Here is a 54,850-nt window from a genome sequence, read left to right on the forward strand (position 1 = left end):
GCCGCCTGCGCCTGGCTGCTGGACCACCACCTCGAACGCCAGCCGGGCGTACAGCAGGTCTCGGTGAACCTGAGCAGCCATCGCATGCGGCTGGTCTGGGATGCCTCTTCAACGTCGCTGAGCCAGCTGCTCGCCGCCATTTACCGAATCGGCTACCAGGGACACCCCTATCACCCTGACCGCGAAGAGCAGCTCCTCGAGCAGGAGAAGAAGCGCGCCATCCGCCGACTGGGCGTCGCCGGCGTCGGCATGATGCAGGTGATGATGTATGCGATCGCCCTCTACGCCGGCGCCATGCAGGGTATGGAGGAGCGTTTTGTCACCTTCATCCGCTGGGCCAGCCTGGTGATCGCGACCCCGGTCGCGCTCTATGCCGCACGCCCCTTCTATACCGCCGCTCTGCGTGACCTGCGCAGCCGCAGCCTGAGCATGGATGTGCCGGTATCCATTGCCGTACTCGGTGCCTATTGCGCCAGCGTCTGGGCGACACTGACCCGCAGCGGAGAGGTGTATTTCGACTCGGTCTGCATGTTCACCTTCTTCCTGCTGATCGGACGCTACCTCGAGATGCAGGCGCGACACCGCACCGGCCGGGCCGGCAACGCGCTGCTCAACCTGCTGCCCACCAGCGCGCTCAAGCTCGTCGACGGCGAGGAGCGGCTGGTCCCGGCAACCGAGCTGGAACGGGGCGACCGGGTCCTGGTCAAGCCCGGCCACAGCATCCCGGCCGACGGCATTATCCGCCGCGGCCATTCGTCGATCGACGAGTCGGCGCTGACCGGCGAATATCTGCCCGTTCGTCACCGCGAAGGCGAAGCGGTGGTTGGCGGCACCCTCAACGTCGAAAATCCGATCGAGATCGAGATCAGCCAGACCGGTGGCGACACCCAGCTCTCCGCCATCGTCAGGTTGCTCGATCGCGCCCAGGCCGAAAAACCCTCCAGCGCCCGCATTGCCGATCGGGTCGCCCGCTATTTCGTTGCGGCGGTACTGGCGACGGCGACCGGCGTCAGTCTGATCTGGTGGCAGATCGAACCCGGACACGCCTTCTGGGTGACCCTTTCGGTACTGGTCGTCACCTGCCCCTGCGCCCTGTCGCTGGCCACGCCGACGGCGCTCACGGCCGCCACCGGCACCCTGCGCCAGAACGGCCTGCTGATCACACGGGGGCATGTGCTGGAGAATCTCGCCAGAGCCACCCATATCGTATTCGACAAGACCGGCACCCTGACCGAAGGCAACCTCAGCCTGCAGGAGGTCGTGACACTTGAAGGCCCCCGTGACGAGGCGCTGCGACTGGCCGCCGCCCTCGAAGCCCATTCCGAGCACCCGATCGCCCGTGCCTTCCGGCCATTCGCGACCGCCGCCGCCGCCGACGAACTGGAATCCCACCTCGGCCAGGGGCTCGAAGGGCGCATCGGCGGCCGTCGCTACCGCATCGGCAAACCGGCATTCGCCGCTGCGCTCTGCCCGCACGACAACGCGCCCCCGGAGCCCGACCAGCATGGTCACTGGCTGCTGCTCTGCGGCGAGACGGGTCCGATCGCCTGGTTCGGACTCGACGATCAGTTGCGTCGCGATGCGCGCGACAGCGTCCGGGCCCTGCGCGCCCTGGGCCTGGAGGTGCAGATGCTGACCGGCGACAGCTCGCCGGCGGCACAGCATGTCGCCCGACAGCTCGGCATCGACAGCGTGCATGCCGGCATGACGCCGGAGCAGAAGCTGGCCCATATCCGTCAGTTGCAGTCCGACGGCGCCCAGCTGCTGATGGTCGGCGACGGTATCAACGATATTCCGGTACTGGCCGGTGCCCAGACGTCGGTCGCGATGGGCAGCGCCACGGACCTGGCAAAAACCTGCGCGGACGCGGTCCTGCTGACCGGCAGCCTCGGCCGCCTGGTGGACGCACTGCTGCTGGCGCGCAAATGCCGTGCGATCATCCGCGAGAACCTGGGCTGGGCCCTGTTGTACAACCTGCTGGCACTGCCGCTCGCCGCAGCCGGGTTTATTGCCCCTTACATGGCGGCAATTGGCATGTCCGCCAGCTCCCTGGTGGTGGTCGGCAATGCGTTAAGACTGTCGAAGCTGGTACGCCGCAGCACGAGGCAGCAGGTGCAACAGGTGCAACAGGTGCAACAGGTGCAAAAAGTGCAACAGGGGGCCGATCATGTGTAAATCGCCGGTTTATCGCCCTGCCCTTTACGAAACGGCAGCAATCGGCATGTCCGCCAGCTCCCTGGTCGTCGTCGGCAATGCGTTGAGACTGTCGAAGCTGGTGCGCCGCAGCACGAGGCAACAGGAGCAACAGGAGCAACAGGAGCAACAGGTGCAAAAAGTGCAACAGGGGGCCGATCATGTGTAAATCGCCGGTTTATCGCCCTGCCCTTTACGAAACGGCAGCAATCGGCATGTCCGCCAGCTCCTTGGTCGTCGTCGGCAATGCGTTGAGACTGTCGAAGCTGGTGCGCCGCAGCACGAGGCAGCAGGTGCAACAGGTGCAACAGGTGCAAAAAGTGCAACAGGGGGCCGATCATGTGTAAATCGCCGGTTTATCGCCCTGCCCTTTACGAAACGGCAGCAATCGGCATGTCCGCCAGCTCCCTGGTCGTCGTCGGCAATGCGTTGAGACTGTCGAAGCTGGTGCGCCGCAGCACGAGGCAACAGGAGCAACAGGAGCAACAGGTGCAACAGGTGCAACAGGTGCAACAGGTGCAAAAAGTGCAACAGGGGGCCGATCATGTGTAAATCGCCGGTTTATCGCCCCACCCTTTACGAAACGGCAGCAATCGGCATGTCCGCCAGCTCACTGGTCGTCGTCGGCAATGCCCTGCGGCTGTCAAAGCTCGTGCGCCGGCCGGTATCAAAAACCTCATCAAAAGGCTGATCATGGATATCCTGTACCTGCTGATCCCAATCGCCATCATTTTCGTCGCCTGCGCACTCTGGGCCTTTTTCTGGAGCGTCAACAGCGGCCAGTACGACGATCTCGAGTCACCGGCCCACAGCATTCTCTACGACGATGACGCCTCTTTGATCCCGGACGACGCCCGCGAAAAGGCACGCGACAACGAAACCCGGCCGGTCGACAAGCCGCGGGATCGGGATGACTGAACAGCTGTCGATACTGACCGCCCTGATGCTGGGCCTGCTCGGCGGCGCCCACTGCATCGGCATGTGCGGCGGCATTTCGGCGACCATCGGGCTGGCACGGCAGGACAGCCGGACGCCGACGATCGTTCTGCTGCTCGGCTACAACGGCGGACGCATTCTCAGCTATGCCCTGGCAGGCGCGCTGCTCGGCGGTCTCGGGGTCCTGGTCGCCGGCAGCCTCGCGACCCTGCTGCTGCGCGCTCTGGCCGGCCTGATGCTGATCGCCATGGGGCTCTACATCGGGCAATGGTGGAAGGGCCTGGTCCATCTCGAACGCGCCGGACAGCATCTCTGGCGTCATCTGCGCCCGCTGACCAGCCGCCTGCTGCCCGCACGCACCCCGCTCCAGGCGCTGCTGCTGGGCCTGGTCTGGGGCTGGCTGCCCTGTGGACTGATCTACAGCACCCTGATCTGGGCCTCGGCCGCCGCCAGCTGGAACGACAGTGCCCTGCTGATGTTCTGCTTCGGCATCGGCACCCTGCCCGCCATGCTGACCACCGGCCTCGCCGCCGCCCAGCTGCGCCGGTTGCTGGCGCGGCGCCTGACGCAGCAACTCGCCGGCGGCCTGATCATCGGTTTCGGGCTGTACAGCCTTCCCCTTGGCATGCTGGTCAATCCGGCGTAGGGTGGAATGAGTGCCGTAGGCGCGAATTCCACCGGTGGTGTCCGGTTGCCTCCTAGATGACGCCGCGTGGATTTTCGCCGCGGGGCGCGGCTCCTACGATTTGCTTGATTAAAGTCAATGCGGCCCGCAAAGTGACCGCTAAAATGTATATTTTGCACACTTTGGCCAAAGGAAAGATCCCGTGAGCAACAGCAGCACCGTCCGCTGGGACCCAGAACTGATTCGCCGCTACGACCTGTCGGGGCCGCGTTACACCTCCTACCCCACGGCCGTGCAGTTCGACCCGCTGCTGAGTCCCGAACGCCTGATCGAAGCGGGCCTGGCCACGGCGGACAGCGATTCGCCCCTGTCGCTCTATGTCCATATCCCCTTCTGTGAGCATGTCTGCTACTACTGCGCCTGCAACAAGGTCATTACCCGCAACCGCAACAAAGCCCAGCCGTATCTCGACACCCTATACCGGGAGATGGCCCGCTCCGCCGAACTGTTTAGCAAGGGGCGCCTGCAAGGGCGCCAGGTCGACCAGTTGCATTGGGGCGGCGGCACCCCGACCTTTATCAGCCATGGGCAGATGACGGAACTGATGTCGGCGCTGCGCTCGAATTTCAACCTCAGGGACGACGATAACGGCGACTACTCGATCGAGGTCGACCCGCGCGAAGCCGACGCCGAAACCATCGCGGTGCTGCGCCAGATCGGCTTCAACCGCATCAGCCTCGGCGTACAGGATCTCGATCCACGGGTACAGCAGGCGGTCAATCGCATCCAGCCACTGGAGATGACGCAGCAGATTCTGGAATCCGCACGCAGCGAGGGCTTCCGCTCGATCAACATGGACCTGATCTACGGTCTGCCCCATCAAACCCCCGAAAGCTTTGCCGCCACCCTCGATACCGTGATCGGGCTGTCGCCGGACCGGTTGTCGGTCTTCAACTATGCCCACCTGCCGGACCGTTTCCGCTCGCAAAAACACATTCGCGCAGAGGATTTGCCGGGCCCGGACGCCAAGCTTCAGATTCTCCACGACAGCATCGACCGGCTGCTCGAGGCCGGATACGTCTATATCGGCATGGATCATTTCGCCAAGCCCGACGACAGTCTCGCCATTGCCCAGCGTTCGCGCCAGCTGCACCGGAATTTCCAGGGCTATACCACCCATGCAGACTGCGATCTGGTGGCACTGGGCGTGTCGGCGATCAGCCAGATTGGTGACGTCTACTTTCAGAATGAACACGATATGGGGGCCTATACGCGCGCCGTCGAGAGCCGTGCCTCCGCTGTCAAGCGGGGGTGATCATGAACGCCGACGACAGGATCCGCCGCCGCGTCATTGGCGAGCTGATCTGCCACTTCGAGCTCGACCAAAACAGCATCGAGGAGCGTTTCGGCATCGCGTTCGACGACTATTTCGCCGCCGAACAGGCCGAGATCGAAAGCTTCATCGCCGATGGCCTGGTCGAACGACGGGACCGGGTACTGACCGTGACCGCCGCCGGCCGCCTGCTGATCCGGCGCATCTGCATGGCCTTCGACGCCTATATTCCGAAACAGGCTCCGGTGCAGGGTTTCTCCCGCATCATCTGAGCCGCTTTTTCCGCGCTGCCTGATGGCATAGCGGCCATAGTTCCCGTTGTGACTTCAACCCGGGCGGCAAATGTTGGATAATCGTCTCCAACTGCGCCCCCGGGCCTATCGACACAACAGGAACCGACCATGGCTGACCAAAAACCGGAAGGGAAGCTCCGTAGCCTGCAACAAGCACACTGCAACACCTGCAGCCTGAGTTCACTCTGTCTGCCGGTCTCGCTCAATATGACCGAAATCGACCGCCTCGACGACATCATCGATAAAAGCAGGCCCCTCAAGAAAGGGGAGCACCTGTTCCGTCAGGGCCAGCCTTTTACATCCATCTATGCGTTGCGCGCCGGTACCGTGAAGAGCTATTCGCTGACCAACGAGGGCGAAGAGCAGATCACCGGTTTCTACTTTCCCGGCGAACTGGTCGGCCTCAGCGGCGTCGATTCCGGTGTCTATCCGGTTTCCACCAAGGTGCTCGAGACCACCACCGTCTGCGAAATCCCCTTTACCCGCCTCGACGACCTGTCCGGCGAGTTGCCGGAGCTGCGACGTCAGATCATGCGCACCATGAGCAAGGAGATTCGTGACGACCAGCAGATGATGCTGCTGCTGTCGAAAAAGACCGCCGAAGAGCGCGTTGCCACTTTTCTGATCAAGCTGTCGCAGCGATTTCAGGCCCGGGGTTATTCCCAGACCCGCTTCCGCCTGTCGATGTCGCGCAACGAGATCGGCAACTACCTCGGGCTGGCAGTGGAAACCGTGAGCCGGATATTCACCCGTTTCCAGAAGAGCGGTCTGATCCAGGTCGAAGGCAAGGAGATCGACGTTACCGATCTCGACCAGCTTTACCTGCTGTCCGGCGAATGCCCGGTGCAGGATCCGGCACTGTCCCGACAGACATCCTGATATATAAAAAAACGGCATCCACAGAAGCTGCGGATGCCGTGCAAGCTGCACAGTTGATAAGCCATCTCTGGCTGGTAACCCAACACCTTCATTAGACGCTTTTCTCGCCCTGAAAACATTGAGCCATATCAAGCATCGAACAGGATGCGCGCGCAGGAGTCCTTAATGCCCTTTGACGAGTGCTATGTAAAATCGATTATCCGTACGATTCCGGACTGGCCGGAGCCAGGCGTCCAGTTTCGCGACATCACGCCGCTGTTCAAGGATCCCAAGGCGCTGCGCATGGTCGCCGACGACTTCATCCAGCGCTATATCGATACCGATATCACCCATATCGCCAGCATCGACGCCAGGGCTTCCTGATCAGCTCGATCATGGCCTATCACCTCAATATTCCGCTGGTGCTGGTACGCAAGAAGGGCAAACTGCCGGGTGAAACCATCCACGCCGAATATACCCTGGAATACGGTACCGCCGCGGTCGAGATGCAGACCGACTCGGTGGGCCCCGGTGACCAGGTGCTGATCTTCGACGACCTGATCGCGACCGGTGGCACCATCCTGGCCGCCAGCACCCTGATCAAGGAACTGGGCGCCAGTGTCTACGAGGCCGCCGCCCTGATCGACCTCCCCGACCTCGAAGGCTCGACCCGCATACAGGAAGCCGGCATACCGGTGCATACGCTGCTGGCCTACGAGGGCCTCTGAGATCTGGTGACGCGTAACGCGTAACGCGTTACGCGTCACCAGCACCGGCAACGGCATTTCGGAACGCCACCGGTGCCGACTACTCGCCCGACCATCGATAAACGAAGCGCCCTGCGCATGGCATTTCCCGCCCGAGCCGTTAGAATAGCGCCCTCCACCAGCCGGCAAAGAAGACTATGTGGTTCAAAAATCTGATTTTTTATCGCCTGACCTCCGCTTTCGACAGGGACGCGCAAAGCCTGGAAACCGCCCTTGCAGAGCATCCATTCCAGCCCTGCGGCAGTCAGGAGATGAGCCGTTACGGCTGGATCGCGCCCTGCAAGGGGCTGCCGGACCAGCTCGTCTACAGCTGTGCGGGCTACTATCTGATCTGCGCCCAGAAGGAGGAGAAGATTCTGCCCTCCGGCGTGATCCGCGAGACGCTCGAGGAAAAGGTCGAGGAAATCGAACATCAGCAGGCACGCAAGGTCTATCGACGTGAGCGCAATCAGCTCAAGGACGAGATCGTACTGGATCTGCTGCCGCGGGCCTTTACCCGGCGCCAGCAGACCTGGGCCCTGATCGCGCCCCAGGCCGGCTGGGTATTGGTCGATGCCTCTGCCCACAAGAAGGCCGAGGAGTTGCTGACGCAGCTGCGCAGCAGCCTGGGCACGCTGCCGGTGGTGCTGCCGGACGTCAAGCAGTCGCCCTCGGCGGTGATGAGCCACTGGCTCGAACAGCAGCAGCCCCTCCCAACCTCGTTGCAGCTGCTCGACGAGTGCGAAATGAAGGACAACCTGGTGGAAGGTGGCGTCATCCGCATCAAGGGCCAGGACCTGACCAGCGCGGAAATTGTCGCCCACCTCGAGGCTGGCAAGCGCGTCACGAAGCTGGCTCTGGAGTGGGATGAGAATCTGCGCTTTCTGCTGCACGAGGACCTCAGCATCCATCGCATCAAGCAGACGGACCAGTTCCGCGAGCAGCAGAAGGATGTTGCCGACGACGAGCTGGCGCGTTTCGATGCCGATGTCGCCCAGATCGGTCTCGAACTGAGCCGGCTGATTCCGGACCTGCTGCAGGCCTTCGGCGGCGAAAACAGCGCAACCTAGGACCCGGTCCCGATGTACAGCGTCAAAGAGATGTTTTACACCCTGCAGGGGAAGGCGCCCAGAGCGGCCGGCCGGCGGTGTTCTGCCGCTTCAGCGGTTGCAACCTCTGGTCCGGCCGCGAGCAGGACCGCCACCAGGCGGTCTGCGACTTCTGCGATACCGACTTCGTCGGCACCGATGGCCAGAATGGCGGCAAGTTCGCCAGCGCCGCGGCGCTTGCCAAGGCCGTCAGGGCGCTCTGGCCGGACGCCTCGGGTGGCCAGCCCTATGTCGTCTGCACCGGCGGAGAACCCGCCCTGCAGCTCGATGAGCCGCTGGTCGAGGCATTCAAGACTGCCGGTTTCGAAGTCGCGATCGAGACCAATGGCACGCGCCCCCTGCCCCCGGTATCGACTGGATCTGCGTCAGCCCCAAGGCATCGGCGCAGCTGGTGATCACCCGCGGGCAGGAGCTCAAGCTCGTCTATCCGCAACTGCAGGCACCGCCGGAGCGGTTTGCCGGGCTCGATTTCGAACACTTCTATCTGCAACCCCTGGACGGTCCCGCCGCGCAGGAAAATCTCGCAGCCACGGTACGCTACTGCCTGGCACATCCGCAGTGGAAGCTGAGCCTGCAGACGCACAAGATCATCGGTATCGACTGAATGGCGTTCATCAACAGACCCCGGAGCTCGATTGTGACGGTGCTGCGACGTTATACCCACATCTGCTGTGGATAACGTTGTGGGCCAGGATAAGATACCTGCCCGGCCGCCCCGGAACCGCTCGGCCCGCAACAGATTGATCACTTTGTAACCAGCAGTAATTTGTTATTAATATTCAAATAGATAGGACCAGCAACTCGAAATCTGTCGAGCTTGCCGGCCTTAGGCAGCGATTTTACGCTGTAAACCAGTCGTTACAGTTTTCTGTCGGCCTGCCTGGCGACAGAATGAACACAGACTCAGCCCCCAGGCTGGCCCGGCACAGGCCCCGGCCGGTAAAATCGGTACAGTGTCCGAAACGGAATTGCCATGTACACCGCTGAAGAACGTCAACGAGAAGCCCGCCGGGTCACCCTGGTCGGCAGCCTACTGGATTTCACTCTCGGTATCGCCAAGATCATCACGGGGGTGTTCTCCTACTCCCACGCATTGATCGCCGACGGTATCCATTCGCTTTCGGACCTCGCCACCGACTTCATGGTGATTCTGATCCTGCGCATGGCCCATCAGGAACCGGACCAGGATCACCCCTATGGCCACGCCCGGTTCGAAACCCTCGGCACCGTCATGCTCGGCGGCCTGCTGATTGCCGTCGCCGGCGCCATGGCCTATGACAGTGTCGGCCTGATGCTCAGCGGCGAAGCGCTGAAGACGCCAACCTGGCCCGCCCTCGTAGTCGCGGCGGTGTCGATCGTCAGCAAGGAGTGGATCTATCGCTACACCCTGGCGGCCGGCAAGCGACTGAAGTCGGACCTCATCATTGCCAATGCCTGGCACAGCCGCACCGATGCCTTTTCATCGGTCGTTGTGCTGTTCGGCGTCGGTGGCGCCATGCTCGGCGCGCCCTGGCTTGACGCCCTGACCGCGGTACTGGTGGCATTGCTGGTCGCCAAGATCGGCTGGGACCTGACCTGGAAAAGCGTCAAGGAGCTGGTTGATACCGCACTGCCCGAGGAGGAGGTCCGGGAACTGGAGCAGGCGGTCATGGAGGTGGACGGCGTTATCAGCGTTCACAGCCTGAAAAGCCGCCTGATGGGCGGACAGAGCCTGCTTGAGATGCATATCCAGGTCGACAGTCATCTCAGCGCATCCGAGGGCCACTACATCGGCGACACCGTGGTGCGCAGGCTGAAGAGCCGTTTCGACAACATCGAACAGATCATCTTTCATATCGATACCTACAACGACGACAGCCAGCTGTTCTGCAACACGCTGCCGCTGCGTGACGAAGTCGAACAGGCACTTCAGAGCGCCGTCGACCAGATCAATCCGAGCCTGCGCTGGGAGGAACTGATGCTGCACTACGTTAATGCCCGGATCGAACTCGAGCTCAAGGTCGACAGCTTCAGCCTCAAGGAATGTGAACTGTCCGGCGTCGAACTGCAGAGCCGGCTTCGCGAGGCGCTGAAGCAGCACTACTGGTTCTCCCAGCTCAGACTCTGGCTGGCGCCGGCCCATGGCTGAACCCTTCGATCGCCCGGCATCGGCGAGAAGCGTCGAGATCGAGATCAAAAACAGTCGCTTCATCTGCCATGTCGCGCCGACGGCCGGCATCGAGGCCGCCCAGGCGTTCGTCGGTCGGATCCGCCGGGAGCACCCGGACGCCAACCATAATTGCTGGTGCTATGTCGCCGGCGACCCGCAGGATTACAACCAGTGGAACTGCAGTGACGACGGAGAGCCCCGCGGCACGGCCGGCAAGCCGATGCTCAATGTCCTGACCCACTCGGGGCTCGGGGAGATCTGCGTTGTCGTCACCCGCTATTTCGGCGGCATCAAACTCGGCGCCGGGGGCCTCGTGCGCGCCTACAGCCAGGCGGTCCAGACGGGGCTGGACCACCTCCCGACGGAAGCTGTCATCGAGACGTTCGCGGTAAGCCTCTCGGCCCCCACGCCCTGACTGGCCCGCTCGAGCAGATACTGCGTCAGCTCGGACTCGAAGTCCTGGAACGTCACTGGGGCGAACGGCTCGAGATACGCCTTCAGCCCGACCAGGATCAGTTAGAAGCGCTTCGGGCGCGCCTGGCGCCACTCGACGACGTGGCGATCGAGGACGACTCGGGGCCGGTCTGAGCCGGCAGGGGGTACTGCGCCAGTTCGAGGCGCTTCGGGCACGCCTGGCGTCATTTTTGACGACGTGGCGATCGGGGACGACTCGGGGCCGGTCTGAGCCGGCAGGGTACTGCGCCAGTTCGAGGCGCTTCGGGCACGCCTGGCGTCATTTTTGACGACGTGGCGATCGGGGACGACTCGGGGCCGGTCTGAGCCGGCAGGGGGTACTGCGCCAGTTCGAGGCGCTTCGGGCACGCCTGGCGTCATTTTTGACGACGTGGCGATCGAGGACGACTCGGGGCCGGTCTGAGCCGGCAGGGGGTACTGCGCCAGTTCGAGGCGCTTCGGGCACGCCTGGCGTCATTTTTGACGACGTGGCGATCGGGGACGACTCGGGGCCGGTCTGAGCCGGCAGGGGGTACTGCGTCAGTTCGAGGCGCTTCGGGCACGCCTGGCGTCATTTTTGACGACGTGGCGATCGGGGACGACTCGGGGCCGGTCTGAGCCGGCAGGGGGTACTGCGCCAGATCGAGGCGTTTCGGGCACGTATGGCGCCACACTTGACGACGTGGCGATCGAGGACGCCTCAGGGCCGGTCCGAGTCCGGCACGGCGGCCAGGTCCTGACGATCAAGGCCATAGATGTCCTCGCGAAACTGCAATGTTCGCTCGTCGTCCAGCCAGGCGGTCCAGTAGGTGGTATAGACGGCCACCGGCTGTGGCAACGACAACACCCGGTTCTCGCCGCTGGCGATAATATCCTCGAACCGCCAGGTCCCCGTTTCGCTGATACCGGCCGGTCCAAGCAGGCGCCGTGCCAGTTCCTCCGGATACTCGATGCGAATGCAGCCCGAGCTGAAGTTGCGTACCGGCTTGTCGAACAGGTAGGCGTTCGGTGTCCCGTGCATGTAGACGAGATAATCGTTGGGAAAGTTGAACTTCATCAGCCCCAGGGGATTTTGGGGTCCGGGGGCCTGCCAGAATCGCTGCTGAGGCCGCTCACCGCGATACAGGCGCTCGAAATCCAGCTCGCTGAACGGCAGCCGCCGCATGCCCGGGCCATACCCCTGCACCAGCTCGAGCGAATGCTCCTGCAGGTAATCGGGATTCTGCTCCAGTGCCGGCAATATATCCCGGTAGGTAATGCCGCTCGGGACATTCCAGTCGGGATTCAGCTCCAGCGTGCGGATCCGGCTGGCGACCAGGGGCGTCTTGGCCTTGAGCTTGCCGACGATGGCCCGCATGCGCAGCACCTCCTGCCCCGCTTCGAAATAACGCATTTCATAGGCCGGAATATTGACCTGGACGTAGTATCCATCCGCCGCCAGTTGCCGGCGGAACTGCAGCTGCCGGTCCCGGTTGAGCCACAATTGCCGGTATCGGGTGCGCGGCGGCACATTCAGCGCGGCGCGGGAACGGGGCCCCCAGATGCCGTCCGGCTTGAGACCGTGACGCTGCTGAAAATGCTCCAGCGCCAGGCGGAGCTCGTCGTCGAAATAAACCGGGTCCCGACTCGGCGTCAGATAGGGCAGATCGCCCAGCAGTACCAGCCGCTGGCGAATCTCGGCGAGCACCGGATGCCGGTCACCTGCCCGCAGCATCGGAGTGGCCGCAACCGGCTGCCAGTCATGGGTGTCGGCCAACTGACGATAGAAATCCATTGCGCTTTCGAATGAACTGAACCGGGTCGACGTCCAGATTCCGCTATTGCCGCCGTCGGCTGAGACCAGTGGAAGTGCCCGGGCCGACAGTGAGACGCATAGCAGGAGCAGCATAATATTGAGCCCAATCGGTTTAAGCACGCGCCCTCCCATCAACTTGCCCTAAAGAATAGACGCCGCGGCCGATAAATCCCGATGGGGGTCACCGGGAAGGGGCATCTCTGTCTTAGATCCCTTATACTCCGGCCAGCCCGGTGAGTCAGCCCCCTGGCCGTGTTCATTGCTGGCGCCCCGGCCTGAATATCCGATATATTTAGATCTGCGCCGGAATCAAACAGATGTTTGAACCAGCCGGCCACCGTACCATTCAAATGTTGTCCGGATTACCGGTATAGGGAATGCTATGAAGTTCGCGGAGAGTTCCAATCAGGCGGCAGAGCTGCTGCGCCAGGCGGTGCCCATCATGGTCCGGCACAACATACCGCCCAACCCACTGAACTACGCTCTCTGGTACACCTACGTTTCCAAACGCCTGCCGGAACTCAACAGTGAACTGGACAAGACACTGAACGCCTACGGCACCTGCCCGATGATGGTCAGCGAACAGCTGTTCCGCGATCACATGCTGCGCGACGAACTGGAGTCGGCACAGGACATGCAGGCTAACCTGATCGCACTGATGAACGACCTCAATCACCAGGCCGGCGAAACCGCCCGTCGCACCAGCGATTACAGCGAAGTCCTGCAGGACAGCCTCGAGGCCCTCAGCGACACCGACGCCGACCGCCTGCCGCTCGAATCGATCATTCAGAATCTCGCCGCCAACACCGAGGCGATCAGCACCGAAACACGCCTCTTCCAGCAGCGTATCGACGAAGCCCGGGCCGAAATAAACGCCCTTAAGGCCGAACTGACCCGAACCCGGCAGGATGCCCGGGTCGATCCGCTGACCGGGCTGTTCAACCGCCGGGTCTTCGACGCCGAGCTGGAACAGCTGCTGGGTACCGCGGAACCGCCGCGGCTGACCAGCCTGATGATCGACATCGACCACTTCAAGGCCTTCAATGACCGCTATGGCCACCTGATGGGCGACAAGGTCCTGCAATATGTTGGCAAGCTGCTCAAGGAGCATGCCAAGGAGCCGGTACTGCCGGTGCGCTTCGGCGGCGAGGAGTTCGCGATCCTGATGCCCGGAGCCACGCTCGACGAGGGCGCCGAACTGGCCGAAACGCTGCGGGAAAAGATCCAGGCGATCCGCATCAAGCTGAAAAAATCCGGCGAAGTGATCAGTTCGATCACCGCCTCCTTCGGCGTGACCGATTACAGTCCCGGCGAAGGGGTCGATGATTTCATCGGCCGTGCCGACGCCGCCCTCTACCAGGCCAAGAGTCGTGGCCGCAACTGCGTCCACCTGAGCGACTAGGGCCGATCCTGCGAGCCCGCCGCCCGCTGGGCGCCGTGGATTCAGGGACGAATCTGCGCCGTCCACTATCACAGAGTCTTAACAATCCCCCCTTATGCTTCGCGCCCGTAATCGATAGCGGGCTTGACGGCGCCTGCGCGCAGCGGATCTCTCCGACAGGCAAAGCCCGCGCTTCTATCTTAGACTTCTGATAAAAGGGAATGGCAAAAGCTATGCACAAGATACTGATCAGCGCCTGCCTGCTGGGCGAAAAGGTACGCTACGACGGCCAGCACCGGCTTCTCGACCACCCGGCCATCGAACGCTGGCAGCGCGAGGGGCGTCTGGTGCCCTTCTGTCCCGAAGTGGCCGGAGGCCTTCCGACCCCGCGCCCGGCGGCCGAAATCCGCCAGCGCTTCCCGATTCTGGTCAACAGTCGTGACGGCCAGGACTTCACACCGGCGTTTCTGCGCGGCGCCGAACTGGCACTCGAAGTGGCCCGTCGCGACGGCTGCTGCTGCGCCCTGATGAAAGCCGACAGCCCTTCGTGCAGCAACAGCCGCGTCTATGACGGCCATTTCAGCGGCACCCTGGTCGAGGGCAGCGGGCTTGCCGCGGCAGAGCTGATGCGCCATGGCATCGCGGTGTTCGACGAAACCCAGCTGGCGCACCTGATCGACTTTATCGCCGCCCAGACCTCCTGCGCCGCCTGAAGCCCGAGGTAACTGCCATGTTCGACGAAGAGCTGCAAGCCGCCGGCAAGATCTACAGCCTCGTCATCGACTTCTTCGTCAACTACAGCTTTCAGGTGATCGGCGCCATCATCATCCTGATCGCGGGCCTGCTGGTCGCCCGCTGGGCCGGCAACCTGACCCTGCGCCTGTGCGAACGCCACGGCGTCGACATCACTCTGCGCCTGTTCATCGCCAGCACCGTGAGACTGCTGGTCATCGCCATGTTCATCGTCATCAGCCTCGGCAAATTCGGCATCAGTGTCGCCCCCTTCGTGGCCGCAATCGGCGCTGTCTCCCTCAGCATTGGCCTGGCGCTGCAGGGGTGTTCTCGAACTACGGCGCCGGCTTCACCATCATCCTGACCCGGCCGTTCGTGGTCGGCAATACCATCTCCATCAACGGTCTGAGCGGCGTGGTCGAGGAGATCCATCTCGCCTGCACCGTGCTGACCAACGAGGATGGCGAAAAGATCACCATTCCCAACAAGCATATCGTCGGCGAGGTCATCACCAATTCCTATGCCAACCGGGTGGTCGAGGCCAACGTCGGCATCAGCTACGACAGCGACCCCGGGCAGGCGATCGCGCTGATTCTCGCGGTGCTCGGCGATACCGAGGACATCACGCAAGAACCCGCGCCCCAGGTCGGCATTCAGGGCTTCGGCGATTTCGCGATCGATATCGGCTACCGCTACTGGGTACCGACAACGCGCTATTTCGAGCTGCAGTTTCAGGTCAACCAGGCGGTCTTCGCGGCGCTGAAGCGCCAGGGTATCCAGATCCCCTATCCGATCGTCGATCTGCATACGCGCAAGGGGTAAGGGGCAGGGCAATCGCACTATCACGAGGCGATGACAAGATCGTCAGGGTCGATGTGGTCGGGCCTGCCTGACACGCCGAGCGGTCAGGGCGACCGTCTGCCGCCAGGGAGGGCGGCAGCCGAGCGGTCAGGGACGACGTAAAGCGTGTCGCCCGGAAACGGTACCGCCGGCCCGGACTGGCACTCACAGTCGTCAGGTAGTGCGATTGCCCTGGGGTAAGGGGCGTGCGCTTTTTACGCCTCGCGCCCTAGCCATCGGACTTGTTTGCATGTCGCCGCCTCCCTACAATGGTTCGATTTTCTGCAATCTCATCCGTTTCATGGGTTTAGGATCTATGCGAGCCAGTCAATACCTGATAGCAACACTGAAGGAAACACCGTCCGACGCCGAAGTCATCAGCCATCAGTTGATGCTGCGTGCCGGACTGATCCGCAAGGTCGCCGCCGGCCTGTACAACTGGCTTCCGCTGGGTCTGCGCTCCCTGCGCAAGGTCGAGCGCATCGTGCGCGAGGAGATGGATCGATCCGGTGCCCAGGAAGTCCTGATGCCAGCGATCCAGCCGGCCGAACTGTGGCAGGAGTCGGGACGCTGGGAGCAGTACGGCCCCGAACTGCTGCGCCTGCGCGACCGTCACGACCGCGAATTCTGCGTCGGCCCGACCCACGAAGAGGTGATCACCGACCTGATCCGCCGCGAGGTCAAGAGCTACAAGCAGCTGCCGGCCAATTTCTACCAGATCCAGACCAAGTTCCGCGACGAGATCCGCCCGCGCTTCGGGGTGATGCGCTCGCGCGAGTTCATCATGAAGGACGCCTACTCCTTCCATCTGGGCCGGGAGTCGCTGCAGGAAACCTACGACCAGATGTACCAGGCCTATGTCAATGTATTCACCCGCATCGGCCTCGATTTCCGCCCGGTGCTCGCCGACAGCGGCTCGATCGGCGGCAGCTGGTCCCATGAGTTCCATGTGCTCGCGGACTCCGGAGAAGACGATATCGCCTTCTCCGACAGCAGCGACTATGCCGCCAATATCGAGCTGGCCGAGGCGCTCGCGCCGGCCGGAGAGCGCGCAGCCCCGACCGTCGAAATGCACCTGGTCGACACGCCGAACGCCAAGACCATCGCCGACCTGGTGAGCCAGCACGGCGTGCCGATCGAAAAGACCATCAAGACCCTGATCGTCCATGCCAGTGAAGAGTGCGAGGCCGATTTCGTCGCGCTGCTGGTTCGCGGCGATCACGAACTCAACGAGATCAAGGCCGAGAAGCTGCCGCTGGTGGCGTCCCCGCTGCAGTTCGCCACGGAGGACGAGTTCCGTCCGGTGATCGGCGCCGGCGCCGGCTCCTGGGCCCGGTCAACCTGTCGATCCCCTGCATCGTCGACCGCGCGGTCGCCGTCGCGTCCGATTTCGGCGCCGGCGCCAATATCGACGGCAAGCACTATTTCGGCATCAACTGGGGCCGGGATGTCGAACTGCCGGAAGTGGCGGATCTTCGCAATGTGGTCGAGGGTGACCCCAGCCCGGACGGCCAGGGCCGGCTGGTGATCCGTCGCGGCATCGAGGTGGGCCATGTGTTCCAGCTGGGCCAGAAGTACTCGGCGGCGCTGAACGCCACCGTGCTGGACGAAAACGGCAAGGCGCAGGTCATGGACATGGGCTGCTACGGCATTGGCGTCACCCGGGTCGTCGCCGCCGCCATCGAGCAGAACCACGACGAGCGCGGCATCATCTGGCCGGACGCCATTGCGCCGTTCCACATCGCCCTGGTACCGCTGAACTACGACAAGTCCGACGAGGTTCGCGCCCTGGCCGACCACCTCTACCAGGAGCTGCAGCAGGCCGGATACGACGTGCTGCTGGACGATCGCAAGGAGCGCCCGGGCGTCAAGTTCGCCGATATGGAACTGATGGGCATCCCGCACCGCGTGGTGGTTTCCGACCGCGGCATTGCTGCCGGCACCCTCGAATACAAAGGGCGCCGCGACAGCGACAGCCAGAACATCGCCATCGACGAACTGCTGGCGACCCTCGCCGACAAGCTCGACATCTGAACCGCCGGAGGGACCCGCGAGGGTCCTCACCTCCGCTCCTGGGCCATGACGCTGGCATCGGAGCGGGAGCTACCCGTCGAGGCACTGGCAATGCGCGCTAGTCTGTGATCATCACGGAACTGCTGCTGTCGATGCCCCTGACCAGGCTGCTGGCCCAGGCGTGCAGCCTGCTCGAGAAGGTCGTCACGGTTCGCGGCGACCATCCCCTTCATGCTCTCTTGCGGGCACGGGGTTGGATTCCAGCCATCTCGCCTGCCGGAAATACGCCGAACGCTATCTGGACCCGGAGCAGATCGATGAGGTCGACCTCCGTGACTTTCTCGGCGAAACGATGATCTGAGAACGGCCGAAGCCACGAAATAATAACCGGCTTGGGGTATAGTGAAAGGGTTGACAACCGCACAGAATTCGACCCGATGGCCAGTCGCCGCCGCTTTCCCCTGCACCTGCAGATCACCGCCCTGTTTCTGCTGCTGATTGCCGTACTGGGCGGCACCCTCAGCGCGTACAACTACCGCAAATCCAGCGAAATCGTACTGGCGGCATCGGATCAGCTGTTCACCCAGTACGGCAACCAGCTGACCCTCGACTTCCTGCGGACCTATCAGCCGATCGTCCAGACCGTCAACATGCTGACCCTGGACTCGATCGCAAGCGCCTGGACACTGGAGGAGCGGCTGTCGAAAATTCCACTGCTGGCCAAGGCGCTGGACCAGCGGCCACAGGTGGTGGGGCTGAAATTCGGGTACGAAAGCGGAGACTACTTCATCGTCCGACCGATCGGCAGCGATACGCTGCGGGCCGCCTTCGGCGCTCCGGACGATGCCGTACTGATGGCCGACAACATCCAGCAGAACGACCTGGGCCGGCGCACCGTGGAACGTTTTTTCTTCGATGCCAGGCTGCAGCCGGTCGGGCGCGTCGATGCCGGCCTCTCGGAATACGACCCCCGCACCCGGGCCTGGTACCAGGGCGCGATCGCCAGCGACGTGCATGTCGCCACCGACCCCTATTTTTTCGACCAGCTGCGCAAGGTCGGCATTACGCTCTCCAGCCGCACGCCGGACCGCACCGCGGTCGTCGCGGCCGACATCGCGCTGGACAGCCTTTCGCAAACCATCTCCGGCCTCCTGATCACGCCCCGCAGCGAGATCGTGCTGCTCGACCTGAACCTCAACGCCCTCGCCTACCGGGACCCCGGCAAGCTGGTGCTGCTGCGCGACGACGAGGTCGCCGAGGTGGCGCGTCTCGACAGCCTGGGTTCGCAGGCGCTGGATGCGGCGGGTCCGCTGGTACAGTCGGGCCTGAGGGCCTTCGAGCTCAGGATCGAGGACGAAAAATGGCGCGGCCGGCTCTACCGTCTCGAACCGGCTCACGGCATCCGCTTCGAACTGTTGATGCTGGTACCGGAAAAGGAACTGTTCACCGAGGCCCTGGTGATGCGTCAGCAGTCCAGCCTCATTACCGGCATCATCCTGCTGCTGGCCCTGCCGCTGACCTGGTACCTGGCGCGGCAGATCGCAAGGCCGCTGCGTCAGCTGGCGCGTGAAGCGAACGCCATTCGGCGGCTCCAGTTCGACCGGCCCCTGGGGTTCTCGTCGATGATCCGCGAAATCGACGACCTCAGCCACAGCATGAGCGTCATGAAGGATACGCTCAACCGCTTCCTCGGCCTGGTTCGCTCGATATCGGAGGAGACCGAATTCAAGCCGTTGATCGAGCTGATCACCGACGAAACCATGAATGTCAGCCAGGCGGCCGGTGCCGCCATCTACCTGGTCAACGAGGATGAGACCCGCCTGGAACCGGTCAGCCTGAAAATCGCCGGCACCGCGGCCAGCCCGGGCATGCTCAGCGGCTGTGCACTGGCCTCGACCGGGTCTCTGGCGCGCTGCCTGCGGGAGGAGTCGAGCCTGCAGGAACAGGTCGATCACGCGAGCCATGATCACCCGATGCACCGCCTGCTCGAAGTGATGGACCGCAGCCGCTTCAGCGTCGTCGTCATCCCGCTGAAGAACCGCAAGCGCGAGCCGGTCGGTGTGCTCTGCCTGCTGTTTCCCGATATCGACAGCCGCCGCGAATCGGACCGGCTCGCCTTTATCGAAACCCTCTCGGGTTTTGCCTCGATCACCCTCGAGAGCCGCCAGCTGATTCGCATGGAAAAGGATCTGCTCGAGGCCTTTATCGAGCTGATCGCCGGCGCCATCGATGCCAAGTCGCCCCACACCGCCGGACACTGCCAGCGCGTGCCGGACCTGACCGAAATGCTCGCCCGCGCGGCCTGCGACAGCCAGGACCCGGCGTTCCGCGACTTCCGGCTCAGCGCCGAGCAGTGGGAGGAGCTGCATATCGCCAGCTGGCTGCACGACTGCGGCAAGGTCACGACGCCGGAATATATCGTCGACAAGGCCACCAAGCTGGAAACCCTCTACGACCGCATCCACGAAATCCGCACCCGCTTCGAAGTGCTCAAGCGCGATGCCGAAATCCGCTACTGGCAGGCGCTCCACGCCGGCGGCGACGAGACCGAACTGCGCCGGCGCCTGGAGCGGGAACAGGCCGAGCTGGACGAGGAATTCCGCTTCGTCGCCGACTGCAACCTCGGCGGCGAATATATGAAACCCGAGGATCAGGCCCGGTTGCGCGCCATCGCCGGGCGGACCTGGCTGCGCACCCTCGACGACAGCCTGGGTCTCTCCTGGGAGGAGCGCCAGCGCCGCCCCGACCCGCCACCCGGGTTGCCGGTCGAAGAGCCGCTGCTGGCCGACAAGCCCGCCCATATCGTGCCCCGGACCGAGAACGACCGTATCGCGCAGGACAACCCCTGGGGTTCCGGCTCGAGACGCCGGAGCATCTCTACAACCGGGGCGAACTCTACAACCTGCAGATCAGGGCCGGTACCCTGACCCCCGAGGAGCGTTACAAGATCAACGACCATATCGTCCAGACCATCATCATGCTGGACAAACTGCCCTATCCGCGGCATCTGCGCCGCGTGCCCGAGATCGCCGGCGGCCACCACGAACGCATGGACGGTACCGGTTATCCGAAACGGCTGCGGGCCGAGGAAATGTCAATGCGGGCCCGCATGATGGCGATCGCCGATGTCTTCGAGGCCCTGACCGCCGCCGACCGCCCATACAAGGAGGCCAAGACACTGAGCGAGTCGCTGCGAATCATGGCGAAGATGCGCGACGGCGGACACCTGGACCCCGACCTGCTGCGCCTGTTCCTCGAAAGCGGTGTCTACCTGCAATATGCCCGGCGCTACCTGGCCCCGGAGCAGATCGACGATATCGATATCCGAGATTACCTCGGCGAGACGATAAGCTGATAGTTAAGCGCGCCGATACCTCGAAAGACAACGGTGCGGTGCGCTGCGTTTACCAGCCCCCTACAACTCAACCGACCCAAAGCCCTACGGAATACGATCGATCAACGGCGGATCTCGAAACCGCTCAGGTCCGGGTCCGGCGGCCGGGGTTCGGCACGCAGATCGCTGACCTTGGCCGCCGGCGGCCCTCTTCCAGCCAGCGCTGCATGCGCGCGACAGCCTCGGCTTCGCCCTGAATCCAGGCCGCGACCGTACCGTCCGAGCAATTGCACACCCAGCCCTGCAAGCCTTCCAGCAACGCCTGCTGGCGGGTGTAGTGTCGAAACGAAACCCCCTGCACCCGGCCCGACAACCGTACTTCGACTGCAATCGTCGTCATCCGTCTCCTCCTTTTCCGGCCGCCGACAGCGGCTGCTGAGTGCCCGCGTCCTCTTCGAACAGCTGCTGCAGCGGAACATCGAGCTGTCGGCTACGCTGGTGCGAGAGTGCCTGCAGGCGCAGATCCAGCCGTCGCTGCCACGGGCAGATGGCCTCCTGGGCCGAAGGCTCCGGCAGCGGCCAGGGCAGAGTTGCGGCCAGCTCCAGCAGGCTGTAGCGCGACAGGTCGCGACAGAGCAGAAAATCCCCCTGCTCGTTGCGCTGGATGATGCCCCCGTCGCTCAACAGCTGCTGATAAAGGTCCCAGCGGCCCTGGTCGAGTCCGATCACCTCCTGCAGCAAAACCCCGTCGGACAGGGAGCGGCCCTCCCGCTGCGCCTGCCAGAGCCGGTGCAGCACCGCCACCACCGTCAGCAGATGGGAGGCCTCGCGTTGCCGGCGCACCGGCTGGTAGACGCTGAGCGCCCGCGTCAGCTCGGCGCCAAGCAGAATGATCACCCAGGAAATATAGATCCAGAGCAGGAACAGGGGCACCGCGGCGAAGGCGCCGTAGATCAGCTGATAGGACGGCGACTGTGTGACAAAGAGGGCGAAGCCGCGCTTGGCCGTCTCGAACAGCAGGGCCACCACCAGGCCGCCGATCAGGGCGTTGCGCAACGGCACCCGGCAGTTGGGTACCGCCGCATAGAGCAGCGTGAATGCCGCGGTCGACAGCAGCAGTGGCAACAGCGACAACACCGTCGTTCGACCGACAATGTCGGTGGCACTGCTGATCAGCGGCAACGTGGCGATATAGGAGCTGAGCACCAGACCGAGGCCGATCAGTACCGGCCCCAGGCTGAGCACGGCCCAGTACAGCAGAAAGCTCGACATGCCCTTGCGCGGCTTCGAGACGCGCCAGATCCGATTGAAGGCCGCCTCGATGTTTTTCATCATCATGATCGAGGTCACGGCCAGAAAGGCGATACCGACGCCGGTCAGCTTGCGGGCCTGGGAGGTGAAATTCGCGAGATAGTCCTGCACCGCGGCACCGGTGGCGGGTACGAAATTCTCGAACACCCAGCCCTGCACCTGGTCGCCGAGCCCCTGAAAGGACGGCACCGCCGCCAGCATCGAATAGGACACCGTCATCAGCGGCACCACCGCGAACAGGGTGGTATAGGTGAGAGCCGACGCGTTCAAAATGCCCTGGTTGGCAATGAACTGCTCGACCAGGTAGCGAAGAAAACGCAGCGGCCGGCTCTGCAACAGCGGGTTCATGGTGAAGTCCTTTTGCATCAATTGTTTGCCATATACAATAGGCGCCGCCAACACAGCAACGGGAAGCGCCATGAGTCAAGTTACCCTCTATCATAACCCACGCTGCTCGAAGTCCCGAGAAACCCTGCAGCTTCTGAAGGACAAGGGCATCGAACCGCAGGTACGCGAATATCTCAAGGATGTCCCGGACGCCGCCGAGCTCAAGGCCGTACTGACGGCGCTGGGGATCGACGCCCGCGCACTGCTGCGCACCAAGGAAGCGGAATACAGGGAGCTGGGACTCGACGACGACAGCCTGACGGACGACCAGATCATCGCCGGCATGATCCGGTGCCCGAAACTGATCGAGCGACCGATCGTCATCCGTGACGGCCAGGCCCGCATCGGACGCCCGCCCGAGTCGGTCATGGAGATTCTCTGAGGTGACGCAAGCCAACACCGGCCGGCCCTATGTGCTGGTGCTCTACTACAGCCGCAACGGCGCGACCCGCACCATGGCGCAACACATCGCCCGTGGCGCCGAGCAGGCCGGCATCGAGGCGCGACTGCGCACCGTGGCGGCGGTCTCGACGGTCTGCGAGGCCAGCGCCGACAGCATTCCCGCCGACGGCGACCTCTACTGCAGCGAAGCGGACCGGCCAACTGCGCCGGTCTGGCCCTGGGCAGTCCGACCCGCTTCGGCAACATGGCCGCGCCGCTGAAGTACTTTCTCGACGGTACCAGTTCGCTGTGGCTGTCCGGTGCCCTGATCGGCAAGCCCGCCGCGGTATTCAGCGCCTCGTCCAGCCTTCACGGCGGCCAGGAAAGCACGCTGCTGACCATGATGCTGCCGCTGCTGCACCACGGCATGCTGATCACCGGCCTGCCCTACAGCGAGCAGGATCTGCTGACGACGGACAGCGGCGGCACCCCTACGGCCCGACCCACGTAGCCGGCCACCAGCCGGGACGGCAGGTCGACAGTACCGAAATCAAGCTCTGTCAGGCCCAGGGACGCCGACTGGGCGAACTGGCCCTGAAGCTGCTGCCCCGGAGTACCCGATGACCGCCACCGACCACCTGCAACAACTCAAAACCCGGGTGCGGCTTGCGCGCCTTCTCACGCTGACCAGCTACGCCGCCCTGATGGCGCTGCTGAGCGCCTGGTTCCTGGTGCTGGCGCCGGCCCCGGGCGACCGTCCCTGGGTGGTCTGGCTCTGGCATCTCGCACCGCTGCTGGCCTTCGCACCCTCAATTCTGAAGGGACGCCCCCGCGCCCATGCCTGGCTCTGCTTCGTGCTACTGCTGCTCTTTATCGAGGCCGTGCTGGCCGCAACGCATCCGGCCACCTTCGGCCTTGGCCTGGCCTACTGCCTGCTGGTCGGACTGCTGTTCGTTGCCGCCATGTACTATGCCCGCTGGAAAGGCCAGCTGTTGCGTCTGGGGAACGGCAGCTGATGTTCGACCCGCGTTCGGTACGGGGCGATTTCCCGATACTGGCGAGTCGGGTCAATGGCGCGCCGCTGATTTACTTCGACAACGCCGCCACGACCCAGAAGCCCGAAGCCGTGATCAATGCGGTCGCGGACTACTATCGGCGGGACAATGCCAACGTACACCGTGCCGCCCATACCCTGAGCGGCCGCGCGACCGCCGCCTTCGAACAGGCACGCGAACAGGTGGCGGCCTTTATCAACGCCGCCAGTCCGAGGGAGATTGTCTGGACCCGCGGCGCCACCGAGGCGATCAACCTGGTCGCCCAGAGCTATGGCCTGTCAGCGCTCGCCCGCGGCGACCTTATCCTCGTCAGCACCCTCGAGCACCATGCCAACATCGTCCCCTGGCAGATGCTGGCGGAACGGACCGGGGTCCGCATCGAGCCGATTCCGCTGCTCGACGATGGCACCCTGGACCAGGACGCCTATCGCCGTCTGCTCGAGCGCCAGCCCGCGCTCGTCGCGCTGACACAGGCCTCCAACGCCCTCGGCACCCTGAACCCGGTCTCCGAGATGGCCCGCCGGCGCGCGCCGCCGGCGCGAAAATCCTCGTCGACGGTGCCCAGTCGACCCCCCATCTGGCGATCGACGTCCAGGCGCTGGAGTGCGACTTCTTCGTCTTTTCCGGCCACAAGCTGTTCGGCCCGACCGGCATCGGCGTGCTCTGGGCGCGCGAAAGGCTGCTCGAGACGATGCCGCCCTGGCAGGGCGGCGGCGAAATGATCGAAAAGGTCAGCTTCAGCGGCACCCGCTACGGCGCCCTGCCGTTCAAGTTCGAGGCCGGCACCCCCAATATCGCCGGCGTCATCGGCCTGGCCGCCGCGATCCGCTACCTGCAGCAGTTCGACCGCGCCACGCTCGAGGCCCATGAGCTGCACCTGCTGCGGCATACGATCGAACGGTGCCGCGAGATACCCGGCTTTCGGCTGATCGGCGAGGCCGAGCGGCGCGTCAGCCTGATGTCCTTTCAGATCGAGGGGCTGCACCAGCAGGATCTCGGTCTGCTGCTGGACCAGCACGGCATAGCGGTACGTGCCGGTCATCACTGCGCCATGCCACTGATGGAGCGCCTCGGCCTGCCCGGCACGCTGCGTGCTTCCTTCGCCTTCTACAACAGCCTCGAGGAGGTCGAATCCTTCGCCCGCTGTCTGGACAGGATCGTCGCCGAACAGCGCCATGAAGGCGTGCATATCAGGGGCACCGAAGTGACGGCATACGACAGCTGCGAAGCGCTGGAGCAACTCGAGGCCTGCCACGGCTGGCAGGAGCGCTACCGGCAGATAATGCTGCTGGGCAAGCAACTGACACCGATGCCGCCACAGCTGAAGGTCGAACCAAACCGCCTGCACGGCTGCGAAAGCCGGGTCTGGCTGCATGTGGAGGCGCAGCCGAACGGCCGCCTCAGGCTGCAGATGGATGCCGATGCCCGGGTGATTCGCGGTTTGATAGCCCTGGTGCTCGCCGCCTATGACGGCAAGCCCCCGAACAGATCCTGACATTCGATCTCGACGCCTGGTTCGAGCGCCTCGACCTGATGCGCCACCTGGGTCCTTCCCGCGGCAACGGCCTGCGCGCCATCGTCGACGCGGTAAGGGCCGAGGCCGAAACCCGCCTATGAACCTCGATAATCTGCGTTATTTTGTTCGCATCGTCGAAGCCAACAGTTTCACGGCCGCCGCCGAACGGCTCGGCACTCAGAAATCCACCCTGAGCCGGCGCATCTCGCAGCTCGAGGACGAACTCGGCATCCGCCTGCTGCAACGCACGACCCGCAAACTGCACCTGACACCGGACGGTGAAGAGCTGTTCGAGCGCTGTCGCGGCCTGATCGACGACCTCGAGGACGCCCGCCACAGCCTCAGCGCCGCACAACCCGAGCCCCAGGGTCGCCTGCGCCTGACCATGCCGACGGAACTGGCACTGGCGATGCTCGACGATATCATGGCGTCCTATCTCGAGCAGTATCCCGAGGATCCAGCTCGAGGTCGAGCTGACCTCCCGGGTCATCGACCTTGTCGAGGAGGGCATCGATCTCGCCATCCGCGTCGGCGTGCTGGAAGACTCGAGCCTGGTCGCCCGGCCGATTGCCCATGTAGCCCGCGGACTCTATGCCGCACCCGAGTATCTCGTGCAGGCGCCGGCGCTGGAAACGCCCGCCGACCTCCAGGCCCACCGCTATCTCGGTCTGCTGCACCGGCATGACCCGCTGAGCTTCGAGAACTGGAGCGCGCCGACGCCGCAGCCCGCCGAGACGCCGTTGAGAACCAACAGTCTGAACTTCATGCGCCACATGGCCGGTCGCGGTTTCGGTATTGTCCGCCTGCCGCGCTTCTACGCCGAGCCGCTGATCGAGACAGGACGCCTGCGACCGGTACTGTCCGACTACCCGGTGCCCAGCGTCGCCCTCAGCGCGCTCTACCCCAGCCGCCGCCACCTCAACCAGCGCACGCGCCTCTTTGTCGACCACCTGATCCGCGAACTCCAGGACCACCCCTGGGCCAGCCGCGGCCTGATTCGTCTGCCGGGCTGAACCGATTGCGGCATCTGCGCCTCTAATCTTCACTTTGCGACTACACTGAAATGATGTCTATGCTGCAAAGCAGCAAAAAGGGCCACGCCGGGTGCAGGTAACTTCCTGTCCCCGGTCTCCCCGAAGCCGGCGCGGAGACCGCTAGATGGAAAGGTCGATCATTCGCTTCATACTGCGCTACAGCCTGCCTCAGCAGATAAAGCTGTTGATACTGACCTTCTGCTCCTTTCCGATACTCTACGTCTCCCTCGAACTGCCCAAGATCATCATCAACGACGCCATCGGTGACGCCAGCAGCCCCAAGAACGTGCTCGGCACGGTGCTGGAGCCGGTGCCCTACCTGCTGGCGCTGTGCGGTTTCCTGCTGACGATGATCGTCGTCAACGGCGTCTTCAAGATGCGCATCAACACCTTCAAGGGGATCGTCGGCGAGCGCCTGGTACGCCGACTGCGCTACCAGTTGATCGACCGCATTCTGCGTTTTCAACCGCGGCGTTTTCAGATGATCAGCCAGGGCGAGCTGATTTCGACGGTCACCGCCGAGACCGAGCCGCTGGCCGGCTTTATCGGCGACAGCATCGCCCTGCCCGCCTTTCAGGGCGGCACCATGCTGACGATCCTGCTGTTCATGTTCATGCAGGACCCGATACTGGGACTGGCATCGGTCATTCTGATACCGGTCCAGATCGCCGTGATTCCGCGCCTGCAGCGCAAGATCAACCTGCTCAAGAAGGAGCGCGTCCGCACCGTACGTCACCTGTCGGAACGCATCGGCGAGAATGTCGACGGCGCCCTGGAGATCCGCCTGCATGGCACCCGCGCGTACCATCTGGCGGAATTCTCCAAGATCCTCGGCGAGCTGTTCCGCATCCGTCTGGATATCTACAAGAAAAAGTTCTTCATGAAGTTTCTCAACAACTTCATCAACCAGTTGACGCCACTGATGTTCTATTCCATCGGCGGTGTTCTGGCGATTCAGGGCGACCTCACGGTCGGCGCCCTGGTCGCGGCGGTGGCGGCCCACAAAGACCTCACCGCCCCCTGGAAGGAGCTGCTCGATTATTACCAGCAGTACCAGGACTCGCTGATCAAGTACGAGCAGATACTGGAGCAGTTCCATGACGACGACCTGATGCCCTACGTGCCGGCCGGGCCCGACAGCCCGGAGCACCTCGACAACCGTCTGCGCTTCGATCAGGTTTCGGTCGGCGATGACCTGGGCAATCGCATGATTCGCAGTATCTCGCTGGAGATCCCGCCAGGGGCGGCCGTGGCGATCCGCTGCGACGATGCCTCCCATCTGCGGGCCCTGGCCCGCACCCTGATCCGGTTGCAACCGGTCGAAAGCGGCCAGTTGCTGATCGGCGACCGGCCGCTGGAGGAGCTGCCCACCGACCTGCTGGCACGGGAGCTGACCTATGTCGGCCCCGATGCCTTCCTGTTTTCCGGCAATATGCTGCAGAACATCAACTACAGCATGCGTCTGAAGCCGCCCCGCGAGGACCCGCACAGATCGACGCGCAGCGCCGCTGGGAGATCCGTGAGGCGAAAGCCTCGGGCAACAGCACCGATCGCTTCGATGGCATCTGGACCGATTTTTCCCTGGCCCATGCCGAGAACTGGCAGGACATGCGGCACTGGCTCTATGAAGGGCTGCAGGTGGTGGGCGCCGACGACCTGATCTACCGCGTCGGCCTCGACGTCAAATACGATCCCGCGGCCCGGCCTGCGGAGCTGTCCAACGGACTGCTCAGGGTACGCCAGCAGCTCAGAGAACGGTTGCCGGAAGCCGGACTGGACGGGCTGATCGAACATTTCGACCCTGAGCGCTTCAACCGCGGCCTGTCGGTGGCCCAGAACCTGGGGTTCGGCTTCCCCTGCCCGCCGGTCGCCACCGCTGCCGCCATGGCCGCCCATCCGCTGATGAACGACCTGCTGCAGCAGTTCGAACTCGAGGAGGCCTCGAGGCGCTGCGGCCAGCGCCTGGCCCGGCGACTGCGCGGCCTGCTGATCGAAGCGGGGCCGCTCGCCCCGCTGCCGGACGATTTCAGCGAATTCGACAACCGCGAGTTCAGACGCAAGCTGAGCGACCTGCTGCGCCAGGATCTCAGCCGCAGCGAAGAGGGGCTTCTGCTGTTGCGCGAACTCTTCCTTCGCATCGTGCCGCTGCGTCATGGCGGCGACCTGCTCGACGATGACGTTGTCGAACGGCTGATGGCTGCACGGGCGGTGGTGCTAACCCGCACCGACTGCCCGCTGTGCTCCAGTTTCGAGCATTTCGACGAACAGCGCATCAGCTCCGGACTGTCGGTCCGGGAGAACGTGGTCTTCGGCAAGATCGTCGGCACCGATCACCAGGCTCTGGAACGCCTGCAGAACCTGATTGACGACGTGATGCAGCAGGAGGACGCCGACTCCATGGTCATGGTACTGGCCTGTTTCACCCAGGTCGGCATTCGCGGTGCCGGGCTGCCGCTGATCGCCAAGCAGCGCATCCAGCTGCTGCGGGCCATCGTCAAGCATCCCCGAATCCTGATCATGCATGAAGCCCTGACCGCCATGAGCCTCGACGAGCGTACCCGGGTGGTTCAGCGCATCAGGAACCATCTGCCCGATCTGCTGCTGCTCTATCTCGACAAGGATCTGCCGTCTGGCGAAACCTTCGATGACCACTACGAGATTCACCACGAGCAGCTGCATCCTCTGGACAGTAGCAACGGGCTGCATCAGAGTCTGGCCAGCAGTAACCTCTAAGCCCCGGAGGCCGCTATACTTATCGCCGTAAGCAAGGAGCATGACGCATCGATGAATCCGCCAGTGCCATTCCAACAACCCTGCATCCGCCGCCCCGCAGGCCGGCGCCCGCGACAGCATGATTTTTTCACCGATCTGCTGACCGGGCTTGCCCTGTTGTTGCTGGCGATGCCGTTACACGCAGAGAGCCTCGAGATCGATGCTTTCTACGGTCACTATGCCGGTGTCGCCGACCAGATCGTCAAGCAGGAATCGGAACGGCGCCGCCTTACGGTGACGATAGAGCCCCAGGGCGACAACTTTCTCGTCGACTGGAGTACCCGTGTACGACGTGCCGACCAGTCGCTCAAAGACAACCACTACCGCGTGCTCTTTCGCAAGACCCGACGCGGAGCCGTCTACGCATCGGCGATGAGAATCAATGTGTTCGGCAAGCAGATCCCGATGGACCCGCTGGCCGGGGATCCCTTCGTCTGGGCCCGCATCCAGGATCGCACGCTGACGGTCTATGCGCTGATGATCACCGACGAGGGATCCTATGACATGCAGGTCTATGACCGTACCCTGCTGGAAAACGGCGATCTGGACCTGAGTTTCAGCCGCATACTCGATGGCGGCCTCCGCAAGGAGATCACGGCCCGGTTGCACCGCATTAGCGACTGAAGCCGAGCCGCGCGCCAGCCCTTGCGGTTCAATGACAGTGACAGGAGCCTCCATGGTCGACACGGCCGCCGCCTCCATCCTGATCGTCGACGACGATGCCGCGTTGCGCGAAATGGTGCGGGACTACCTGGGTCCACAGGGGTTCGAGATCCGCGAAGCGGCAAGTGCCGCCGATGGCCGCCTGCTGCTGCAGCAGCACCCGCCGCAGGTCGTGCTGCTCGATATCGGCATGCCGGGCGAAGACGGGCTCTCCCTGGCCCGCCATATCCGCGAACGTCTCGATATCGGCATCATCATCGTATCGGCCGCCAGCGACCCGGTCGACCGTATCATCGGCCTGGAGATCGGCGCCGACGACTATCTGGCCAAACCTTTCGACCCGCGCGAACTGCTGGCCCGGATTCGCAGCGTGCTACGCCGTTATGACCGTGCGACGCCACCGCCGGCCACGAAGGATCAGCCGGCGACCATAACGATAGGGCACTGCCGGCTGCAGCTGTCGTCGCAGCAACTGTTCGATCCCCAGGGCCAGGAACTGCCGCTGACCCAGATGGAGTTCGATCTGCTGCGGGTTCTGATCGAAAGGCCCAACCGTGTTCTGAGCCGCGAGAAGATCCTCAACCTGACCCAGAACCGGGACTGGGACCCGAACGACCGCAGCGTCGACATCCGCATCGCCCGCCTGCGACGCAAGATCGAACCAGACCCGGAGCATCCCCGCTGCATCCGCACCATCCGTGGCGGCGGCTACATGTTCGTGCCGAACCCCGATTGATCCCCGGAAAAATGGGCGGTATAGGCCGTAGGGTGTCCTGAGCGCAGCGAACGGCGCCGTTATCCGTTCGGTGCGGTGCGCTTCACTTCCCTGGCAATCGCGCCTGCATTGCCAGGATTCACGCGGGGCGGCCTTCCGCCATCCATGGCGATACCGCACCCTACATCGATTGATTTGTATCAGTACGGTATCAATTGTTTCGTTCGGTTTCAGCGCGCCGCTCCCCTTCGACCGGCTGATACACTGTATTGAGATCGCTCACGGGGGTGACATCAATGAACACCAGCCAAGAACAGCAGCTGCGCCTGGCCCTTCGCCATGCTGCCGACGCCGCGACCTGTCAGGGCGGCGAAGGCATCTTCCGTGAACTGGTGCGGGAACTCACGCTGGCGCTCGGCGTCGACCACGCCCTGATCGGCGTGCTGCTGCCCGGTAACAGCGACCGTGTCGAGGTCGTCGCCGGCTACAGCCAGGGCCACTTCGCCGACGGCTATCAGTACGACCTGGTCGGTACACCCTGCGAACAGGTGATCGGACAGCATTACCGTTTTTTCCCGCGCAACATGCGCCAGCTGTTCGAGGACCCGAGCCTGGTCGAGTTCGGCGTCGAGAGCTATGCCGCCATCCCGCTGTTCGACTCCCGCGGCGAGATTCTGGGCCTGATGGCCGCGATGCACGGAGAACCCCTCGAGGACGACGGCATGATCCAGGCGGTGTTGCGGATATTTTCGACCCGGGCGGCGCTGGAACTGGAACGCCAGCGTTACGAAAATGCCCAGCGCAGCTCCGAAGCGCGCTACCGCACGGTATTCGAAGCCGCACTCGACGCCATTGTCAGCATGGATGCCGAGGGCCGCATCCTGGACCTGAACCCGGCCGCCGAAACCTGTTTCGGCCACGACAAGGCCAGGGTGATCGGCCTGCCGCTGGCCGAGGTGCTGATACCACCGCGCTACCGTGCAGGGCACCGTGCCGGCCTCGCGCGCTTTCTCGACGGCGGCCAGGGCAACTACCTCGGTCGCCGGGTAGAGGTCATGGCGCTGGCCGCGGGAGGAGAGGAAATCCCGGTCGAACTCACCATCGAAGTCGCCCAGGATGCCGCAGGCGGCGACATCTTCATCGGCTACATGCGCGACATCCGCGACCGCATCCAGGCCGCCGAGACGGAACGGCGCCTGCAGTCCCAGTTGCGACAGGCCCAGAAGATGCAGGCCATCGGTCAGCTGACCGGTGGCATCGCCCACGACTTCAACAATATTCTCACGACGGTGCTGGGCTACATCCTGATGGCACAGGAGCAGGCGGCTCGCTACCAGGACCCGTTGCTGGACAAATACCTCGACCGGATCCAGGCTGCCAGCCAGCGCGCCGGCCACCAGATCCAACAGATGCTGACCTTCAGCCGCGGCCAGCAGGGCGAGCGGCGTCCGATTCAGCTCGCCGAACCGGTCTACGAGGCGCTGCGCATGCTCGATGCCGTCCTGCCGGCCGATATCCAGCTCAGCGAGACATTGGGCGCCCGCCTGCCCGCCGTACTGGCCGACCCGCTGCAGATCGAGCAGGTCCTGATGAACCTCTGCATCAATGCCCGCGACGCCCTCGACGGCAACGGCGAGATCCGGGTATCCCTCAGGACTCTGCACCTGCAGGACCAGGTCTGCGCCTCCTGCCACCGCTCCCTGGGCGGCGACTACGTCGAGCTGGAGGTCGCCGACAACGGCCCCGGCATCGAGCCCGAGGTGCAGGAGCGCATCTTCGAGCCCTTCTTCTCGACCAAGTCGACCGGTCAGGGCAGCGGCATGGGACTGGCGATGATCCACGGCATCGTTCACGAACACCATGGCCATGTGCTGCTCGACAGCCACCCCGGCGGCGGCGCTCGCTTTCGCATTCTGCTACCCCCTGCCGGCACCGCCTGCCCGACCGCACCGCCAGCGGAACGACGTCGAGCGGCAACCCGGTACCGCTGCAGGGACGTGTGCTGCTTGTCGACGATGAAGCCACCGTGGCAGAGTTCATGGCCGACCTGCTCAGCAGCTGGGGCCTCGAGGTCCATATCGCCTACGATGCCCGCCAGGCCCTCGAAAGCGTCGGGCAGGCCGGCGACGCATTCGACATCGTGATTACCGACCAGACCATGCCCGACCTGTCGGGCCTGGATCTGGCCGGGCAACTGATGATCCTTCAGCCATCGCTGCCGGTGATCCTCTATACGGGGTTCACCGAGGACGTCGACGAGGCCAGCTGGCGCAGCAACGGCATCAGTGCCTTTTTCCGCAAGCCGGTCGACACCGAGCGCCTGCGCCAGACGCTGACCGAGCTGCTGTGCTGCCGGGCCTGAAACGTCGGAAACGCCCGGCAACAAAAGCGCAACAAAAACCAACCACCGCGACATCCTCCCGATACGAAGCGCCTTTAGCCTTGTACTCGTCAACCCAACACAATAAGACGAGGAACGACACCATGAACGCCAACACCGACCGCTATGCCCGCTGCATCGATGCGTCCCGCCGCGTACGCTGGGAAATCGAAAAGGACCTGATACGCGGACGCCGGCTCGACGCGGGAATGAAGTATCTGCCGGATGGCCTCTCCTGCATCGAGGACCTGCCCTTTATGGACGAGTCCGACAGGCGCTTTTTCAGCCAGGTTCAGGGACGCACCTACGCCAATGTGTTCGGACTTGCAGAGCGCTTTATCTGTGCCAAGATCGTCGAACTGAGTCGCGACTATCTGCTCGATGACCAGGTCGCGCTGGAGGGGCTGATCCGCTTCAGCGACGAGGAGCTGAAGCACCAGGAGCTGTTCCGCCGTGTCGAGCAGATGGCGGCCGGACAGATGCCGGACGGGTATCGCTTCGTGCCGGATCCCAACGAGGTTGCCCGGGCGGTCCTCAGCAAAAGCAACTGGGCGGTGCTGGCCCTGACCTGCCATATCGAGCTGTTCACCCAGATGCACTACCGCCAGAGCATTGCCCCGGACGCCGGGTTGTCGCCGCTGTTCAAGGACCTGTTCCTCTATCACTGGAAGGAGGAGTCGCAGCACGCCGTCATGGACGAGATCGAATGGCGTCGCGAAGATGCCCGGCTCGGCGACGACGAACGTGACCGGGGCGTAGACGACCTGATAGCGCTGGTCGGCGCCCTGGACGCCATCGTCTGCGGCCAGGCGTCAGCCGATACGGGCTACTTCGTCGCCCAGGCTGCGCAACGCTACGACGCCGGACAGCAGGCAGCGATCGAACGGACGTTCATGAAAGCGTATCGCTGGCAGTTTATCGTCTCGGGCGTGGAGCATCCCCACTTCGCCCGCGTGCTGAACGAACTCTGCAGCCCGACCCAGATGGCACGCATCGGACAGGCACTGGCCCCTGTCATGAGCGCCGCCAGGAACGCCCAGGCGGCCTGATACAAGGCGCGGCCGGTGGCGAGCGCCGGCCGCGCAGGACTCCGGAGACCTGTCATGAATTGCCTGACAAGACTGATCAAGCGCCTGCGCCTCCCGTTGCACGAGCCTGTCGCGAACAGGCCCGACCTGCACACGCTCGAGGATATCGGTATCGACCCGATGGGCACGGAACTGATGCGGGACCTGCATCTCTGGCGCGATCTTGCCGCCTGATGCCCTCCGGGCGCCGGGCTCCCGCTCAAGGCCCGGCGCCTCTACGCATACGCAACATGAAAAGCCCGGCATGAATTTCAAAAAGGTGAATCATATTGCGCTTCTGGAACAGACATACTGCCCTTAAAAGCCCCAGAAAGCCGCGTCATTTGATTTTATTATCAGCCTTTTCAATAGCCTATAGCTTGATAGGGGCAACAACTGCCGGCTGCGGCACTCGCCACAGATAGTTAAATATTATTCACCTTTAAGACAAGAAAGGATCATTTGCTGCAGGCGCGTAATAGACGTAATCTGGCAACGTCGAGAAACGAAAGAGAACGGACCCGATGCCGGCCCGACCGCCGGACGGATCCCAAGAAGGAGCAACCAGGATGAACAACCTTTACGACTATTACAGCGCCCACCTGCATTCACCGGTCAACGTGCCGAACAGTCGCCGCGAAACCGAAATCGAATACATCTTCCGTGTCGCACGGGAAAAAGCCGAAGCAGAGAAAGCCGAGCGTCGCCGCGAGCAGCTTGCCCGCTTCAAGCGTTATGCCGTATCGCTGCTGAAAAGCTTCGGCGTCAAGCGTACCCCCAGCCTGCACTCCCTGTTCGGGCACTGATCGTGGCCGGCTGCAACCGGGGCCGGACGGGCCTGATGAAGACCGTCCGGTAACCGGCAGCCTCCTTCCCCACGAACCCGCCCGTCAAACGGCATCCAACACCTCAGCCGAACTGCTTCCAGAGATAGCTCAGCGCCATCAGCAGGCACATGCCCACCACCATCGGCCGGATGATCCGCGCCCCGTGGCGAATCATCGTATGACTGCCGATCAACGCACCGATCACCTGCCCCAGCACCATCACCGCCCCGACACTCCAGATCACCTTGCCCCCGGCAATGAAGACCACCAGCGATGCGACATTGGACGCGAAATTCAGCACCTTGGCGACAGCCGTCGCGCCGATAAGGTTGCGGCCGCGGAACCACAGCTTGCTGAAAGCGAAGAAAGATCCGGTTCCGGGTCCGAGAAAGCCATCGTAGAAGCCGATCAGCGGCACCACGGTAATGCCATAACGGCGCCGGCTGATGCGCGCCCGGGTTTCTTCCATGCCGGCCGCCGGGGCCAGTAAAAAATAGAGCGCTATCAGCACCAGCACCAGCGGGATCAGCACCTCGAGGATACCCGGATCGGTGAACTGTACCAGCAAGGTGCCGGCCGCCGACCCCAGCAGACTGGCGACGAACAGCCAGCGGACATCGCGAAAGCGCACGACTCTGCGGCGCAACATCGTCAGCGCCGCCGTCAGGGTACCGAACGAGCTTTGCATCTTGTTGGTCGCCAGCGCCGAGACCGGGGGCAACTGGGCCAGTAGCAGCGTCGGCAGGGTCAGCAGGCCGCCCCCGCCGGCAATGGTATCGATAAAGCCTGCGAGCAGCGCGACGCAGAACAGCAGCGCCAGCAGCTCGGCCGAAAGTCCTATGTCCATATATCGAGGGTTCAGGGTCTAAAGGGGATTGTCGCCGCGCGACTCTACTCCAGGGCGCGGCATAAAAACAGATCCACGGGATTACTGGTCACTGGTCACATTCAACTCGATCAGTCCGCCAATGCGACGGTTTTCTTGCGGGAGCGGCGACGGGTGCCGCCTGTTTTACCGCGCCCCGTCGCTGCGCCCGTGGACGACTTGCGGCCGCCGGACGCACGCCGTCTCTTGCCCGGCGCGGCGGTGACGCCCTGCAGTCCCTGCGGCAGTGACCGGCAGGCCCGTTCCACCAGCCCCTGCAACGCCGCGACGAGCTCGCCCATGAACTGGCCATAGCTCGCCTCCCGCTGGCAGATCCCATCGAGGCTGGCTTCCCAGCGGGCGGTCATGTCGGGCAACGTCGCCTGTTCCGGCAGACTGTCGATCAACCCGCGACCGGCGGCGGTGGCGCGAATCGCCTTGCCCTGACGCTCGAGGAAACCGCGCCGGAACAGCAGTTCGATGATCCCGGCCCGGGTCGCCTCGGTACCCAGGCCGTCGGTATCCTTGAGAATGCGCCGGACCTCGGCATCCTCTACAAAGCGGGCGATACCGGTCATCGCCGCCAGCAGGGTCGCATCGGTGAAGGGCTTGGGCGGCTGCGTCATTTTCTCGAGCAACTCGCCGCGCTCGCACTGCAGCACCTGACCGGCCTCGAGCGCCGGCAGCAGTTGCTGCGCTTCCCTGTCGTCGTCCTGGCCCTGGCGCCCGAACAGGGTTTTCCAGCCCGGCTCGATCACCTGGCGCGCCTGGGTGCGGAAGCGTCCACCGGCGATCTCGATCTCGACCCGGGTTTCGTAGTACTCGTGGTCCGGCAGGAACTGCACCAGATACTGGCGCGCGATCAATTCGTAGAGCTGGCGCTCGGTCTGCGACAGCCGGCCTGTGTCGGTCTTCTTCTCGGTCGGTATGATCGCGTGGTGGGCATCGACCTTGGCGTCGTTCCAGGCCTTGCTGCGCCGACTGCTGTCACAGAGCGCCAGCGCCTGGGCAAAAGCGTCGGTATTCTCGCCGATGGCCCGCAGCACCCGCGGTGCCTGACCATGGTGCTCCGCCGGCAGATGCCGGCTGTCGGAGCGCGGATAGGTGATCAGCTTGTGCCGCTCGTAAAGGCTCTGGGCGCTGTCGAGTACCGCCTGGGCGCTAAGCCCGTAACGTTTGGCCGCATCGATCTGCAGGTTCGACAGGTTATAGGGCAGCGGCGGCGCCTGGCGTTTGCGCTTCCTCTCGACCGACAGCACCGTCGCCGGCTGGCCGGTGATGCGATCGACCACGTTCTGTGCCAGCTTGCGCGACAGCACCCGCCCCTCCTCGTCCTGGTAGGGCCGGCAGGCCTCGCTGGGCTGCCACTTGGCATGAAAGGCCTCGTTGCGCTCGGTCAGCAGATGGGCCAGTACCTCGTAAAAGGGCTTGGGCACGAACGCCTCGATGGCGCGGTCGCGCCGCACCACCAGCCCCAGCACCGGGGTCTGCACACGGCCCACCGAAAGCACCCCGTCATAACCGACCTTGCGCCCCTGAATGGTATAGGCGCGGGTCAGATTGATACCGTAAAGCCAGTCGGCGCGGGAGCGGGCCAGGGCGGAGGTGGCCAGGGGTACGAATTCGCGGTTGGGCCGCAGCCGCTCCAGCGCCCGGCGCACCGCCGGCGCATTGAGGTCGCTGATCAGGCAACGCTGCACGCCGTCCCGTTTCACCCCTTGACGCCGAGGTAATCGATCACCTCGTCGACCAGCAACTGCCCCTCCCGGTCGGGATCGCCCGCATGCACCAGCTGGTCCGCCTCCTTCACCAGCCTGCGCAATACGCTGAGCTGTTTGCGTGTCTTCGGCTTGGGCACCAGTTGCCACTGCCCGGGCAGTATCGGCAGATGTTCGAGTCGCCACTGCTTGAAGGCGGGATCGTAGGCATCGGGCTCGGCCTGTTCCAGCAGATGACCGATACACCAGCTGACGGTGTCGCCATTGGCCGCCCTGATAAAGCCCTCCCCTTCTGATGGGGTTTGGGCAGCACATCGGCAATGGCGCGCCCGAGGCTGGGCTTTTCGGCGATAAATAAGCGCATGGTCGTGAGTCGTGAGTCGTGAGTCGTGAGTCGTGAGTCGTGAGTCGTGAGTCGTGAGTCGTGAGTCGTGATCAGCGAATCGAATACTGTATATCCATACATACAATGTAATGGGATCACGCCAGGGATACCACCCCATTTCTATAACTACAAACCCTAAATATTGTTCTTTCTATAACTATTTTCATCAACTCCATAGTCAAAGAATATTTAGTGATCGGCAACAGGGTCCGTATAATGCCGGCCTTCCCGCCCCATGCAGGCCTCATCACCGCCTACGGGCCACCGGGGACCAGATGGCGCTTCACAAGAGCGCCTTTCGTTTAGCCGTCGCCTATCCGGCGACCCGTTTTCATGGAGACAAGCGATGCAACCCAGAGCAATCGCCCTGTTGCCGATGCTGCTGTTTCTTGCCCTCTTTATCGGCAGCGGCCTCTATTACCAGTCCCGGGACGTCGAGTTCGCCTTCTACCAGATCTCGGCGCCGGTCGCGATCCTGCCGGCCATCGTGCTGGCGCTGGCGCTCGGCAGCGGCGCGCTGAGCAAACGCATCGAGACCTTCATCGCAGGCGTCGGCGACAACACCATCATCACCATGTGCCTGATCTACCTGCTGGCCGGCGCCTTCGCCAGCGTCGCCAAGGCGGTCGGCGGCGTCGATGCGACGGTCAGCTTCGGCCTCAGCGTGATTCCGGAATCCCTGGTATTGCCGGGGCTGTTCGTCATCACCGCTTTCGTCGCCACCTCGATGGGCACCTCGATGGGTACCATCGCGGCCATCGCGCCGGTCGCCGTGGGCCTGTCCGAGGCCACCGATCTGTCGCTGGCACTCAGCGTCGGCACCGTCATCGGCGGCGCCATGTTCGGCGACAACCTCTCGATCATCTCCGACACCACCATCGCCGCGACCCGCTCCCAGGGCTGCGCGATGCGCGACAAGTTCCGCCTCAACCTGGTTATCGCGCTGCCGGCGGCCGCCATTACGCTGGTGCTGCTGTTCATACTCGGCGACAGCGGCCCTATCGCCGAGCCGGGCGATTACGAGCTGATCAGGGTGCTGCCCTATGTCGCTGTCCTGGTACTGGCGGTTGCCGGGCTCAATGTGATGCTGGTGCTTTTTACCGGCATTGTGCTGGCGGGACTGGTGGGCCTGCTGAGCGTGGCGGACTACAGCATCGCCCAGCTGTCGAAGGATATCTATGCCGGTTATACCGGGATGCAGGAGATCCTGATCCTGTCGCTGCTGATCGGCGGACTCGGCGCCCTGATGAAACGGCAGGGCGGGCTTGAGTTCCTGTCCCGCGCCATCGACCGCCTGACCCGCGGCAGCAGCGAGCGCCGCAGCGGCGAAGCCAGCATTGCCGCCTCGGTGGCGCTGACCAACCTCTGCACCGCCAACAACACGGTCGCGATCATCATCAGCGGCAGTCTGGCCAGGGATATCGCCAGTCGCCATGGCGTCGACCCGCGCCGCAGCGCCAGCCTCATGGATATCTTCTCCTGCGTGATCCAGGGCATACTGCCCTATGGCGCCCAGATGCTGCTGGCCGGCTCGATCGCCGCGCTGTCGCCGCTGGAGCTGATCGGCTCGACCTACTACTGCTGGCTGCTGGGTGTGGTTGGGATCTTTGCGATTATCACCGGCATTCCGAAACTTGGAGAAAGACCGGCTGCCCGGCTTGCAGGTAGCGAGATCTGAGCATTCGGGTGGGTCTTGGGTGACGGGTTACGCGCCACCTGGACGTATTCAGACTCGGCAAGGTTAAACGCTGTTCGTCGGCTGCCGAATAGATGTAGGGTGGCGTTAGCGGCGCACCGGCAGCGGAATAAACGTTGTCCTACTTCGCTTGGGCGCCGCGACACCCACCATGCTGGGCGCAGCCCAGCTTGGCTTCGCGCATGGAAACTCTCAGCCCTGCTCCTCCACCCAGCGCAGCAACTGCGGATAGAAACGCAGAAAGCAGGTCTCCAGTGCATCGTAGCGCGCCACCACTTCCTCGCCGGCGCCGTACAGCGCCGTACGGCGGCTCAGGCGCGATGCGATGGCATCGAGCGCCCGCGCCACGACCTCGAGTTCGCCGTAGCTGACCAGCCAATCGTATTCGCGCATCCGCTCGAAACGCAACCGGGCCGTTTCCGGCATCAGCGCGGCCTCGTCCCCGAGACGACGATAGACCCCGGCGACAAAGTTCGGCAACGCCCGCGCCTCGTAGCGGGACCAGTGACGCACGAGGAAATGATCGAAGGCGACATCGACGATGATGCCGGCGAAGCGGCGCCGCACCGGGCTCATCAGCCCGAGCGCCGCCAGCACGTCGGGATGACGGTCGGTATAGGCATCGATGCGCCGGTGCAGCCGGATCCCCGCCTCGACCGGCTGCGGCCAGGCATCGAGATCCCTCCCCGGACGAAATCGCCGAGATAGTTGCCGGTCAGTGAACTGCCTGCCCGGTCGGCAAGATGGAAATGGGCCAGGTAGTTCATCTGCAACGATCCGGCCGTGAATGATTAACAACCATGTTCGCACTTTAGCAGAGGCCGGCGACCGAAGCGACGAAGTTCCGCTGGTGCGGCGGCGAAGCCCGACCTTGCGGCCGGGCCTCCGGATCATTCGACCCTGACGTACCAGAGGCGCAGCTTGTCGTCCGGCGACTGCGGGATACTGACTTTTTCGCTCACCCCCAGGATAACGGCTGCTGATGCAGCGGAATCACGGCCACCTCGTCGCTGACGATGCCCAGAGCCTCGTTCATCAACGCCAACCGTTTGCCTTGGTCCAGCTCGCCCGCCACCTGCTCGGTAATCTCGTCGACCCGTGCATTGGAATACTGGCCAACATTCCAGATACCGAGTTTTTCGGTCTTCGTCGTCAGAAAAGCCGACAGCGCGCTGTAGCTGTCGAGCATCGGCAGGGTCGCCCAGCCCAGCATGTAGATGTCGGCATCGCCCTGCAGCACTTTCTCGAAATAGGTGGACTTGCCCTGGGCGTTGAGGCTGGCCTCGACACCAACCTTCGCCCACATGGAGACGATTGCCTGGCAGATCTCATCGTCATTCACGTAGTGATTGTTGGGGCAGTCCATCCCTACCCGGAAACCATCGGGATAACCCGCCTCTGCCAACAGCGCCCGGGCCGCCGCCGGGTCATAGGAATGACGCTGCCGCGCCGGATCGAATCCCGGTACTTCCGGCGCCACGACCAGCGTGGCATTGCGCGATTGACCACGCATGATTTTTTGCCTGATCAGATCGATGTTGATCGCCTGATAGAGCGCCTTGCGCACCCGCAGGTCGCTCATCGGGTTTCTGCCCTTGACGTCGGAATACAGCAATTCGTCCTGCCCCTGCCGCAGTCCAAGCAAAATGGTTCGCAGCGACGGCGACTGCATCGCTCTGACGCCGGCCATCGCCTCGATTCGGCTGATATCCTGCAGCGGCGCCGGGCGCATCAGGTCGATCTCGCCGGACAGCAGCGCCGCCACCCGGGTGGCGTCGGAGGCGATCGGGGTAAACACGATCTCGGTCAGGTTGTGCTTAGGGTTATCCCACCAGCCCGGATTGACCTCGAGGACCGTTTTCGCGTCGGGCTGGCGGCTTTTCAGCTTGAAGGGGCCGGTACCGTTGGCATGGGTCGTGGCATAGTTCTCCTCGCCCTGGTAGACATTGGCCGTTTTCAGCGCGTCGTGCTCGATCATCCACTCGTTGTCGAACAGGTAGACGTTGGTCAGGTAGTTGAGCAGCAACGGGTCGGGCTTCGACAGCACGATGTCCACCGTCAGGTCGTCGACCCTGCGGGCATCGACCACCGTCGGCACATTCACCTTGATTGGCGCGTCCAGAACACGTTTGATCGAGGCCACCACGTCGTCGGCATCGAATGGATTGCCGTTGTGGAAGGTCACACCGTCGCGCAGATGAAAGCGCCAGACGGTCGGCTCGACGGTCTCCCAGGCGGTCGCCAAAGCAGGCTCCAGTTCCAGCCGGTCGTTGTAGCGCACCAGCGGCTCATAGACGTGGTGCAGAAAGGCGATGGTACTGCTTTCGGTCACCGAATAGGCATCCAACGATGCAATATCGGACGACTCCGCTATGCGCAGGGTATTGGCCTTCGCCTGTGACGCCGCGGTCAAGCCGACGGCCAGGGACATTGCAACAGAAAGTATTGTCTTTCGCATTGTAATTTTTCTCGCTACTTCCGCTCTGTATTTCACTGAGACGACCGGAAACTCACCGTACGCCCAGTACCATCGCTAACAATCTCGCATTCAATTGTTAACATATGTATATACATTACGGTTAAAGAGACCGCCACTGTCAAGAAAAATATGTATCGGCACTCAACTTCTGCAGGCCCGCCCATGCATGCCAGCGGGGGCGGTGCTTTTGCATCGCCCTAAACAGATTGAATATCTTGTTTTATATCAATTATATAAGTGTTTTTTATTAAGTGGCGTCTTTATCAAAAGGCACAGAACAATGACGCTTTGACCAGCAACTGGCAGAACCTGAAATATATATTTATATATATACATTCAGACCAAGCAGACAGAATATCGCCACGCCTCCGCCAGATTTAAGGGACCTGATACCTACCCCGGTTCCCGGGCACCGGCATGAAGCGGTGCACGCAATGGATGCCTCAGGCGGTCCTGATCCTCGCCTCCCGGCAAGCCAGCCAATCCTCGTAACTCAGTTGAGGCAGTTCGAACTGGTGGCGGGTCGAGATGTAGACATCGGCATGCAGCCGCGAGATCGGGCAGTATTCCGGTGAACGCACACGCAACCGTTCGGCATCGATAAAACGATCCTGCACATGCATGGCCACCACCTCGCCGAACAGAATCGAACGGTTCGGATAGTCGACGCTGCGTTCGAGGCGACACTCGAAGGCAGCCGGTGCTTCCAGTATCCGCCCCGGTGCAACCTGAGTGCTGGCGGCACAGGTCAGGCCCGCAGCGTCGATCTCGTCGACGTCGGATGGAAATCCGATCGACGAGACGATCATCGCCTGCGCGATCGATTCGTCGACCATGTTGACGACGAACTCGCCGGTCTCGAGGATATTGCGGGTCGTATCCTTGGGTATCCCCCGGGCTTGTGCTGAATGCCAAGAATCAGCAGCGGTGGCTCGTCGCTGAATACATTGAAGAAGCTGATCGGCGCGGCGTTGTTGATGCCGTCAGCGCAGCGACTGGTGACCAGTGCGATCGGTCGCGGCACCACGAAGCTCACCAGCAATTTGTACTTCTCCTGCTTGCTCAGACCTGTGAAGTCGAACTCCATCATCTTTCTCCCGGCAGGTCGGATCCTGCTCGAACGACCGGTATGCCACCGGTTCTGAAACTGGGTATAACGCGCTCGCGAGGCAACAAGGACCCGCCGGCCAGCGACCGACGGGCCAATCCGCACCGGAGGCACAACGGAAACCTGGGGACCCTTCCCATTCACGCAGCGCAAGGGCCATTCGCCCGCGGAGCGGGCTCCCACACTCAAACCGACATCAGGGGACAGCGTCAGATACGCCCTTCCTCGACGCCATGGCAGGCCACCTGGCCGCCACCGTCCGTGGCGATCGTCGCCGGCCGCTCGGCCCTGCAGCGCTCATTGGCGTGGGGGCAGCGGGGGTGGAAGGTGCAACCGCTCGGCGGCGAGATCGGGCTCGGCACCTCGCCGCTCACCGGCGTGCGGGCACGCCCGCTCATCTCGAGATCCGGTATCGCATCGAGCAGCATGCGGGTATAGGGGTGACGGGGATTGCGCAACAACTCGGACGCGGGCGCCTGCTCGACCATCGCGCCGAGATACATCACCCCGACCCGGTCCGAGATATGGAACACCACCGCCAGATCATGGCTGATAAAGAGGTAGGTCAGCCGGTACTGGCGCTGCAGATCGCGCATCAGGTTGAGGATCTGCGCCTGCACCGAGACATCGAGTGCCGAGGTCGGCTCGTCGCAGACGATGAAATCCGGATTGCTGGCCAGGGCCCGGGCGATGGAGATGCGCTGGCGCTGACCGCCGCTGAATTCGTGCGGATACTTGTCGCCATCGGCCGGCATCAGGCCCACCTGGGTCAGCAGCTCCGCGACCCGCGCCTCGATCTCGGCGTCGTTCTTCAGCAGCTTGAACACCCGGATCGGTTCGGCGATGATCTTGCGCACCCGCCAGCGCGGGTTGAAGCTGGCATAGGGGTCCTGGAAAATCATCTGCATGCGGCTGCGCAGCGGCGCCATCTGCCTGCGATTGAGTGGCCCTATGTCGGTACCGGCAAACTCGATCGCGCCGGCACTGGGGGCATAAAGGCCGACCGCCAGACGCGCCGCGGTCGACTTGCCGCAACCGGACTCGCCCACGAGGCCAAAGGTCTCGCCCTTGTGAATCTCGAAATCGATGCCGTCGACCGCCTTGAGGTACTGTTTCGGTGCCCGCTCGAGAATGCGGTTGAGCAGCGGCGGCGAGACATCGAAATGCCGTTTAAGCCCACTGACCCGAAGAATCGGCGCCGCCTCGTCTCCATCCTCGACGGTCCTGATGTCCGCCTCGTTCAGAATCGCATTCATGATGCCACCCCCTGCTCGCATGCCGCGACATGCTTTTTTACGTTGTCTTCACCGCTGTTTTCCCGCGCCGGTTCCCGACGCCGCAAGGCCGCCTCGGCAAACAATTCGCCGGCGTCGGTATCCTGGGAGCGGCCCTCCCAGAGCCAGCAGGCCACCTGTCCGGCGCCGATGCCGTCCAGCGGCGGTTTTTCCTCGCGACACCTGGCCGTCGCATGAGGACAGCGGGGATTGAAGGCGCACCCCTGCGGGATGTGGCTCAGCCGCGGCATGGCGCCGTCGATCTGGGTCAGGTACTCGACCTCCTCACCGAGCTTCGGGATCGACCCCATCAGGCCGCGGGTATAGGGGTGGCGCGCGCGCTTGACGACATCCTGCACCGGGCCGATCTCCACCAGGCGGCCGGCGTACATCACCGCGACCCGGTCGCAGGTCTCGGCAATGACGCCCATATCGTGGGTCACCAGCATCACTGCCGAGCCGTGATCCCGGCACAGGCGCTGCAGCAGGCTGATGATCTGGGCCTGCACCGAGACATCCAGCGCCGTGGTCGGTTCGTCGGCAATCACCAGCTTCGGATTGACACAGAGTGCGAGCGCGATCACCACCCGCTGGCGCATGCCTCCGGAGAACTGGTGCGGATACTGGTCGATGCGCTGCTCCGGCGCCGGAATGCCGACCTCCTTGAGCATCTCGATCGCCCGGGCCCGCGCCTGTCGCGGCGTCAGGTCGGTATGGGTGCGGATGGTTTCGATCAGCTGCCGGCCCACCGTATAGAGCGGGTTGAGGCTGGTCAGCGGATCCTGGAAGATCGAACCGATCTGCTTGCCGCGCAAGCGGCGCATCGGCTCGGCCGCCAGGTTGTCGATGCGCTGGCCGTTGAAGCGGATCTCGCCGCCGGCGATCCGGCCCGGGCGCTCCAGCAGGCCGGTGATGGCGGTGCCGGTGAGCGACTTGCCGGCCCCCGACTCCCCCACCACGCCGAGGATCTCGCCGGCCCGGATATTCATCGAGACGCCATCAATGGCGGTCAGCACACCCCGGCGGGTCGGAAATTCGATCCGCAGATTGTCGACCTCGAGCAGCGATGCAGTCTTGTTATCGTTGTTATACATGCGAAATTCTCCTCAGCGCAGTTTCGGGTTCAGCGCATCGCGCAGCCAGTCACCCAGCAGGTTCACCGCCAGTACCAGCAGCGCCAGGGTGATGGACGGGAAGATAACGACCCACCAGATGCCGGAGAACAGGAACTCGTTGCCGATCCGGATCAGAGTGCCGAGCGAGGGTTCGGTCGGTGGCATGCCGACACCGAGGAACGACAGCATCGCTTCGGTCAGGATCGCGAGCCCGAGGTTGATGGTGGCGATGACCAGTACCGGACCCAGCACGTTGGGTAGCACATGGCGCACCATGATCAGCAGTGGATGCAGGCCGATCACCTGGGCGGCCTGGACGTACTCCTGGATTTCTCGACCATCGTCGAGCTGCGCACGGTACGGGCATACTGCACCCAGCTGGTCAGGGCAATCGCCAGGATCAGTACATAGATCGCCGCTTCGTTCATCACCTCCTGGGGCAGGAAGCTCAGCGCGATGCCGTTGATCAGCAGCGCCACCAGGATCGCCGGGAAGCTCAGGATCATGTCGGCGATGCGCATGATGAAGGCGTCGACCACCCCGCCCATGAAGCCGCTGAGCAGCCCCAGACCGACACCGAGAATCATCGCCACGACGACACCGGCAAACCCCACCACCAGCGACACGCGCAGGCCATAGAGCATCGACGACAGCACGTCGCGCCCCTGGCTGTCGGTGCCGAGCAGGAAGCGCCAGTCGCCCCCTCCATCCAGACCGGCGGCAGTTCGCTGTCCATCAGGCTCAGGGTCGCCACATCGAACGGATTGTGCGGTGCGATCCAGGGCGCGAACAGCGCCGCCAGCACCAGGACCAGCGTGACCAGGGCCGCCACGACCGTCAGACGGGAATGACGGAAACTGTAGAAGATGTCGCTGTCGAGAAAACGCCGCCAGTCGTCGGCTACACTCATCAGTCTTTGCATTTGCCTCGCCTCCTTAGTGAAGATTCACGGCGCCGCGATCGGCGCGCAGCCTGGGATCGAGGAGGAAATAGAGCATATCCACGACCATGTTGATCAGCACGAATATCAGCGACACCAGCAGCAGGTAGGCGGACATCACCGGGATATCGACGAAGCTGACCGCCTGGATGAACAGGAAGCCCATGCCCGGCCACTGGAATACCGTTTCGGTGATGATGGCGAAGGCGATCATGGCGCCCAGCTGCAGGCCGATAATGGTGATCACCGGCATCAGCGTATTCTTCAGCGCATGGCCGAAGTTGATGGCGCGGTTGCTGAGGCCCCGGGCCCGGGCAAAGCGGATGTAGTCGGTACGCAGCACCTCGAGCATCTCGGCCCGCACCAGCCGCATGATCAAAGTGACCTGGAAGAGACCGAGCATGATGCCGGGCAGGATCAGCGACTTCAGACCGCTTGCGGTCAGGAGCCCGGTGCTCCACCAGCCCAGCTGAACCACCTCGCCGCGGCCGAAGGACGGCAGCCAGTTCAGTGTCACCGAGAACACCAGTATCAGCAGAATGCCGGTGACGAACGTCGGCAGCGAAATGCCGATCAGCGACAGCGTCTGGAAGACATGACTGAGGAAACTGTGGGGTTTGAGTGCGCAATAGACACCCATGGGCACCCCGACCAGCAGCGATATCAGAAAGGCCACCGCCACCAGTTCGAGGGTCGCCGGCATCCGTTCGGCGATCAGATCCGAGACCGGACGCTGATTGCGATAGGAGATGCCGAAATCGCCCTGGGCGGTATTGGCGACGAATTTGGAAAACTGCACATAAAGGGGCGCGTTGAGCCCGAGGCTTTCGCGCAGCTGCGCCCGCTCTTCGTGCGACGCATCCTGCGGCAGCATGCCGGTGACGGGGTCGCCGACGAAACGGAACATGCTGAAGGCCAGCAGCGCAACGGCGAGCATCACCAGCACCGACTGGCCCAGACGACGGATCAGAAAACTGAGCATAATGGGGACTCCTTGCAGTGAGTATCAGCAGGATAAGGACCGGGCCAAGACCCGGTCCCTCGGCTCAGTTGACCCTGGCGTACCAGAGACGCGGCTTGTCATCCGGCGTCTGCGGCAGAGTCACCCCCTCGCGTACGCCCCAGGAAAGCGGCTGCTGGTGCAGCGGAATCAGCGCCACCTCATCACGGGCGATCTGCAGCGTTTCGGCCAGCATCGCGCGGCGCTTGTCCTCGTCCAGTTCGCCGGCGATCCGGTCGATCAGCTCGTCGATCCGGGCATTGGAATAGCCGCCCGGGTTCCAGGTACCGAGGTTGTTGGCCGGCGTGGCAAGAAAACCGGTGAGCGCACTGAAGGTATCGAGCATCGGCAGCGTCGCCCAGCCGAACATGTAGATATCGGATCCGCCATTGAGCATCTTCTGGAAATGATTGCCCTTGCTCTGGGCGGTCAGGTTGGCCTTGACGCCGACCCGGGCCCACATCGACACCACCGCCTGACAGATCTCCTCGTCGTTGACATAGCGATCGTTGGTGCAGTCCAGTCCGACACGAAAGCCATTCGGATAACCGGCCTCGGCCAGCAGCGCCCTGGCCGCTTCCGGGTCATGGGGAAAACGCTGATCGAGGTCGGACGAGAAGCCGGGCACCTCCGGCGCCACCACCAGGGCGGCGTTGCGGGACTTGCCGCGCATGATCTTCTTCTGAATCAGCTCCATGTTGATGGCCTGATAAAGCGCCTTGCGGACACGCACATCCTTGAGCGGATTTTTGCCCTTGATATCGGAATCGTGCAGCTGGTCGTCACGCTGGTTGAAACCGAACAGGATGGTACGCAGCGACGGCGCTTCCATCACCTTGACGCCCCGGGCCGACTCGATGCGGCGAATATCCTGCAGCGGCGCCGGACTCATCAGGTCGATCTCGCCGGACAGCAGCGCTGCGACCCGCGTGGCATCGGACGAGATCGGCGTGAACTGGATCTCGGTGAGATTGTGCAGGGGCGTATCCCACCACTGGCCGTTGACCTCCAGCACCGTCAGCGCATCGGGCTGGCGGCTCTTGAGTTTGAAGGGGCCGGTACCGTTGGCGTGGGTGGAGGCATAGTTCTCCTCCCCTTGCGCAGATCGACGGCCTTGAGCGAATCATGCTCGGTCAGCCACTCCCGATCGAACATATAGACGTTGGTCAGGTAGTTCAGCAGCAGCGGATCGGACTTGCTCAGCACGATATCGACGCTCAGTGCATCGACTTTGACCGCGTCGACCACCGTCGGCACATTGACCTTGATCGGCGCATTGGGATCGATGGCGCGCCGGATCGACGCCACGACATCGTCGGCATCGAACGGGTTGCCATTGTGGAAACTGACACCCTCACGCAGATGGAAACGCCAGCGGTTCGGTTCGATCAGTTCCCAGGACCGGGCCAGCGCAGGCTCCAGTTTCAGGTCGGCGTTATAGCGCACCAGAGGCTCGTAGATATGATGCAGGAAACCGAGCGTATTGCTCTCGGTAATGGAGTAGGGGTCGAGCGAGGCAATGTCCGTTGCATCCGCCACCCTGAGGGTATTGGCCAGCCCCGGCGTCGCTGCCGAGAGCCCGATCGAAACCGTCATTGCAACAGTCAGTAGTGTTTTTCGCATTGTTATTCTCTCGTTACTTCTGCACTTGCCGTCAATGTTCAGCCCGGGCGGTCGACAGGGACCGACCGGGCCCGATACGTTAACGATGATTTATTTTTTCGTTAACGATCTTGTATTCAATACAGACGATAAGGGCCGAGATGTCAAGCTGGAAGCTAAACTTTAACCTGACCGACTGGTCACTTTTCAGCCACCCTCAGCCTCACCCCAGGCAGTCGGAGGAGCAATTTTTCGATGCAATTTCAACAAATTAATAAAAATAAACCGAGACTTCGACGTACCCGCCAGACTCACGAACTATTTTTGTTAACAATTTTTTATTGCATCGTTATCGAATCGAAACTAGCCTAGAAACATGACCGACCGGCGATACCGGAGAACGTCGACCGCCGGTAGCCGCGACATCCGGGCGCTCGTTCCCGGCCAAGGTGCGATAGAGTATGTTCCCCGACAACAGCGACCTTGTGATTGAACAGAACGGTAGAACCGCTATGGACAGAGCCCAGGCAACTGCAAGAACAGACCTCGACGCGGTATACCAGCGCGTCTGGGGCGCCATCGTATCCCACAAGCTGGTGCCGGGAATGCGCCTGAAGGAGGACGACCTGTGCGAGGCATTCGGCATCAGCCGCGGCTTCGTGCGCAAGCTGCTGCAGCAACTCGCGCACCACCATCTGGTGACGCTGATTCCAAACAGCGGGGCTTTCGTGGCCGAACCGACCCGGGAGGAGGCGCAGGAAGTGTTCAAGACGCGCCGTCTGATCGAGCTTGAAATGGTGCGGGAGCTGGCCGCCAAATGTACCCCCAGGACCGCCTGACGCTGCAACGTCACGTCGATGATGAGCACGAAGCCCACCACAGGGGCGACAACGGCACCCGCATCCGGCTGTCCGGGGAGTTTCACCTGCTGATCGGCGCGCTGGCCGGGCGGCCGGTGCTCTATCAGTTTCTGCACGAGATCATCTCCCGCTCGTCGCTGATCGTTGCGCTTTACCAGCGCTCGCACTCGGCCAACGGCCGCAGTGCCGGTGACCGTGCCTGCTGCGAGCACCATGGACTGATCGAGGCCATATCGGCCCGCGAAGTGGACCGGGCCGTGCAACTGATGGAAGAGCACCTGGAAGAGCTCGAGAGCCAGCTCGATCTGGCGCCTCCCCAGGAAGAAACCGTCGATCTGAAACAGGTTTTTGCCTGAGGCCCGACCGGCCTGCTTTCGATTGCCGATCTTCGCCTGCTGTTAGACAGGCAGGGCCCCTTTTGTCTCAAATCAAGGAAATCGCCGCATGAACAACAAAAACACTCTGCTGCTGCGCAACGTCCGCCCGCTGGGCAACGTACCGACGGATCTGCTGGTGCTCGACGGGCGCTTCGCCGACCCGGCAAGCAGTCCCGTTCCGGAGCACTGCCCCGACATCGATGGCCAGGGCCAGCTGTTGCTGCCGGGCCTGGTCGACGCCCACACCCATATCGACAAGACCTTCTGGGGCCAGCCCTGGCAGCGCCATGAGGCCGGGCCGCGCATCATCGACAAGATCGAGAACGAACGCCGCGTCCGACGACGGCTGAACCTCTCCCCCGCACCCAGTCCGCCAACCAGGTGCGTCAGGCGATCAGCCGGGGCACCACCCATATCCGTACCCATGTCGATATCGACTCCGATATCGGCCTGGCCAATCTGGAAGGGGTTTTCGCTACCCGTGACGAGTTCCGCGACAGCCTGAGCCTGCAGATCGTGGCCTTTCCCCAGAGCGGCCTGATGATCCGCCCCGGCACCCGCGAGCTGATGGAAGCCGCCGTCGATGCCGGCGCCGAAGTGGTCGGCGGCATCGACCCGTCGTCGATCGACCGCGACCCCGCCGGGCATCTCGATACGATCTTCGCCATCGCCGACCGCAAGGGGTGGAGATCGACATCCATCTGCACGAACCCGATCACCTCGGCGCCACCTCGATCGAGATGATCATCGAGCGCACGCGTGCACTGGGCCTGCAGGGCAAGGTCACCATCAGCCATGCCTTTTGTCTCGGCATGCTGGAGGACAGTTACCTGCAGACGCTGATCGAGGCACTGCGCGAACAGCGTATCGCGATCATGACCCATGGCCCGGGCCATATCGCCTTCCCGCCGATCAAGCGGCTCCACGAGGCCGGTATCCTGGTCTGCGCCGGCTCCGACGGCATCCGCGACGCCTGGGCCCCTACGGCAATGCCGACATGCTCGAGCGGGCGATGCTGATGGGCTTTCGCAGTAACTATCGCCGCGACGAGGAGCTGGAGATGATTCTCGAGATCTGCACCCGCGGTGGCGCCCGGGTCATGGGCGTCGAGGATTACGGCCTCGCCCCCGGCTGCAGCGCCGACTTCGTGCTGCTCGATGCCGAGACCCCGGCCCACGCGATCGTCAGCCGCCCGCCGCGCACCCTGGTCTGCAAGTCGGGGCGCATCATCGCCCGCGACGGCCGGTGCCTGGTCTGAGGAGGAGCTTCGCCATGGGTTGCACACGCATCAAAGGCCGCTACGTCGTCGGTTTTGACGGCCAGCGGCACCGGCTGCTGGAAAACGGCGAAGTCGTCTATCGCGACGACACCATCATCTTCTGCGGCTTCGGTTACGACGGGCCGGTCGATCGCGAGATCGATGCGGGATACGCCATAGTAGGACCGGGCTTCATCGATCTCGATGCCCTCGCCGATCTCGATTCCACGGTGCTGGGATTCGACAACGGACCGGCCTGGCGCTGTGGCCGGGTCTGGGCCAGCAGCTATGTCGAGCGCGGCAGCCGGGAAGTCTATGACCGCACGGCCGAAGACTTCATGAAGCGCTACGCCTATGCCCAGCTGCTGCACAACGGCATCACCACCGCCCTGCCGATCACATCCCTGCTGTACCGGGAATGGGCCGAGACCTACGACGAATTCGCCCGCGCCGTCGATATCGCCGCCGAATTGGGCCTGCGCACCTACCTGGGGCCGGCCTATCGCACCGGGCTGTCGACGGTCCGCCCCAACGGCCGCTTCGACATGCACTGGGACGAGCCGCGGGGCCTGACCGGCCTCGACGACGCTATACGCTTTCTTGAGACCTTCGACGGCCGCCACGACGGCCTGATCCGCGGCATGCTGGCACCCGACCGGATCGAAGGCTGTTCCCTCACGTTGCTCGAGCGCACCCGCGATGCCAGCCGGGCGCTCGAGTGTCCGGTGCGTCTGCACTGCTGCCAGTCGCAGCTCGAAGTCGATACGATGCAGCAGCGCTTCGGCACCTCGTCGCTGCAACTGCTGCACGATACAGGCTTTCTCGGCCCCCGGGCCCTGCTGCCCCACGGACTTTTCCTCGGCGGCGGCGAGGCCCGGCCGGAACAGATCGAGCGCGAACTCGGTTACCTCGCCGACGCCGGCAGCACCCTGGTGCACTGCCCGATCGTCTTCGGCCGCCATGGCAAGGCACTGAACAGCTTCAGCCGGCTCCGGGCGCGCGGCATCAACATCGGCCTGGGCACCGATACCTTCCCGCCGGACCTGATCCGCAACATGCACGCCGGCATCATGCTGAACCGGGTCATGGAGGACGACAGCCAGGCGGTCAGCGCAGCCGACTTCTACAACGCCGCCACCCTCGACGGCGCCCGGGCGCTCGGCCGCGAGGACCTGGGCCGGCTGGCACCCGGCGCCCGGGCCGATATCACCGTGTTCGACCTGTCCGGTTTCCACCTCGGCCAGCGGGTCGACCCGATCCAGACGATGATCATGAATGGTACCGGCCGGGACTTCAAAACGGTGATCGTCAACGGCCGTATCCGCGTCGACGGCGGGGCCATTGCCGGCGTCGACTACGAAGACTGGCACCGGCACGCCCAGACCCTGTACGACGGCCTGAAGGCCAGCTATCCGGAACGGACCCATCTGCACCCGCCGGTGGAACAGATATTCAGTCCCAGCTTCGAGTTGCTGCCACCCGGCGATGCACAATGAATGGACGATGCGCTCGCAGGTTGGTCTGAGGGCGCAGCCCGAAGCCCGACGCCGGCGCTGTCAGCCGCGCGCGGGACAGAAGGTCAGTACATCGGCGCGCAGCACCTGCTGCTTGTTGATCAACTCGTTGATCTGCGCCCGGTCGCGCAGGTAGTGTTCGGTTTCCTTGTGCGCCTGCAGTGCGTCCGGGCTGTCGTAGACCTCGTACAGGTAGACCCTGTTTTCATCTTCGCGGTCGGCGAGCACGTCGAAGGTATGGCAGCCCGGTTCGTTCTCGACCGAGGCGCGGGCGTTTTCGGCGATCAGCTCGAGGTAGCGCGCGCGGGCACCGGGCTTGAGGTCGACGCTGATGAAAATGCAGTACATGGCAATCCCCTGTTGAATCCGTAAGCCAGAAAACGTATTTTTGTATACAAACAAAAGAGACTTTAGATACAAACAGTAAACAACTCAACCCCGGAGAGCCAACGCATGAATCAACGCCCGAACCGGCTGAACGGCATGCGCCATATCGCCTTCAGCGTGCCCAATCTCGAGGAGGTCGAACGCTTCTACGTCGAACTGCTGGGCATGGAAGTGCTGCACCGCCCCCACGAGAACCTGGTCTACCTGACCCTGGGCAACGACAACCTGTCACTGAGCCGTGCCGATGCGGACGAAACCGCTGCCGGCCCCCAGCGCATGGACCACTTCGGCTTTATCTGCGACCGCCCCACAGACGTCGATGCCTGGGCCGAATACCTGGCCGCCAATGGCGTCGAGATCCTGAGCCGGCCGCACGACCACAAGAACGACCCGGGTGTGAGGAGCTTCTACTGTCTGGACCCGGCCGGCAACGCCGTACAGCCGCTATACCACCCGGCCGTCTCCGGGCAGCGCTTCGAGAAAGCCGACCGTAGCCTGGAATGAGCCTCGGGCGAATTCCGGGTATTATCCCGTATCCGTAAACAAGCGTCGGAGTTCGCCCCTTCGGGACTCATTCCAACCTACATGAGCTTCAGGCGAATTCCGGGCATTATCTGTCCCACGCTGCCGCTTTTGGACCATCGCCTGTCGTACGGGTACCGGTCTCGTCGACCGTTCACAACCACATTTAAAACCATCTCCCACCCGAGCGAAGGTATAACGAGATGGCTACTCAATTCGAACAGGCACTGCAGGATTTCCCGCAACAGCGCGCAGGCTCCGCCCGCCAGCCCGCGAGCATCGACCAGTCCGACCGCCGCGTGCCGGTCAACCTGCGACAATCCGGCCCCACGCCGGTGGAGATGCTCATTTCCACCCGCGTGCGCAAATCACCCTATTGGCATCTGGCCTACGAGGCCGGTTGCTGGCGCGCCACCGTGTACAACCGCATGTACCACCCGCGGGGTTATGTGCGCCCCGAAGACGGCGGCGCCATGGTGGAATACCAGTCGCTGGTCAATGACGTCACCCTCTGGAACGTGGCCGTGGAACGGCAGATCCGGGTCAAGGGGCCGGACGCCGAAGCCTTCGTGAACTATGTGATCACCCGTGACGCCAGCAAAATCGAACCGATGCACGGCAAGTACGTCATTCTCTGCAATGAGGAGGGCGGCATTCTCAACGATCCGGTACTGCTTCGCCTGGCGCAGGACGAGTTCTGGTTCTCGGTGTCCGACAGCGACCTGGAACTCTGGCTGCGCGGCGTCAACCTGGGGCTCGGCTACGATGTCAGCATCGCCGAAATCGATGTGGCACCGGTGCAGATTCAGGGCCCCAAATCCGAGGCACTGATGGTGGACCTGTTCGGCGACG

58 protein-coding genes and 9 pseudogenes (2 of these 67 running past the window's edge) are annotated in these 54,850 nt (G+C 63.2%); 47 read left to right on the top strand and 20 right to left on the bottom strand.

The window, feature by feature from the left end:
* From ACFQDL_RS28510 to ACFQDL_RS28575, 14 genes and pseudogenes are all read left to right on the top strand, one after another.
* Positions 1-2,175: the 3' portion of a heavy metal translocating P-type ATPase gene (locus ACFQDL_RS28510; protein ID WP_379912092.1), read on the top strand. The gene continues 348 nt to the left of window position 1, outside the view; only the last 2,175 of its 2,523 coding nucleotides appear in the window; its start codon lies off the left edge, out of view; the stop codon is at positions 2,173-2,175.
* A 46-nt stretch (positions 2,176-2,221) separates the two neighbouring features.
* Positions 2,222-2,362: a hypothetical protein gene (locus ACFQDL_RS28515; protein ID WP_379912094.1), complete on the top strand. Its 141-nt coding sequence runs from the start codon at positions 2,222-2,224 to the stop codon at positions 2,360-2,362.
* Positions 2,355-2,540, top strand: coding sequence for a hypothetical protein (locus ACFQDL_RS28520; RefSeq protein WP_379912096.1), 186 nt, complete (start codon positions 2,355-2,357; stop codon positions 2,538-2,540). Before ACFQDL_RS28515 ends, ACFQDL_RS28520 begins: the two co-directional genes overlap by 8 nt.
* 46 nt (positions 2,541-2,586) lie before the next feature.
* Entirely contained in the window at positions 2,587-2,745 is a 159-nt protein-coding gene (locus tag ACFQDL_RS28525) for a hypothetical protein (RefSeq protein WP_379912098.1), read from the top strand.
* A 141-nt stretch (positions 2,746-2,886) separates the two neighbouring features.
* Positions 2,887-3,111, top strand: coding sequence for a cbb3-type cytochrome oxidase assembly protein CcoS (gene ccoS, locus ACFQDL_RS28530; protein WP_379912100.1), 225 nt, complete (start codon positions 2,887-2,889; stop codon positions 3,109-3,111).
* Entirely contained in the window at positions 3,104-3,775 is a 672-nt protein-coding gene (locus ACFQDL_RS28535; protein WP_379912102.1) for a sulfite exporter TauE/SafE family protein, read from the top strand. Before ccoS ends, ACFQDL_RS28535 begins: the two co-directional genes overlap by 8 nt.
* A gap of 181 nt (positions 3,776-3,956) precedes the next feature.
* The gene (gene hemN / locus ACFQDL_RS28540; RefSeq protein WP_379912104.1) at positions 3,957-5,069 is read left to right on the top strand and encodes an oxygen-independent coproporphyrinogen III oxidase; all 1,113 of its coding nucleotides are present in this window, start codon (positions 3,957-3,959) and stop codon (positions 5,067-5,069) included.
* 2 nt (positions 5,070-5,071) lie between these two features.
* Positions 5,072-5,359, top strand: a complete 288-nt coding sequence (locus tag ACFQDL_RS28545) for an oxygen-independent coproporphyrinogen III oxidase (RefSeq protein WP_379912106.1) — start codon at positions 5,072-5,074, stop codon at positions 5,357-5,359.
* 129 nt (positions 5,360-5,488) lie between these two features.
* The gene (gene fnr, locus ACFQDL_RS28550; protein ID WP_379912108.1) at positions 5,489-6,259 is read left to right on the top strand and encodes a fumarate/nitrate reduction transcriptional regulator Fnr; all 771 of its coding nucleotides are present in this window, start codon (positions 5,489-5,491) and stop codon (positions 6,257-6,259) included.
* A 165-nt stretch (positions 6,260-6,424) separates the two neighbouring features.
* A pseudogene (locus ACFQDL_RS28555) lies at positions 6,425-6,966 on the top strand (adenine phosphoribosyltransferase).
* Positions 6,967-7,142: 176 nt separating this feature from the next.
* Positions 7,143-8,054, top strand: coding sequence for a recombination-associated protein RdgC (rdgC, locus tag ACFQDL_RS28560; RefSeq protein WP_379912110.1), 912 nt, complete (start codon positions 7,143-7,145; stop codon positions 8,052-8,054).
* A 12-nt stretch (positions 8,055-8,066) separates the two neighbouring features.
* Positions 8,067-8,697: pseudogene (gene queE / locus ACFQDL_RS28565) on the top strand (7-carboxy-7-deazaguanine synthase).
* Between the two features lie 369 nt (positions 8,698-9,066).
* Positions 9,067-10,221: a cation diffusion facilitator family transporter gene (locus ACFQDL_RS28570; protein ID WP_379912112.1), complete on the top strand. Its 1,155-nt coding sequence runs from the start codon at positions 9,067-9,069 to the stop codon at positions 10,219-10,221.
* Positions 10,214-10,657, top strand: a complete 444-nt coding sequence (locus tag ACFQDL_RS28575) for a YigZ family protein (RefSeq protein ID WP_379912114.1) — start codon at positions 10,214-10,216, stop codon at positions 10,655-10,657. Before ACFQDL_RS28570 ends, ACFQDL_RS28575 begins: the two co-directional genes overlap by 8 nt.
* Positions 10,658-11,395: 738 nt before the next feature.
* Here the strand turns inward: ACFQDL_RS28575 and ACFQDL_RS28580 are convergent.
* Entirely contained in the window at positions 11,396-12,469 is a 1,074-nt protein-coding gene (locus ACFQDL_RS28580) for a L,D-transpeptidase family protein (RefSeq protein ID WP_379912116.1), read from the bottom strand.
* A 403-nt stretch (positions 12,470-12,872) separates the two neighbouring features.
* Here ACFQDL_RS28580 and ACFQDL_RS28585 point away from each other — a divergent pair, with 403 nt between their 5' ends.
* The 5 genes and pseudogenes from ACFQDL_RS28585 (at position 12,873) to ACFQDL_RS28605 (ending at position 17,477) form a co-directional block, all read left to right on the top strand.
* A complete protein-coding gene (locus tag ACFQDL_RS28585) occupies positions 12,873-13,892 on the top strand; it encodes a GGDEF domain-containing protein (protein WP_379912118.1) in 1,020 nt (339 codons plus the stop codon).
* Positions 13,893-14,104: 212 nt separating this feature from the next.
* Entirely contained in the window at positions 14,105-14,584 is a 480-nt protein-coding gene (locus tag ACFQDL_RS28590) for a 2-thiouracil desulfurase family protein (protein ID WP_379912120.1), read from the top strand.
* A gap of 17 nt (positions 14,585-14,601) precedes the next feature.
* Positions 14,602-14,967, top strand: a complete 366-nt coding sequence (locus ACFQDL_RS28595) for a mechanosensitive ion channel family protein (protein ID WP_379912122.1) — start codon at positions 14,602-14,604, stop codon at positions 14,965-14,967.
* Complete coding sequence (locus tag ACFQDL_RS28600) at positions 14,928-15,425, top strand: mechanosensitive ion channel family protein (protein WP_379912124.1); 498 nt, start codon at positions 14,928-14,930, stop codon at positions 15,423-15,425. Before ACFQDL_RS28595 ends, ACFQDL_RS28600 begins: the two co-directional genes overlap by 40 nt.
* A 334-nt stretch (positions 15,426-15,759) precedes the next feature.
* Positions 15,760-17,477: pseudogene (locus tag ACFQDL_RS28605) on the top strand (proline--tRNA ligase).
* Positions 17,478-17,503: 26 nt separating this feature from the next.
* On the opposite strand, the gene ACFQDL_RS28610 reads toward ACFQDL_RS28605, so the two are convergent.
* On the bottom strand, positions 17,504-17,680 hold the full coding sequence (locus tag ACFQDL_RS28610) for a hypothetical protein (RefSeq protein WP_379912126.1): 177 nt from the start codon (positions 17,678-17,680) through the stop codon (positions 17,504-17,506).
* Between the two features lie 213 nt (positions 17,681-17,893).
* On the opposite strand from ACFQDL_RS28610, the gene ACFQDL_RS28615 reads away from it, so the two are divergent.
* Both ACFQDL_RS28615 and ACFQDL_RS28620 read left to right on the top strand, forming a co-directional pair.
* The gene (locus tag ACFQDL_RS28615; RefSeq protein ID WP_379912128.1) at positions 17,894-20,383 is read left to right on the top strand and encodes a HAMP domain-containing protein; all 2,490 of its coding nucleotides are present in this window, start codon (positions 17,894-17,896) and stop codon (positions 20,381-20,383) included.
* A complete protein-coding gene (locus ACFQDL_RS28620; protein WP_379913421.1) occupies positions 20,359-20,811 on the top strand; it encodes an HD-GYP domain-containing protein in 453 nt (150 codons plus the stop codon). Before ACFQDL_RS28615 ends, ACFQDL_RS28620 begins: the two co-directional genes overlap by 25 nt.
* Before the next feature lie 124 nt (positions 20,812-20,935).
* On the opposite strand, the gene ACFQDL_RS28625 is transcribed toward ACFQDL_RS28620, so the two are convergent.
* Both ACFQDL_RS28625 and ACFQDL_RS28630 read right to left on the bottom strand, forming a co-directional pair.
* Positions 20,936-21,190, bottom strand: a complete 255-nt coding sequence (locus tag ACFQDL_RS28625) for an acylphosphatase (protein ID WP_379912130.1) — start codon at positions 21,188-21,190, stop codon at positions 20,936-20,938.
* Positions 21,187-22,449 carry a YihY family inner membrane protein gene (locus ACFQDL_RS28630; protein ID WP_379912132.1) on the bottom strand — a complete coding sequence of 421 codons (1,263 nt, stop codon included), beginning with the start codon at positions 22,447-22,449 and terminating at the stop codon, positions 21,187-21,189. The genes ACFQDL_RS28625 and ACFQDL_RS28630 overlap by 4 nt, the downstream gene beginning before the upstream one ends.
* Before the next feature lie 70 nt (positions 22,450-22,519).
* Here ACFQDL_RS28630 and arsC point away from each other — a divergent pair, with 70 nt between their 5' ends.
* From arsC to ACFQDL_RS28710, 16 genes and pseudogenes are all read left to right on the top strand, one after another.
* Positions 22,520-22,870 carry an arsenate reductase (glutaredoxin) gene (gene arsC, locus ACFQDL_RS28635; RefSeq protein WP_379912134.1) on the top strand — a complete coding sequence of 117 codons (351 nt, stop codon included), beginning with the start codon at positions 22,520-22,522 and terminating at the stop codon, positions 22,868-22,870.
* Between the two features lie 73 nt (positions 22,871-22,943).
* Positions 22,944-23,493: pseudogene (gene wrbA / locus ACFQDL_RS28640) on the top strand (NAD(P)H:quinone oxidoreductase).
* Complete coding sequence (locus tag ACFQDL_RS28645) at positions 23,490-23,885, top strand: DUF2069 domain-containing protein (protein ID WP_379912136.1); 396 nt, start codon at positions 23,490-23,492, stop codon at positions 23,883-23,885. Before wrbA ends, ACFQDL_RS28645 begins: the two are co-directional and overlap by 4 nt.
* Positions 23,885-24,385 (top strand): annotated as a pseudogene (locus tag ACFQDL_RS28650) (aminotransferase class V-fold PLP-dependent enzyme); the annotation flags it as partial. The gene ACFQDL_RS28645 and the pseudogene ACFQDL_RS28650, both read left to right, overlap by 1 nt.
* A 122-nt stretch (positions 24,386-24,507) precedes the next feature.
* Positions 24,508-25,541: pseudogene (locus tag ACFQDL_RS28655) on the top strand (aminotransferase class V-fold PLP-dependent enzyme).
* Positions 25,538-25,663: pseudogene (locus ACFQDL_RS28660) on the top strand (LysR family transcriptional regulator); the annotation flags it as partial. The pseudogenes ACFQDL_RS28655 and ACFQDL_RS28660, both read left to right, overlap by 4 nt.
* A gap of 286 nt (positions 25,664-25,949) precedes the next feature.
* On the top strand, positions 25,950-26,453 hold the full coding sequence (locus tag ACFQDL_RS28665; protein WP_379913423.1) for a substrate binding domain-containing protein: 504 nt from the start codon (positions 25,950-25,952) through the stop codon (positions 26,451-26,453).
* Positions 26,454-26,598: 145 nt separating this feature from the next.
* Entirely contained in the window at positions 26,599-28,134 is a 1,536-nt protein-coding gene (locus ACFQDL_RS28670; protein ID WP_379912138.1) for an ABC transporter transmembrane domain-containing protein, read from the top strand.
* On the top strand, positions 28,083-29,207 hold the full coding sequence (locus ACFQDL_RS28675; protein ID WP_379912140.1) for a hypothetical protein: 1,125 nt from the start codon (positions 28,083-28,085) through the stop codon (positions 29,205-29,207). Before ACFQDL_RS28670 ends, ACFQDL_RS28675 begins: the two co-directional genes overlap by 52 nt.
* 51 nt (positions 29,208-29,258) lie before the next feature.
* A complete protein-coding gene (locus ACFQDL_RS28680; RefSeq protein WP_379912142.1) occupies positions 29,259-29,870 on the top strand; it encodes a hypothetical protein in 612 nt (203 codons plus the stop codon).
* A gap of 52 nt (positions 29,871-29,922) precedes the next feature.
* A complete protein-coding gene (locus ACFQDL_RS28685; protein WP_379912144.1) occupies positions 29,923-30,645 on the top strand; it encodes a response regulator in 723 nt (240 codons plus the stop codon).
* Between the two features lie 275 nt (positions 30,646-30,920).
* Positions 30,921-32,768, top strand: coding sequence for an ATP-binding protein (locus ACFQDL_RS28690; RefSeq protein ID WP_379912146.1), 1,848 nt, complete (start codon positions 30,921-30,923; stop codon positions 32,766-32,768).
* Entirely contained in the window at positions 32,663-32,986 is a 324-nt protein-coding gene (locus ACFQDL_RS28695; protein WP_379912148.1) for a response regulator, read from the top strand. The genes ACFQDL_RS28690 and ACFQDL_RS28695 overlap by 106 nt, the downstream gene beginning before the upstream one ends.
* Positions 32,987-33,108: 122 nt before the next feature.
* Positions 33,109-34,053 carry a hypothetical protein gene (locus tag ACFQDL_RS28700; protein WP_379912150.1) on the top strand — a complete coding sequence of 315 codons (945 nt, stop codon included), beginning with the start codon at positions 33,109-33,111 and terminating at the stop codon, positions 34,051-34,053.
* Between the two features lie 54 nt (positions 34,054-34,107).
* Positions 34,108-34,266 carry a hypothetical protein gene (locus tag ACFQDL_RS28705; RefSeq protein ID WP_379912152.1) on the top strand — a complete coding sequence of 53 codons (159 nt, stop codon included), beginning with the start codon at positions 34,108-34,110 and terminating at the stop codon, positions 34,264-34,266.
* Positions 34,267-34,640: 374 nt separating this feature from the next.
* Positions 34,641-34,877: a hypothetical protein gene (locus ACFQDL_RS28710; protein ID WP_379912154.1), complete on the top strand. Its 237-nt coding sequence runs from the start codon at positions 34,641-34,643 to the stop codon at positions 34,875-34,877.
* A gap of 103 nt (positions 34,878-34,980) precedes the next feature.
* Here ACFQDL_RS28710 and ACFQDL_RS28715 read toward each other — a convergent pair whose 3' ends face one another.
* From ACFQDL_RS28715 to ACFQDL_RS28725, 3 genes are all read right to left on the bottom strand, one after another.
* Entirely contained in the window at positions 34,981-35,745 is a 765-nt protein-coding gene (locus tag ACFQDL_RS28715) for a TSUP family transporter (RefSeq protein ID WP_379912156.1), read from the bottom strand.
* Between the two features lie 110 nt (positions 35,746-35,855).
* Positions 35,856-37,478: a DNA topoisomerase III gene (locus tag ACFQDL_RS28720; protein WP_379912158.1), complete on the bottom strand. Its 1,623-nt coding sequence runs from the start codon at positions 37,476-37,478 to the stop codon at positions 35,856-35,858.
* Positions 37,475-37,711 carry a toprim domain-containing protein gene (locus tag ACFQDL_RS28725; protein WP_379913425.1) on the bottom strand — a complete coding sequence of 79 codons (237 nt, stop codon included), beginning with the start codon at positions 37,709-37,711 and terminating at the stop codon, positions 37,475-37,477. The genes ACFQDL_RS28720 and ACFQDL_RS28725 overlap by 4 nt, the downstream gene beginning before the upstream one ends.
* Between ACFQDL_RS28725 and ACFQDL_RS28730 the strand changes: the two genes are divergently transcribed.
* Together ACFQDL_RS28730 and ACFQDL_RS28735 are read left to right on the top strand one after the other, a co-directional pair.
* Positions 37,652-37,777 carry a hypothetical protein gene (locus tag ACFQDL_RS28730; RefSeq protein ID WP_379913523.1) on the top strand — a complete coding sequence of 42 codons (126 nt, stop codon included), beginning with the start codon at positions 37,652-37,654 and terminating at the stop codon, positions 37,775-37,777. The two genes, ACFQDL_RS28725 and ACFQDL_RS28730, sit on opposite strands and share 60 nt — an antisense overlap.
* Before the next feature lie 435 nt (positions 37,778-38,212).
* Positions 38,213-39,544, top strand: coding sequence for a Na+/H+ antiporter NhaC family protein (locus ACFQDL_RS28735; RefSeq protein ID WP_379912160.1), 1,332 nt, complete (start codon positions 38,213-38,215; stop codon positions 39,542-39,544).
* Positions 39,545-39,754: 210 nt separating this feature from the next.
* Here the strand turns inward: ACFQDL_RS28735 and ACFQDL_RS28740 are convergent, their stop codons facing one another.
* The 12 genes and pseudogenes from ACFQDL_RS28740 to ACFQDL_RS28795 all read right to left on the bottom strand — a co-directional run bounded on the left by ACFQDL_RS28740 (position 39,755) and on the right by ACFQDL_RS28795 (position 49,101).
* Positions 39,755-40,360, bottom strand: coding sequence for an acyl carrier protein phosphodiesterase (locus ACFQDL_RS28740; protein ID WP_379912162.1), 606 nt, complete (start codon positions 40,358-40,360; stop codon positions 39,755-39,757).
* 160 nt (positions 40,361-40,520) lie between these two features.
* The gene (locus ACFQDL_RS28745) at positions 40,521-42,020 is read right to left on the bottom strand and encodes an ABC transporter substrate-binding protein (RefSeq protein WP_379912164.1); all 1,500 of its coding nucleotides are present in this window, start codon (positions 42,018-42,020) and stop codon (positions 40,521-40,523) included.
* A 464-nt stretch (positions 42,021-42,484) separates the two neighbouring features.
* Complete coding sequence (locus ACFQDL_RS28750; RefSeq protein ID WP_379912166.1) at positions 42,485-42,877, bottom strand: flavin reductase family protein; 393 nt, start codon at positions 42,875-42,877, stop codon at positions 42,485-42,487.
* Positions 42,847-43,131 (bottom strand): flavin reductase, encoded by a 285-nt coding sequence (locus ACFQDL_RS28755; protein ID WP_379912168.1) that lies wholly within the window; start codon positions 43,129-43,131, stop codon positions 42,847-42,849. The genes ACFQDL_RS28750 and ACFQDL_RS28755 overlap by 31 nt, the downstream gene beginning before the upstream one ends.
* A 227-nt stretch (positions 43,132-43,358) precedes the next feature.
* Complete coding sequence (locus ACFQDL_RS28760; RefSeq protein WP_379912170.1) at positions 43,359-44,405, bottom strand: ABC transporter ATP-binding protein; 1,047 nt, start codon at positions 44,403-44,405, stop codon at positions 43,359-43,361.
* The gene (locus tag ACFQDL_RS28765) at positions 44,402-45,517 is read right to left on the bottom strand and encodes an ABC transporter ATP-binding protein (protein WP_379912172.1); all 1,116 of its coding nucleotides are present in this window, start codon (positions 45,515-45,517) and stop codon (positions 44,402-44,404) included. The genes ACFQDL_RS28760 and ACFQDL_RS28765 overlap by 4 nt, the downstream gene beginning before the upstream one ends.
* 12 nt (positions 45,518-45,529) lie before the next feature.
* Positions 45,530-45,841 (bottom strand): ABC transporter permease subunit, encoded by a 312-nt coding sequence (locus ACFQDL_RS28770; RefSeq protein ID WP_379912174.1) that lies wholly within the window; start codon positions 45,839-45,841, stop codon positions 45,530-45,532.
* On the bottom strand, positions 45,838-46,194 hold the full coding sequence (locus tag ACFQDL_RS28775; RefSeq protein ID WP_379912176.1) for an ABC transporter permease subunit: 357 nt from the start codon (positions 46,192-46,194) through the stop codon (positions 45,838-45,840). Before ACFQDL_RS28775 ends, ACFQDL_RS28770 begins: the two co-directional genes overlap by 4 nt.
* A complete protein-coding gene (locus ACFQDL_RS28780; RefSeq protein ID WP_379912178.1) occupies positions 46,122-46,460 on the bottom strand; it encodes a hypothetical protein in 339 nt (112 codons plus the stop codon). The genes ACFQDL_RS28775 and ACFQDL_RS28780 overlap by 73 nt, the downstream gene beginning before the upstream one ends.
* A 13-nt stretch (positions 46,461-46,473) precedes the next feature.
* Complete coding sequence (locus tag ACFQDL_RS28785) at positions 46,474-47,460, bottom strand: ABC transporter permease (RefSeq protein ID WP_379912180.1); 987 nt, start codon at positions 47,458-47,460, stop codon at positions 46,474-46,476.
* 64 nt (positions 47,461-47,524) lie between these two features.
* Positions 47,525-48,514: pseudogene (locus tag ACFQDL_RS28790) on the bottom strand (ABC transporter substrate-binding protein); the annotation flags it as partial.
* Positions 48,496-49,101, bottom strand: coding sequence for an ABC transporter substrate-binding protein (locus ACFQDL_RS28795; protein WP_379912182.1), 606 nt, complete (start codon positions 49,099-49,101; stop codon positions 48,496-48,498). The pseudogene ACFQDL_RS28790 and the gene ACFQDL_RS28795, both read right to left, overlap by 19 nt.
* A gap of 491 nt (positions 49,102-49,592) precedes the next feature.
* On the opposite strand from ACFQDL_RS28795, the gene ACFQDL_RS28800 reads away from it, so the two are divergent.
* The 6 genes and pseudogenes from ACFQDL_RS28800 to ACFQDL_RS28825 all read left to right on the top strand — a co-directional run bounded on the left by ACFQDL_RS28800 (position 49,593) and on the right by ACFQDL_RS28825 (position 53,071).
* Entirely contained in the window at positions 49,593-49,919 is a 327-nt protein-coding gene (locus ACFQDL_RS28800) for a GntR family transcriptional regulator (protein ID WP_379912184.1), read from the top strand.
* On the top strand, positions 49,898-50,296 hold the full coding sequence (locus ACFQDL_RS28805; RefSeq protein ID WP_379912186.1) for an FCD domain-containing protein: 399 nt from the start codon (positions 49,898-49,900) through the stop codon (positions 50,294-50,296). The genes ACFQDL_RS28800 and ACFQDL_RS28805 overlap by 22 nt, the downstream gene beginning before the upstream one ends.
* Before the next feature lie 88 nt (positions 50,297-50,384).
* A complete protein-coding gene (locus tag ACFQDL_RS28810; RefSeq protein ID WP_379912188.1) occupies positions 50,385-50,822 on the top strand; it encodes an amidohydrolase family protein in 438 nt (145 codons plus the stop codon).
* A gap of 11 nt (positions 50,823-50,833) precedes the next feature.
* Entirely contained in the window at positions 50,834-51,061 is a 228-nt protein-coding gene (locus ACFQDL_RS28815; RefSeq protein WP_379912190.1) for a hypothetical protein, read from the top strand.
* Positions 51,001-51,575: pseudogene (locus tag ACFQDL_RS28820) on the top strand (amidohydrolase family protein). Before ACFQDL_RS28815 ends, ACFQDL_RS28820 begins: the two are co-directional and overlap by 61 nt.
* 14 nt (positions 51,576-51,589) lie before the next feature.
* Positions 51,590-53,071 (top strand): amidohydrolase family protein, encoded by a 1,482-nt coding sequence (locus ACFQDL_RS28825; RefSeq protein ID WP_379912192.1) that lies wholly within the window; start codon positions 51,590-51,592, stop codon positions 53,069-53,071.
* A gap of 60 nt (positions 53,072-53,131) precedes the next feature.
* Here ACFQDL_RS28825 and ACFQDL_RS28830 read toward each other — a convergent pair whose 3' ends face one another.
* The gene (locus tag ACFQDL_RS28830) at positions 53,132-53,437 is read right to left on the bottom strand and encodes a putative quinol monooxygenase (RefSeq protein WP_379912194.1); all 306 of its coding nucleotides are present in this window, start codon (positions 53,435-53,437) and stop codon (positions 53,132-53,134) included.
* A gap of 105 nt (positions 53,438-53,542) precedes the next feature.
* Here ACFQDL_RS28830 and ACFQDL_RS28835 point away from each other — a divergent pair, with 105 nt between their 5' ends.
* On the top strand, positions 53,543-53,980 hold the full coding sequence (locus ACFQDL_RS28835) for a VOC family protein (protein WP_379912196.1): 438 nt from the start codon (positions 53,543-53,545) through the stop codon (positions 53,978-53,980).
* Between the two features lie 221 nt (positions 53,981-54,201).
* A protein-coding gene (locus tag ACFQDL_RS28840) for an aminomethyltransferase family protein (protein WP_379912198.1) crosses the window boundary here: on the top strand, positions 54,202-54,850 show its 5' portion. 569 nt of this gene lie beyond the right edge of the window; only the first 649 of its 1,218 coding nucleotides appear in the window; it begins with the start codon at positions 54,202-54,204; its stop codon lies off the right edge, out of view.

The organism is Marinobacterium aestuariivivens, assembly GCF_042661465.1.
GTDB lineage: Bacteria > Pseudomonadota > Gammaproteobacteria > Pseudomonadales > Balneatricaceae > Marinobacterium_A > Marinobacterium_A aestuariivivens.

What these genes read in the sequence shown, in the direction of transcription:
- ACFQDL_RS28695 (WP_379912148.1), top strand. Translation starts at nt 32,663, where the DNA reads ATGGCCGACCTGCTCAGCAGCTGGGGCCTCGAGGTCCATATCGCCTAC.
- ACFQDL_RS28570 (WP_379912112.1), top strand. Translation starts at nt 9,067, where the DNA reads ATGTACACCGCTGAAGAACGTCAACGAGAAGCCCGCCGGGTCACCCTG.
- ACFQDL_RS28700 (WP_379912150.1), top strand. Translation starts at nt 33,109, where the DNA reads ATGAACGCCAACACCGACCGCTATGCCCGCTGCATCGATGCGTCCCGC.
- ACFQDL_RS28710 (WP_379912154.1), top strand. Translation starts at nt 34,641, where the DNA reads ATGAACAACCTTTACGACTATTACAGCGCCCACCTGCATTCACCGGTC.
- ACFQDL_RS28715 (WP_379912156.1), bottom strand. Translation starts at nt 35,745, where the DNA reads ATGGACATAGGACTTTCGGCCGAGCTGCTGGCGCTGCTGTTCTGCGTC.
- ACFQDL_RS28745 (WP_379912164.1), bottom strand. Translation starts at nt 42,020, where the DNA reads ATGCGAAAGACAATACTTTCTGTTGCAATGTCCCTGGCCGTCGGCTTG.
- ACFQDL_RS28675 (WP_379912140.1), top strand. Translation starts at nt 28,083, where the DNA reads ATGCGGCACTGGCTCTATGAAGGGCTGCAGGTGGTGGGCGCCGACGAC.
- ACFQDL_RS28625 (WP_379912130.1), bottom strand. Translation starts at nt 21,190, where the DNA reads ATGACGACGATTGCAGTCGAAGTACGGTTGTCGGGCCGGGTGCAGGGG.
- fnr (WP_379912108.1), top strand. Translation starts at nt 5,489, where the DNA reads ATGGCTGACCAAAAACCGGAAGGGAAGCTCCGTAGCCTGCAACAAGCA.
- ACFQDL_RS28705 (WP_379912152.1), top strand. Translation starts at nt 34,108, where the DNA reads ATGAATTGCCTGACAAGACTGATCAAGCGCCTGCGCCTCCCGTTGCAC.
- ACFQDL_RS28765 (WP_379912172.1), bottom strand. Translation starts at nt 45,517, where the DNA reads ATGTATAACAACGATAACAAGACTGCATCGCTGCTCGAGGTCGACAAT.
- ACFQDL_RS28545 (WP_379912106.1), top strand. Translation starts at nt 5,072, where the DNA reads ATGAACGCCGACGACAGGATCCGCCGCCGCGTCATTGGCGAGCTGATC.
- ACFQDL_RS28690 (WP_379912146.1), top strand. Translation starts at nt 30,921, where the DNA reads ATGAACACCAGCCAAGAACAGCAGCTGCGCCTGGCCCTTCGCCATGCT.
- ACFQDL_RS28585 (WP_379912118.1), top strand. Translation starts at nt 12,873, where the DNA reads ATGAAGTTCGCGGAGAGTTCCAATCAGGCGGCAGAGCTGCTGCGCCAG.
- ACFQDL_RS28535 (WP_379912102.1), top strand. Translation starts at nt 3,104, where the DNA reads ATGACTGAACAGCTGTCGATACTGACCGCCCTGATGCTGGGCCTGCTC.
- ACFQDL_RS28515 (WP_379912094.1), top strand. Translation starts at nt 2,222, where the DNA reads ATGTCCGCCAGCTCCCTGGTCGTCGTCGGCAATGCGTTGAGACTGTCG.
- ACFQDL_RS28520 (WP_379912096.1), top strand. Translation starts at nt 2,355, where the DNA reads ATGTGTAAATCGCCGGTTTATCGCCCTGCCCTTTACGAAACGGCAGCA.
- rdgC (WP_379912110.1), top strand. Translation starts at nt 7,143, where the DNA reads ATGTGGTTCAAAAATCTGATTTTTTATCGCCTGACCTCCGCTTTCGAC.
- ACFQDL_RS28575 (WP_379912114.1), top strand. Translation starts at nt 10,214, where the DNA reads ATGGCTGAACCCTTCGATCGCCCGGCATCGGCGAGAAGCGTCGAGATC.
- ACFQDL_RS28645 (WP_379912136.1), top strand. Translation starts at nt 23,490, where the DNA reads ATGACCGCCACCGACCACCTGCAACAACTCAAAACCCGGGTGCGGCTT.
- ACFQDL_RS28590 (WP_379912120.1), top strand. Translation starts at nt 14,105, where the DNA reads ATGCACAAGATACTGATCAGCGCCTGCCTGCTGGGCGAAAAGGTACGC.
- ACFQDL_RS28680 (WP_379912142.1), top strand. Translation starts at nt 29,259, where the DNA reads ATGAATCCGCCAGTGCCATTCCAACAACCCTGCATCCGCCGCCCCGCA.
- ACFQDL_RS28750 (WP_379912166.1), bottom strand. Translation starts at nt 42,877, where the DNA reads ATGGTCGACGAATCGATCGCGCAGGCGATGATCGTCTCGTCGATCGGA.
- ACFQDL_RS28755 (WP_379912168.1), bottom strand. Translation starts at nt 43,131, where the DNA reads ATGATGGAGTTCGACTTCACAGGTCTGAGCAAGCAGGAGAAGTACAAA.
- ACFQDL_RS28610 (WP_379912126.1), bottom strand. Translation starts at nt 17,680, where the DNA reads ATGGTCGCCGCGAACCGTGACGACCTTCTCGAGCAGGCTGCACGCCTG.
- ACFQDL_RS28830 (WP_379912194.1), bottom strand. Translation starts at nt 53,437, where the DNA reads ATGTACTGCATTTTCATCAGCGTCGACCTCAAGCCCGGTGCCCGCGCG.
- ACFQDL_RS28805 (WP_379912186.1), top strand. Translation starts at nt 49,898, where the DNA reads ATGTACCCCCAGGACCGCCTGACGCTGCAACGTCACGTCGATGATGAG.
- ACFQDL_RS28580 (WP_379912116.1), bottom strand. Translation starts at nt 12,469, where the DNA reads ATGGATTTCTATCGTCAGTTGGCCGACACCCATGACTGGCAGCCGGTT.
- ACFQDL_RS28835 (WP_379912196.1), top strand. Translation starts at nt 53,543, where the DNA reads ATGAATCAACGCCCGAACCGGCTGAACGGCATGCGCCATATCGCCTTC.
- arsC (WP_379912134.1), top strand. Translation starts at nt 22,520, where the DNA reads ATGAGTCAAGTTACCCTCTATCATAACCCACGCTGCTCGAAGTCCCGA.
- ACFQDL_RS28735 (WP_379912160.1), top strand. Translation starts at nt 38,213, where the DNA reads ATGCAACCCAGAGCAATCGCCCTGTTGCCGATGCTGCTGTTTCTTGCC.
- ACFQDL_RS28670 (WP_379912138.1), top strand. Translation starts at nt 26,599, where the DNA reads ATGGAAAGGTCGATCATTCGCTTCATACTGCGCTACAGCCTGCCTCAG.
- ACFQDL_RS28810 (WP_379912188.1), top strand. Translation starts at nt 50,385, where the DNA reads ATGAACAACAAAAACACTCTGCTGCTGCGCAACGTCCGCCCGCTGGGC.
- ACFQDL_RS28800 (WP_379912184.1), top strand. Translation starts at nt 49,593, where the DNA reads ATGGACAGAGCCCAGGCAACTGCAAGAACAGACCTCGACGCGGTATAC.
- ACFQDL_RS28780 (WP_379912178.1), bottom strand. Translation starts at nt 46,460, where the DNA reads ATGCAAAGACTGATGAGTGTAGCCGACGACTGGCGGCGTTTTCTCGAC.
- ACFQDL_RS28615 (WP_379912128.1), top strand. Translation starts at nt 17,894, where the DNA reads ATGGCCAGTCGCCGCCGCTTTCCCCTGCACCTGCAGATCACCGCCCTG.
- ACFQDL_RS28595 (WP_379912122.1), top strand. Translation starts at nt 14,602, where the DNA reads ATGTTCGACGAAGAGCTGCAAGCCGCCGGCAAGATCTACAGCCTCGTC.
- ACFQDL_RS28760 (WP_379912170.1), bottom strand. Translation starts at nt 44,405, where the DNA reads ATGAATGCGATTCTGAACGAGGCGGACATCAGGACCGTCGAGGATGGA.
- ccoS (WP_379912100.1), top strand. Translation starts at nt 2,887, where the DNA reads ATGGATATCCTGTACCTGCTGATCCCAATCGCCATCATTTTCGTCGCC.
- ACFQDL_RS28785 (WP_379912180.1), bottom strand. Translation starts at nt 47,460, where the DNA reads ATGCTCAGTTTTCTGATCCGTCGTCTGGGCCAGTCGGTGCTGGTGATG.
- ACFQDL_RS28630 (WP_379912132.1), bottom strand. Translation starts at nt 22,449, where the DNA reads ATGAACCCGCTGTTGCAGAGCCGGCCGCTGCGTTTTCTTCGCTACCTG.
- ACFQDL_RS28685 (WP_379912144.1), top strand. Translation starts at nt 29,923, where the DNA reads ATGGTCGACACGGCCGCCGCCTCCATCCTGATCGTCGACGACGATGCC.
- ACFQDL_RS28825 (WP_379912192.1), top strand. Translation starts at nt 51,590, where the DNA reads ATGGGTTGCACACGCATCAAAGGCCGCTACGTCGTCGGTTTTGACGGC.
- ACFQDL_RS28795 (WP_379912182.1), bottom strand. Translation starts at nt 49,101, where the DNA reads ATGCGAAAAACACTACTGACTGTTGCAATGACGGTTTCGATCGGGCTC.
- ACFQDL_RS28730 (WP_379913523.1), top strand. Translation starts at nt 37,652, where the DNA reads ATGTTCGAGTCGCCACTGCTTGAAGGCGGGATCGTAGGCATCGGGCTC.
- ACFQDL_RS28525 (WP_379912098.1), top strand. Translation starts at nt 2,587, where the DNA reads ATGTCCGCCAGCTCCCTGGTCGTCGTCGGCAATGCGTTGAGACTGTCG.